Genomic DNA, 56,952 nt, shown 5'->3' with positions numbered 1-56,952 from the left:
GAACCTCGCCCAGTCGCTGAACGACGCGCTGAGCGCGGCGCGCTTCGCTGTCGATCACATGGCGGACGGCGAGGCGGCCGACCACGTGCTGCGCACGCAGGATTACGCGCTGGTGATCCTCGATCTCGGGCTGCCGAAGCTCGACGGGCTGGAAGTGCTGCGGCGGCTGCGCGCGCGGCGCAATCCGGTGCCGGTGCTGATCCTGACCGCGCACGGGTCGGTCGAGGATCGCGTGAAGGGGCTCGATCTCGGCGCCGACGACTATCTCGCGAAACCGTTCGAGCTGACCGAACTGGAGGCGCGCGCCCGCGCGCTGATCCGCCGCAGCCTCGGCCACGAGCATTCGCGGGTCGAATGCGGGCCGCTTTCGTACGACAGTATCGACCGCAGCTTCCATCTCGCGGGCGAGCCGCTGTCGCTCACGCCGCGCGAGCGTTCGGTGCTCGAGGTGCTGATCCTGCGCAACGGCCGTGCGATCAACAAGGAAACGCTGTCGGAGAAGATTTTCGGGCTCGACGAGTCGGTCAACGCCGACGCGATCGAGATCTACGTGTACCGGCTGCGCAAGAAGCTCGAGAACACGGGTGTCGCGATCGTCACGCTGCGCGGGCTCGGTTATCTGCTGGAGGCGAGGGCGGAGGCGGCGGAATGAGCGCCCCGCCCATCCGCGGCGGTGCGCTGCGCCCCGACGCGGCACATGGTGTCGTTGCGGCGGCCCGGCGGAACGCATGATGCCCCGCCCGAACCTGCGCACGCAGGTCGCGCTGTGGCTGCTGCTGCCGCTGCTCGGCCTGCTCGCGCTCGACTCGTGGCTCACGTACCAGCGCGCGATGAACGCCGCGCACGTCGCGTTCGACCGCACGCTGTCGTCGTCGCTGAAGTCGATCCGCGAAGGCGTGCGGCTCAATGACGGCGAGATCGAGGTCGACCTGCCGTATCTCGCGCTCGAAATGCTCGAATCGAGCGACGGCGGCAAGATCTACTACCTGATCCGCGAGGACAACGGCCACACGGTCACCGGCTACCCGGACCTGCCGCTGCCGCACGGGCGCGACGCGGGCGACGGTGCGCTGTTCGTCACGCGCTACTACGACGTCGTCTATCGCGGCGAACAGCTGCGGATGGCCGCGCTGCGCATCCCGGTGCACGACGTGCCGACCGCGCAGTCGCGCATCGTGTGGGTGATGGTCGGCGAGACGATCGAGGCGCGCCAGGCGCTCGCGCGCGAGATCCTGGTGGGGTCGCTGTTGCAGGAAGGGTTGCTGGTCGTGCTGGCGCTCGGCATCGTGTGGCTCGGCGTCGGGCGCGGGCTGCGGCCGCTGAACCGGCTGTCGGCGACGGTCGCCGCGCGCAGCGAGGACGATACGACGCCGCTCGATACCGGCGCGATGCCGAGCGAACTTGCGCCGCTCGTCGAATCGATCAACCAGTACATCGGCCGCACGCAGCGGATGCAGGTCGCGCGGCGCCGCTTCTTCGCGGACGCGGCCCATCAACTGAAGACGCCGCTCGCGGCCGTACAGGCGGGCGTCGAGCTCGCGCTGCGGCCCGACGAGCAGCCGCGCGCGAACGGGCACCTGCGGCGCGCGAACGGCGCGGTGCGGCAGGCCGCGAAGATCGTCCAGCAACTGCTGTCGCTGTCGCGGCTCGATTCGGACAGCGGCCACGCAGTTGCCCATCAGCCGGTCGCGCTGCACCGGCTCGCGCGCAGCGTGACGCTCGACTGGTCGCCGGTCGCACGTGCGCGCGACATCGATCTCGGCTTCGAGCACGAGGCCGACATCGACGTGCACGGGCAGCCCGACCTGCTCGGCGAGATGATCGGCAACCTGATCGACAACGCGATTCGTTATGCGGGCGATCGCGCGGTGATTACGGTACGCGTGTCGCGCGACGGGGTGCATGCGCGGCTCGACGTGATCGACAACGGGCCGGGCGTGCCGGCGGACGAGCGCGACGCGGTGTTCGAGCGTTTCCATCGCGGCAGCAAGACGCAGACGGTCGAAGGGACGGGGCTCGGGCTGTCGATCGTGCGGGAGATCGCGCGCGTGCATCAGGGCACCGTGACGCTTGCCGATGCGGCCGGCGGGGGCCTGGTCGTGACGATCCGGTTGCCGGCAGCGAACGACGCGGGGGCGCATGCCGCGTGATGGCGAGTCGTGAGTCGCGATGAGGGCAGTGGGAAGCAGGAAGCAGGAAGCCGCTCGGGCGGCTTCCGGGCTACGAAGACGATGTGATCGGATGCGCGGTGCCGTGTACGCGCGTCAATCGCCGAACCCGATCTCCGCTTCCAGCGACTGGCCGACTTCGAGCCACCCGCCCGCGCCTTCGACGACGATCGCGTTGATGCCGAACGTCAGCTCGCCGCCGAAGTTCGGGTTCGCGCGATAGGTCTGCATCGTGTCGGTCGGCTCGTGCGGCCACGCGGGGTCGGGCGCGCCGGTGACCTGGTCGATCGTCGGCATCGGGCAGCGCGTGCACGGCTTCACGAGCCGCAGCCGCACGGGCGCCGCACCTTCCGTGTCGAGATGTTCGACGAAATCCTCTTCGTACGCGTCGAGATCCGACACCACGATGTTCGGCCGGAAGCGGTTCATCGGAATCGCCGGTGCACCTTTGGCGGTGAGCCGCGCGTTCAGGTCGTCGAGCGACGACTGGCCGATCACGAGCAGCGGGTAGCCGTCCGCGAACTGCGTGTGCGTATCGATCTCGCCGGTCCATTTACGGTTGCAGCCGCGGCGTGCGTCGGGCGCGAAGCGCGCGAGCTTCGCGGGCGTGCCGAGGAATTCGGTGAGCCAGGCGGCCGTTTCGGCGCCCGTGTCGATCGCATCGACGGTGTCGCGCCACACGGTCGCGGCCATTTTCGGCGTGGCGGGCGATACGTCGCCGTCGAGCGGTGTGCGGATCTCGCGCATGCCCGGCCCGCTCAGCACGAGCGCATCGCTGTTCAGCGCGGTGCGGATCAGCGCGAGGCGCGGGTGCGTGCGCTGCGTGATCATCTGTCCGGCGGGGTCGGTGATCAGCCAGTGTCGGTCGTACGCCAGGCCCGTTTCGAGCAGTTGCGCGCGCGACAGCGCGATGCCGGCGCAGGATTTGATCGGATAGACGAAGAGTTCGGCGATGGCTGGCATGACGCTGGCTGAAGGCGGATGGCGAGACTGCGATTGTGCCAGATCGCGCCGTAGCCGTTCGGACGGCTGCGCTGCGTCGCGCGGCCGGTCATGCGAGCGGGAAGCCGGGGTCGAACGTGGTACGCACGTCGAGCGGCTGGCGCAGCAGTCCCGCCTTCAGGTAGAAGTCGGCCGTGCGCTGCTGTTCGGCGATGACCGTCGCGTCGATCGGCAACCAGCGCGTGTTGCGGCGCTCGAACTGCAGCTTCGCGGCCGCCGGCGGAATGCCGATGATGCGCGCGAGCGCCGCCGAATACGCGTCGGCATGCCGGTACGACCAGGCCTGCGCGCGCACGACGCGCCGCAGGAAATCGTGCAGCACGTCGCGCTTCGACGCGATCGCCGCGTCGGTCGCCGCGATGTAGCTGAGGCCCGACCACAGTCCGCGGCCGCTGACGAGCACGCGCGCGCGCCCGCTCGTTTCCGCGAGTGCGGTATAGGGCTCCCAGGTCGCCCACGCATCGATCGAACCGGTTGCGAGCGCAAGCATCGTATCGGCCGGCGGCAGGAAGCGGAACGAGACGGCGTCGGGAGGCAGGCCGGCCGCGTCGAGCGCCTTCAGCGTGACGAAATGCCCGATCGAGCCGCGCGTGGTGCCGATGCGCTTGCCTTTGAGGTCGGCCGGGCTTTTCAGCGCGGCATCGGGCCGCACGAGCACCGCCGTGCCGTACGGGTCGGAGCGGTTCGCGCCGATCACTTTGATGCGTGCGCCCGACGCGAGCGCGAAGATCACCGGCGCATCGCCGATCGGCCCGCAGTCGACGGCGGCCGCGTTCAGCGCTTCGGCGAGCGGCGCGGCGGCCGGGAACTCGGTCCACGCGATGTCGTACGGCAGGCCGTTCAGTTCGCTGGCTGCTTCGAGCAGCGCGCGCAGCCCGCCTTTCTGGTCGCCGGCGCGCAGCAGCGGCCGCGTGCCCGATTGCGCGCGCACGGCGGCCGGGGCCGCGGCGATCGTGGCGAGGGCGCTCGCTTGCGCGAGGAAGTGGCGTCGGGTCGGATTCATCGTGAAGTTCGGTCGGAAGAGAAAGTCAGGGATTCGATCAATGCGGGAGCCCGGCCTGTACGTCGCGCACGGGTTCCGTGTCGACGCGCAGCAGCAGCGCGGTCAGTGCGTCGCCGTTCGCGGCCGGTACTGCCGGCCGTGCCGTGGCGTCCGAGCGGCATAGCAGGTCGGCATCCGACCAGCCCGCGCTGCCCGGCAACGCACGCGCCCGCAGCCAGCCGCGGCGATCGGCGAGGAGCTGCGTGCCGCCGAGTGCGGCGGGCGTCACGCCGGCGATCGTCGCGAAGGCGAGCCACGCATCGGGCGTCGACGCGACGCAATCGGCTCGCGCCGCGCCGGCCGTCTGCACCACGGGCGTGCCGCTTGCCGTGACGAGCAAGGTTTGCCAGCGCGCGTCTTCCGGCGGGGGCGGCGCGCCCGGCGCGAGTGCGACGATGCGCACGCGCTGGCCTGCGCGCCAGCGATCGAGCGATTGGGGCGCGGCGCTGCCGCAGCGCACGTCGAGCGCCGGCAGCGGGACGGGCACGGGCCACGCGCCTTCTGCCTGCGCGCCGCTGCCCGCGGCGAGCGCTTTCAGGTAGTCGAGCACGGCCCAGGTGTCGCGGGGCCCGAGTGTCGCGGCGAAGCCGGGCATCGTCGGCGCGCCGTGTTCGTCGCGTGTCCCGTGACGCACGCGCCAGAACAGTTCGCCGTCGAGGCGGCGGGCGAGCAGTGCGCCGGCGAAGGTCGGCGGCCAGTGCGGGAGCGTGGCCGCAAGCGGCCCTTCCCCGCGTCCGTCCACGCCGTGGCATGCCACGCAGTGTTGCGCATACAAGTGCGCGCCGCGCATCACGTTCGATACCGAAAACGGCGCGGGATCGCGCTGGAAACTCGTCGGCACGGCAGGCGAAAGCCACAGCGAAGCCGGCGGCCACGGCGCGAACCACGCAACGGCCAGCGCGGCAAGCACCGCAAGCGCCGACGCCACACGCCGCTTGCGTAACGCGAGCGCGATGCACGCGAGCACGGCGGCCAGCGTCGTCGCCGCAACGGCGAACGCGAGTTGCCGCGTGAGCCCGGCGTCGATGCGCAGCGTTTCGAGCGCGATGCGACGGGCCCACGGCCAGGCAGGCTGGCCATCGGCGTCGCCCGTCAGCCCGATCGCATGCAGCACGCGCGACAGCGCGACTTGTGCGCGATACAGCCCTTGCAGAAACAGCAGCGCCCAGTCGGAGAACGTCGGTGCATTCATCGGCTACGTTCCCGCCGCACGGCGGCCCATCGTCGAACGGTACCGCGCATCTACCAGCTCGCATCGAGCCCGAGATGCCGCAACGCGTCGTGACGCAGCTCGGCGAGGCGCGGGTCGCCGCGATGGCGCGGATAGGGCAGGTCGACGCGCAACTCGGCGACGATCCGTGCGGGACGCGGCCCGAACACGATCACGCGCTGCGCGAGGAACAGCGCTTCCTCGACATCGTGCGTGACGAGCAATGCAGAGAAACCGTCGCGTTGCCACAGCGCGGTGAGTTCGGCCTGCATCGTGAGCCGGGTGAGCGAATCGAGCTTGCCGAGCGGCTCGTCGAGAATCAGCAGGCGCGGATCGTTGACGAGCGCGCGGGCCAGTGCGACCCGCTGCGCCATCCCGCCGGACAGCTGATGCGGGAACACGTTCGAGAATTCCTGCAGGCCGACGCGCGCGAGCGCATCGTCGACGCGATGCTGCGACGCGCGCGCCACGCCGCGCGCCTCGAGGCCGAGCGCGACGTTCGCGCGCACCCGCCGCCACGGGTACAGCGTCGGGTCCTGGAACACGACGATGCGCGACGGATCGGGTTGCTCGATCGGCACGCCGTCCTGCGCGATTCCGCCTTGCCGCGCGGCGTCGAGGCCCGCGACGAGGCGCAGCAGCGTCGATTTCCCGCAGCCGCTCGGGCCGAGCAGCGCGACGAATTCGCCGGCCGCGACCGACAGCGTGACGTCGTCGAGCACGGGCAGCGGGCCGCCGGGGCCGTCGAACGCATGGCTCACGCGGCGGATGTCGATGCGCGCGCCGCGCGGCGCCGTGACGGCAGGCGACGCGGCTGGCGCAGCGGACGATTCGAGTACGGCGGCGTTCACCATTTGACGGTTCCTTTCTGCCACGCGAGCACGCGGTCGCGCACCGCGAACAGCAGCGCGATCAGCCCGGAAAACAGCAGCGCCATCACGATCAGCGCCGCATACATGTTCACGTACGAGGCCCAGCCCTGCGCCCAGCTCAGGTACCAGCCGAGCCCGGACTTGACGCCCATCATCTCGGCGACGACCAGCACCGTGAACGACGCGCTCAGCCCCATGAAGATGCCGACGAACACGTGCGGCAGCGCGGCCGGAATCGCGACGCGCAGCACGAGGAAGCGCGCGTTCGCGCCGAGCGTGCGCGCGACGTCGTAATACTGCTTGTTGACGCTCGCGACGCCCGACCACGTCAGCACCGCGACCGGGAAGCCGGTGGCGAGCGCGATCAGGAACGCGGCGGCGGAATAGCTCGACGGGAAGAAGTAGAACGTGAGCGGCAACAGCGCGGTGGCCGGCACGGGGCCGAGCACGCGCAGCACCGGATGCACCCAGTAGCCGATCCGGCGCGACCAGCCGATCGACACGCCGACCGCGAAACCGACCGCGACGCCGTAGGCAAAGCCGAGCGCGAGCAGCTTCAGCGTGTTGCCGGCGCTGCCGAGCAGGCGCGGCCAGTCGTCGACGTAGACCTCGATCAGTGCCTGCGGCGGCGCGAAGAACGGCGTCGGCAGCCAGCCGGTTTTCGCGGTGACGATTTCCCACGCGGCGAGCACGAGCGGCAGCGCGACGAGCCACGGGCCGGCCGGGCGCACGCGCGCGAGCCGCGTGCGCGTCGTGGCGACGAGATGGCCGAGCGTCGCGGCGGCGAGCAGCAACGCGGCGATCGTCCACGCGGCCGTGCCGAACGTGTCCGTGTACGCCCAGTCGCTGAAGCCGACGATGCGGTTCGGCCACAGCTGCGTGAGGGCGCCGAGCGCGGCCCAGGCGAGCGCGGCGGCGATGCCGGTCGGCCAGGTGCGCGCGCGGCGCGCTTCGGCCGCAAGCGTCGCTTCGCAGGCCGTGCAGGCCACGCGTGCGGAAGCAGCGGAAGCAGGCGCACCGCCGGCCGGTGACGGTGCGGTGCGCGCGGTGGAGGCGTGTTCGATCGTCGACATCGCGTCACCCGAGCACGTTCGCATAGACCTGCTGCGCGAAGCGCTGCGGGTCGGTGCTCTTCTTCAGCACGCTGATGCGGCGGAAATCGTCCGCATAGAACGCGATTTCCTGCTGCAGGTCGACGTTGGTCGGGTGGTGCGTGTAGGTGAGCGTCGCGTACAGCTTGCGCAGGTCCTCGGGGCTGATCTTCGGCGAATACTTCGCGAACACCTTCGCGGCTTCGTTCGGGTTGTCGTGCGTGAACTCGGTGGCCTGCACGATCGAGCGTGCGAGTGCGGCGGCGGACGGCCGGTCGTTGCGCACCAGGTCGCCGCGCGCGCCGATCACGCAGCACACCTTGCGTGCGTATTCGCCTGACAGGTTCGTGGCGAGTTCCGTGTACGCGCCGTTGCTGCGCTTTTCGAGCAGGTAGAGGTTCGGGTCGCCGTCGGCGATCGCGTGGATCTCGCCCTTGTCGACCGCGACGCCGAGCAGGTCGGCCGGATACTGCCGCCACGTGATGTCGCGCTCGGGATCGATCCCGTTCTTCGCGAGCAGGATCGAGAAGAAATGCTTGCCGGGCGCGGCCAGGTCGCTGACGCCGACCGTCTTGCCCTTCAGCGCCTGCAGCGTCGTGACGCCGGCCGCCTTCGAGCCGAGCAGCCGCACGCAGCCGCCGTGCGAGCTGCCGATGATCTTCACGTCGAAACCGGCTTCGAGCGGCTTCAGCCAGCGGTGGATCATCCCGACCGCCGCATCGGCCTTGCCGGTCGCGATCGATTCGAGCAACTGGTCGGTCGAGCCGCTGTAGTTGATCAGTTCGACCTTCAGGCCGTTCTTCTCGAAGAAGCCGCGCTCCTGCGCGACGACGATCGGCGTCAGGCAGAACGCGTTCTGGTTCCACGCGAACGTGAGCTTCTTCAGCGGCGGCGCGGACCAGGCCTTGCGGCCAAGCGTGATCGCGGGCGCGGCGAGCGCGGCGGCGCCGGCCGCGCGCAGCAGCTTGCGGCGTTTGTCGTCGTGCGTGTCGCGCGTGTCGTGTGCATTGGCGGGCGCGGGTGCGGCGGTTCGGGTCATGTGGTCTGGTCTCCGGTCGTGCGGGAAGGCGCTCAGTCGAGCAGGTCGGGTTCGTCGGCGACGACGCGCGCGAACAGGCTGTCGAACGCATGCAGCGCGCCTTCGGGGCCGCCGATCTGGCCGTGCGTGTGGCGCGCGGTGGCGTGATCGATCGGTTGCGGCGTGCCGGCCGCCTCGGCCAGCAACTGCGTGTGCGCGGCGTTGTCGAGCGCGATGTACCACCATGCGGCGGCCTCGACCGTCGGGCCGGCGGTCAGGATTCCGTGGTTCTTCAGGATCGCGCCCTTGTGCGTGGTGCCGTCCGGTTTCGCAAGCGCATCGGCGATCCGTGCGCCTTCGCTCGTGTCGACGACCATCCCCGTGAAGTCGTCGAACAGCGCGTGGTCTTCATAGAACACGCACGCGTCCTGCGTGAGCGGATCGAGCGGGCGGCCGAGCGTCGACCACGCCTTGCCGTACGTCGAATGCGTATGCGCGGCGGCGACGATGTGCGGATGCGCATCGTGGATGGCCGCATGGATCGCGAACGCGGCCTTGTTCAGCGGTCGGGAACCGATCGCGGTTTCGCCGCGCGCGTTGACGAGCAGCAGGTCGGACACCTTGATCTGCGAGAAATGCACGCCGAGCGGATTCACCCAGAAGTGGTCGGGCAGTTCGGGGTCGCGCGCGGTGATGTGGCCGGCGAGCCCCTGTGCGAAGCCGAAGCGGGCGAACAGGCGGAACGCGGCCGCGAGCCGCTCCTGACGGTGACGGCGCTCGGCGGCGACGTCGATGCGCGGCGCGGGGGGATCGAACCAGAAATGCTGGCGCGGCGACGCGGCGAGCGCGAGGCCCGACGCAGTGCGTTCGAGTGTGGACGGAACGGCGGACATCGTAAGGGTCTCCCGGGTTGCGTCAGGCCGCGCGGCGCGCCGCGTCGCGTGCGGCGACGGCGCCGCGCACGCGCGGAATCAGTTCGCGGCCGTAGTCGATCGCGTCTTCCAGCGGATCGAAGCCGCGGATCAGGAACGTCGTGACGCCGAGGTCGTAGTAGTCGAGCAGCGCGTCGGCGACCTGTTCGGGCGTGCCGACCAGCGCCGTCGAATTCGAACGCGCGCCGGTGAGGCTGGCGATCTCGGTCCACAGCCGCTTGTCGACGCGCGAGCCGCGTTCGGCCGCGGCCAGCAGGCGGCGCGCGCCTTCGCTTTGCTGCGGGCCGCCGGCGCCCAGGCCGGCCGCTTCGCGCAGCCGGCGTGTTTCGTCGAGGATGCGATGCGCGCGCGCCCACGCTTCGTCCTCGGTCGCGGCGAGGATCGGGCGGAACGACACGGAGAAACGCACCTGCCGGCCGTGCTTCGCGGTTTCGGCGCGCACCCGGGTCGTCAGGTCGCGCACCTGGTCGAGCGATTCGCCCCACAGCGCGTAGACGTCCGCGTGCTTGCCGGCCACGGCGAGCGCGGCTTCCGATGCGCCGCCGAAATAGATCGGCACATGCGGCTGCTGGAACGGCTTCACTTCCGAAAACCCCTGTTTGAACCGGTAATGCGCGCCGTCGTGATCGAACGGCTGCGCTTCGGTCCAGATCCGCCGCAGGATGCCGAGGTACTCGTCGGTGCGCGCATAACGCGCGTCATGGTCGAGGAAATCGCCGTCGCGCTGCTGCTCGCTGTCCGAGCCGCCGGAGATGAAGTGCACGGCGAGCCGGCCGCGGCTGAACTGGTCGAGTGTCGCGATCTGCCGCGCGGCGAGCGTCGGCGCGGTGAAGCCCGGGCGATGCGCGAGCATGAAGTGGATGCGCTCGGTCGCGGCCGCCGCGAACGCGATCGTCAGCGTCGCCGACGGGCCGGTCGAGTGATGCGGCACGAGGATCCGGTCGAAGCCGGCCGTCTCGTGGGCGCGGGCAAAGTCGCGCACGTAGCCGGGATCGACCACGGGGCCGGACGGCGGGTGGATTTCCGACTGCTTCTGGCTCTGGATCATGCCGATGAATTCGACGCTCATCTGGGTCTCCGGTGCGGGGATGTCCCGGCGCGCGGCCGGGCAGGAATGGAGCGCAGGTTAACGCCGCGATCATGCGGAATGGAAATAATCAATCCCGATTTGAATATCAGATTTGCATGGTTTGGGCGCGTGTGCGCTGCGCATACGCTGTGGGCTCACGAACGATCGGGCGCGCGGGCGCCGGCGAATCCGGGGGCACGCGTTGCGGATCGCCCGGTTCATGAGAGACCGCGCCGCGTGGCGATCGATTGCCGCGGTTGCCGATCTCCGTCGCGCTTGCCGCCTGTCCGTATTACCCAGGGAATCCGTTTCGATGTCCGCCAGCCTTGCCGCTTCCTCGCCGTCGCCGCAGCCGCCCGCGCTGCGCCTCCTGCCCACCGACGATGCCGACGACGCACGCGTCGCCGCGCTGCTCGAGCGCCTCGCGCCGGAACTTGCCGCCGATGCGGCGCGCAACGACGTCGATGGCCGCTTTCCGCACGAGAACTTCGCGCGGCTGCATCGCGCGGGGCTGATCGCGCAGGTCGTGCCGCGCGAGCATGGCGGCGCCGGTGCGACGCTTGCGCAGGCGAGCCGGATCGTCGCCGCCGTCGCGCGGGCCGATCCGGCCACCGCGCTGGTGCTGACGATGACCTATCTGCAACATCGCGCGCTCGGCCGGGCCGACAACCGCTGGCCCGCACAGGTGCGGCGCGCGGTGTTCGACAGCGCGGTCACGCACGGTGCGCTGATCAACGCGCTGCGGGTCGAGCCCGCGCTCGGTTCGCCGTCGCGCGGCGGCCTCCCGGAAACCGTTGCCCGGCGCGACGGCGACGGCTGGCGGCTGTCCGGCCACAAGCTGTACAGCACCGGGATTCCGGCGCTGCGCTGGCTGGCCGTGTGGGCGCGCACCGACGAACCGGCGCCGCGCGTCGGCGTGTTTCTCGTGCCGCGCGACCGCGGTGCGGATGGCGATCGCATCCGCGTGATCGAAAGCTGGAATCACCTCGGCCTGCGTGCGTCGGGCAGCCACGAGGTCGTGTTCGACGACGTCCGGCTGCCGGCCGATCACGCGGTCGACGTGCGCGCACCGGACGCATGGGCCGTGTCGGCCGCGACCCACGCGGATGCCGACGCGCAGGCCGACCAGCAGGCGTGGATGGTCGCGCTGCTCGGCAGCCTGTACGACGCGGTGGCGCGTGCGTCGCGCGACTGGGTGGTTGAATTCGCGACGACGCGTGCGCCGAGCGGGCTGGGCGCACCGCTCGCGACGCTGCCGCGCGTGCAGGAAGCGGTCGGCGAAATCGAGGGCTGGCTGCACGCGAACCGCGTGCTGCTCGACGATCACGTCGCGCGCACCGACGCGGGTCATGCGCCGCCGGTCACGACGAGCGGACTGGTCAAGCGCACCGTGACCGAGCACGCGATCCGTGCGGTCGAGCAGGCGCTGAAGCTGTCGGGCAATCACGGGCTGAGCCGCGCCAATCCGCTCGAACGCCACTATCGCGACGTGCTGTGCAGCCGCGTGCATACGCCGCAGGACGACGCGATCGCGGTGGCGGCGGGGCGTGCGGTGCTCGACGCAGCGAGCCGGGTTGAAGCGAAGAGCGCAGCGAAGGGCAAAGCGAGCGGCGAGACGGAAACGGGCGGGGCGTCGGTCAACGAGATCGGGCGCGGCCGCAGCGATGCGTGAGCGGAGCAGGGCTGGCGCGAGCATCGACCGGGCGGCGCGATGCTGCCGCCGCCCGATAGGGTCACGCAGCCTGGTCGTGCGCCTGCTCGGGCAGCGCGAATGCCGCACGCGCATGCGCGGCGACGGCCGCGAGCGGCGCGCCGAAGCGGGCCGCATCGTGCCGGCGCAGCAACCACAGATCGATGTGCGGCTTGAAATCGGCGAGCGGCACGATGTCGAGCGCGTCGCGCAGCGGGCTGCCTTCGACGAGCGGCAGCGGCATCAGCCCGATGCCGAAGCCGTTCGCGACGCTCTGCAGTTGCAGGTCGCGGCCGTAGGTGTCGAGCGTGACCGGCATCGGCAGGCCCTGCGCGTCGAGCGCGCGCCGCAGGCCCGCACGAAAGCCGCAACCGTCGGGATTGAGCACCCAGCCATGAGCGTGGCAATCGGCGAGCCGGTAGCTGCGGCGCGGCCAGTCACCCTTGCGGCCGACCGCGACGAGCCGCGTGGCCAGCAGCCGTTCGCCGTCGACCTGTGCCGGCAGCACCATCTCGCGCGCGAGGAACACGAGCGCCGCATCGAGTTCGCGGCGGGCGACGCGCTCGACGAGCATGCCGCCCCACGCGGTCGTGACCTGCGTCGCGAGCGCGGGCCACTGCGCGGCCAGTTCCGATATCAGCGCGGGGAGCATCAGTTCGCCGAGGCCCTGCGTGAGCCCGATCCGGAACTCGCCGGCGGGCGGCTGCTCGCCGGCCGTCAGCTCGCGCAGCGCATCGACTTCGCGCAGGATCGCGCGACACTGCTCGAAGACCTGCCGGCCGATGTCGGTCGGTCGCGGCGGCTTCGTGTTGCGATCGAGCAGGGTCACGCCGAGCGCTTCCTCGAGATTCTGGACGCGCCGCGTGATCGCGGGCTGCGTCATCCCGAGCTCGGCCGCGGCCTGGCTCAGGGTCTGGCAGCGGACAACCGCTGCAAAAGCGTCGATATCGCTAATTTTCATGTTTGTTCTGCATGGTCTTTCAGGTGCATCATGACGATCCATCATATTCGGCATCATATTCGAGGAGCCAGCCGATGAGTACGCTTTCGTTGCATCAGACGCCGCTGCGTCCGTTCGTCGACGGTCTGGGCGCGCTGCTCGCGTCCGGCGCGGACGAGGCGCGCATCCTCGACGAGGGCGGTGCGCTGCTCGCCGCGCTTGTCGAACACGACGACTGGTTGCCCGACGCGTTCGCGCAGCCCGACCCCGCGCGCTATCGGCAATACCTGCTGCATCTCGACCCGGACGAGCGGTTCTCGGTCGTCAGCTTCGTGTGGGGCCCCGGCCAGACGACGCCGATCCACAATCACACGGTGTGGGGGCTGATCGGGATGCTGCGCGGCGGCGAATTCTCGCAGCCGTACCGGTTCGACGCAGCGGGCCGGCCGGTGCCGTCCGGCGAAGCCGTGCGGCTCGCGCCGGGCGAGATCGAGGCCGTGTCGCCGCGCATCGGCGACGTCCATCGCGTGACCAACGCGTTCGCCGATCAGGTATCGATCAGCATCCACGTGTACGGCGCGAACATCGGCAAGGTCGAGCGCGCGGTGTACCTGGACGACGGCACCGTGAAACCCTTCGTGTCCGGCTATTCGAACGCCTGATGCAACGCCTGCCGATGCGGCCGGCCGCAAGCGACCGGCCGGAAGGCCGGTTGCCCGCACGCGCCGGCGGGCCCAAGATTGATCCGTTCCGCTTTCTTCACCGACTTCAACGCATTCAATACAGAGACATCGTGACGCACTCCGCCGATTCCACTTCCCGTTTTCCCGTCGCGTCGTACCAGGATGTGCGCGCGCGCCTGCTTGCCCGCGACGAGATCGCACTGATCGACGTACGCGAGGAAGACCCGTACGCGCAGGGCCACCCGCTGTGGGCCGCCAACTTTCCGCTGTCGAAACTCGAACTCGACGCGTGGACGCGGATTCCGCGCCGCGACACGCCGATCGTCGTATTCGGCGAAGCCGGCGGCGAGGATCTCGCGCCGCGCGCGGCCGAGAAGCTCGCGCAACTCGGCTACACCGACGTGCGGCTGCTCGACGGCGGCCTCGCGGGCTGGCTCGCGGCGGGCGGCGAACTGTTCATCGACGTGAACGTGCCGAGCAAGTCGTTCGGCGAATGGGTCGAGGCCGAGCGGCATACGCCGTCGCTGTCCGCGCAGGAGGTGCAGGCGCTGATCGACGCGCAGGCCGATGTCGTGATCGTCGACGCGCGCCGTTTCGACGAATACCAGACGATGAACATTCCGACCTCGACGAGCGTACCCGGCGCGGAACTCGTGCTGCGCGTGCGCGCGCTTGCGCCGAACCCGGCGACGCAGGTCGTCGTCAACTGCGCGGGACGCACGCGCAGCATCATCGGCACGCAGTCGCTCGTCAACGCGGGGCTGCCGAATCCGGTCGCGGCGCTGCGCAACGGCACGATCGGCTGGACGCTCGCGGGCCAGACGCTCGAGCGGGGTGCCGCGCGGCGCTTTCCGGACGACATCGACGCGACGCAGCGCGACGAAGCGCGCCGCGCTGCGCGCGCGGTGGCCGAACGTGCTGGCGTGCCGCGCATCGCGCTCGCCGACGTCGCCGCGCTCGACGAACCGGGCCGCACGCTGTACCGCTTCGACGTGCGCACGCCGGAGGAATACGAAGCCGGCCATCTGCCCGGTTTCCTGAGCACGCCGGGCGGCCAGCTCGTGCAGGAGACCGACCATCACGCAGCCGTGCGCGGCGCGCGGATCGTGCTCGCCGACGACGACGGCGTGCGTGCCGACATGACCGCGTCGTGGCTCGCGCAGATGGGCTGGGACGTGCGTGTCGTCGAGCCGGCCGGCGCGGCCGCTTTCGGCGAGCGCGGCCAGCCGCCGCGCGACGTGCCGGCGACGCCGGCCGTGACGGAGGTATCGCCCGCGACGCTCGCGGGCTGGCTGAAGGAGGCGGCGCCCGGCGAGCTGGCGATCGTCGACGTGACGGCCAGTGCGAACTACGTGAAGCGCCATATCCCGGGCGCGTGGTTCGCCGTGCGTGCGCAGCTGCGCGACGCGCTCGTGGCGATTCCGGCCGCGAAGCGTTATGTGTTCACGTGCGGGTCGAGCCTGCTCGCGCGGTTTGCGGCGGACGACGCGCGTGCGCTGCTGCCGGCTTCGGCCGAGATCCGGGTGCTCACCGGCGGCACGGCCGCGTGGATCGACGCCGGGCTGCCGCTGGAAAGCGGCGAGACGCATCTCGCTTCGCCGCGCGTCGACCGCTACCGGCGCCCGTACGAAGGCACCGACAACGCGGCGGCCGCGATGCAGGCGTATCTCGATTGGGAATACGGGCTGGTCGACCAGTTGAAGCGGGACGGCACGCACCACTTCAACGTGATCTGACCGATGCGATGCAACCGGGCGCAACGCGCGCGTCGCGCGCCGCGCCCGGTCGACGCGCGTGTCAGCGCTTGAACGTATCGACGGCCGTGCGGCCGACGGCAGGATCGTCGGTGAAGAAGCCGTCGATGCCCGCGCGCAGGTACGCCTGGATCTCGCGCACCGAGCCTGCCGTGTTGCGCGCGGCCGGCGTGCCGCCGTCCTTCAGCGACGCGGGCAGGAAGTTGTTCTCCGGGCGGAACGTGTACGGATGCACGACGAGGCCGGCCTCGTGCGCGTAGCGCACGTACTGCGTCGGCTGCTGCAGCGTGCCGTCCGCGGCGACCGCGATGATCGACGTCTTGTACGGGCCGACGCCGTTCGCATAGGTCGCGACCTCGCGCATGCCGTCGCGCGTCGACAGGTCGCCGTAGGTGCGCTTGTCGTTCGCCTTCACGAAGTCGTACGGGCGCTGGCCGGCTTCGTCCATCAGCTGCACGAGCTTCCAGTTCGGCTGGCTCGACTTGATCCGGTTGCGGATCGCCTTCAGGTTCGCGACCTCGAACGACTGGATGTAGACGGTCGCGGTGCGGGCCGTGTACGCATCCTTCAGCAGGGCATCGACGAGGCGGTCCTCGAGCGGCAGGCCGATCGACTGGAAGTAGGTCGGGTGCTTGGTTTCCGGATACAGGTGGATCGTGCGGCCGGTCTGTGCGGACATCTGCTTCGCGAGCGCGACGATTTCGTCGAACGTCGGAATCTCGAACTGGTCGTTGTACGCGGTGTTCGCGGGGCGGACCTGCGGAATGCGCTCGCGGGCGCGCAGCGTCTTCAGTTCGGCGAGCGTGAAATCCTCGGTGAACCAGCCCGTCAGCTCCGTGCCGTCGATCGTCTTGGTCGCCTTGCGGTTCGCGAACTGCGGCAGTGCGGACACGTTCGTCGTGCCCGAGATCTCGTTCTCGTGGCGCGCGACGAGCACGCCGTCGCGCGTCGACACGAGATCGGGCTCGATCACGTCCGCGCCATCCTCGATCGCCTTGCGGTACGACGCCAGCGTGTGTTCGGGGCGCAGCGCGCTCGCGCCGCGATGGCCGACCACCTGGATCTTCGCGGAAATCGGCTGGGTGGGATCGGACGCGACGTCGTCGTCGCCGCCGCACGCGGCGAGCAGGAATGCGGCGGCACAGGCGAACGGGACGTAGCGCAGGGAGGTCGGGCGCTTGAAGAGCATGTCGATGAACCTTCGAAACGAGAGTCGGAAAGGGGCGGTCGCTCCGGCGGTGCGGCTGTCGTGCCATGTCGCACGGAGTCGGATGGGACGCGATCGTCGCACCGAATAATTACATATGTATTACTTCAGCCTTTCCGTTTCTTGTTTTTGGGGCGCGATATGCGCGGCGGGGCGGTTGACGGCGGCCCGACGGGCGACGCATTCCGGCCGTCCCGGGCAGGCCGTGCGCCGGATGCACTAAACTTGCGGGAATTTTGCATCGCCGTGCCGGGCCGGACGCCCGCCTGGCGCGACGATGCGGCGACTCGCGGGCCGGCGCGGGCGCCCGGCGCCCGTGTGCGTCCGGGGCCCGCGCCGGCCGATTTTTCCCGACCCATGACGACTCGAACCGATTCCGCCTACCTGCTCGGCGACCTGCTGAAGAACGTTTCCCGCTCCTTCTACCTGACGCTGCGCGTGCTGCCCGACGGCATGCGCGACCCGGTCGGCCTCGCGTACCTGCTCGCGCGCGCCGCCGACACGATCGCCGATACGGCGCTTGTCGCGCCCGATCGCCGGGCGGCATTGCTGACCGAGCTGCGCGATGCGGTTGAGCAGCTCGGCGACGGCGTCGCGCTGTCGCGTGCGCTCGAGGACGTGACGCGGATGCAGACCGATTCGCACGAGCACGTGCTGCTCGGCTCGATGGAGCCGATGCTCGCGCTGCTGCGCGCGCAGCCGGACGCCGATTGTGCGTCGATCCGCAAGGTCGTCGCGACGCTGACGGCGGGGATGGTATTCGACCTGCGTACGTTCCCCGACGAGCAATCGGGGCGGGTCGCGTCGCTGCGGACGCGCGACGAACTCGACCGCTACACGTATCTCGTCGCCGGCTGCGTGGGCGAGTTCTGGACCGACATGACGGGCATGCACACGCCGGCCGCGCGCGGCTGGAACCTGCCGGACATGGTCGAGAAGGGCATCCGCTTCGGCAAGGCGCTGCAGATGACCAACATCCTGCGCGACTGCGCGAAGGACCTGCGCATCGGCCGCTGCTACCTGCCCGACGATGTGCTGGGCGCGCACGGGCTGAGCGTCGCCGACCTGATGTTGCCCGATGCGTCGGCGCGCGCGCGTGGCGTGCTGGTCGACCTGCTGCGCGTGACGCTGGACCAGTATCGCGACGCGTGCCTGTATACCGTTGCGATCCCGCGCCGCTTCGTGCGGCTGCGGCTGGCATGCCTGTGGCCGATCATGATCGGCCTCGAAACGCTCGAACTGCTGGCCGGCCATGACGCGTGGCTCGATCCGGCGAAGCCGGCCAAGGTGCCGAGAAAGCGCGTCTACCGGATCATGGCGTCGTCGCTCGCGCTGGTCGGCTCGAACACGGCGATTCGCGCGCGCATGACCGCGCTCTCCGATGCCGTGAGCGCGCATCTCGCGCAGCCGGTCACACGCTGACACCCACCGAACGATGCCGGCGCGACAGGTGCCGGCGTCGCCCCTCGGCCCGCGTTCGCCGGGCCGGTTCTCCGGCATCGTCTAAAAACGTTTTCATCATTTCGTTTCGCGAAACGTGGGTGTCATGAACGTCAGCGATCCTTCGCGGCGGCGTGAATCGTGGCGTCAGCCGCGGTCGCGCATTTGTAAGATGTATTTCGCCGAAGGCATCTGACAACATCCGACGGTCGTGTTGCACCCGTAAAAATGTAAAGCTAGGGTTTTCACCGGGAAATGCCGGAAAAGCCCGCCGCGTAAGCGTTTTCAGGTGTTATGTAACTGCTTGGTGAACCCGTGCGTTGCGTCGATCATACGATGACCGACTGCACATGTTGGGAAATGATTGGTAATCCGTCAGAATCGCGTCGGCATGTACTCGCACATGTGTCAGTCATAAAACCACACCAGAAAAGAAATCATTCTTTGAGGACGGAGAATCAATGAAAAAGCGCGTCGCTTTCGCCATGACGGCAGCGGGCCTTGCAGCCGCTACCGCCGCCCACGCACAGAGCAGCGTGACCCTGTACGGTATCGTCGATAACGGTATCGCATACCAAAACAACTCGTCGGCAGTCGGCGCGACCACGGGTGGTCACTCGAAGGTGCAGATGTCCACCGGCGTGTGGGCAGGCAGCCGCTTCGGCCTGAAGGGCAGCGAAGATCTCGGCGGCGGCACGAAGGCGATTTTCCAGTTGGAAGCCGGCGTCAACACGGCTAACGGTTCGTCGCAATGGACCAACGGCATCTTCACGCGTCAGGCGTGGGTTGGCCTGACCAACAATACGTACGGTACGCTGACGGCCGGCCGCCAGTACACCGCGTACTACACGCTGCTGTCGCCGTACAGCCCGACGACCTGGCTGACCGGTTACTACGGCGCGCATCCGGGCGATATCGATTCGCTGGATACCAGCTACCGCGCGAACAACTCGCTCGTCTACATGTCGCCGAAGTTCTACGGCTTCACGGTCGGCGGTTCGTACTCGTTCGGCGGCGTCGCAGGCGCGACGAACCGCGGCTCGACGTGGAGCGCGGCGATCCAGTACCTGAACGGCCCGGCAGGCATCGCGGTCGGCTACCAGCGAGTCAACAACTCGACGCTCGGCGGCGGCGCGTGGGGCGCGAACTCGACGGTGCAGAACGGCCTGAACGCAGCCGGCACCAACGGTGTCGAGCCGGCAGTTTCGTCGATCAACAATGGCTACCAGTTCGCGCAGTCGCAACAGCGACTGGCCGTCACGGCTGGCTACCAGTTCTCGCCGGCGTGGGACATTTCGGCGTCGTACTCGAATGTTCAATACATTCCGGGCACGGGTTCGGGTTTCAAGAACACGGCGATCTTCAACACGGCTGGCGCCGTGCTGCACTGGAAGCCGGTCGCTCAGTGGGACTTCGCGGCAGGCTACTCGTACACGGCGGCAACGCAGTCGAACGGCATCACGAGCTCGGCCAAGTACCACCAGGTCACGGTGTCGCAGTATTACAGCCTGTCGAAGCGCACGGGCCTGTACGCGGTTGAGGCGTACCAGCACGCGAGCGGCAACACGCTGAACGGCGGCAAGATCATCGCTGCAACGACGTCGATCGGCGACGGCGTGGGCGCAGGTTCGAAGCAGAACCAGATCGGCGTCGGCGTCGGCATGATCCACCGCTTCTGATGTCGCGCGGCGCGCGAGCGCCGCTTGCGGCATGCGGTATGAAAACCGGCCTTCGGGCCGGTTTTTTCATGTCCGCGCGATTCGTGCGAATGTCGCGCCGCGATCGTTGCGTCGAGCACGCATCCGGTCGCTCCGTTTCTATCGCTGGGTCAAACCCGCGTCGCGCGATCGCTCCGCTTCGATCACCGCATTGAACCTGCACCGCGCACTCACTCCGCCGCGTCGTTCGTCCAGCTTCCCGCGAGCGACTGAAACAGCGCCGCCGTATCGGCAAGCCGGTCGGCCTGTGCGCGCGTACGGTCGAGCGCCGTCTGCAGTGCCTGCCGCTGTGCATCGAGCAGGTCGAACGTGCTGATCCCGCCCGCCGCGTAACGGTCGCCGGCAATCGTATTGCTGGCCGCCGCTTCCCGTGCCGCCGTGTCCCGAGCCTGCCATGCGGCAGCGTCGTGCTCGACCGCGCGCATCGCATCGGCCACCTGCTGCAGCGCCTCGAGCACGGTTTCCCGGTAACTCGCGAACGCGGCGTCGTACGCCGCTTCGGCCGCGCGTTTCTTCGCGCGCAGTTCACCGCCGTGAAAGAGCGGCTGCGTGAGACCGAGACCGACATTCCATACATTGAGCCCGCTCACGATGTCCTCGATACGTGTGCGCTCCGAGCCGATCCCCGCCGAAACCGAAAAGCGCGGATACAAGTTCGCGGTGGCCACGCCGACGTTCGCGCTCGCCTGGTGCAGCACGGCTTCGGCGGCGCGGATGTCGGGCCGTTCGCGTGCGAGCGTCGACGGCAGCGCGACGGGCAGCGTGCGAGGCAGCGCGAGCGCATCCAGCGTGAGGTCGGGCAGCATCGCGTCGGCGGGCGGCGCGCCGAGCAGGATCGCGAGCCGGTGGCCGGACTGCGCGAGGCGGGTCGCGAGCGGCGGCAGCGACGCCTGCGTCTGCGCGAGCAACGCGCGCTGCGCATGCACATCGGCCTGCGATACGCCACCGGCAGCGAAACGCGCTTCGACGATGCGCAACTGCCGCGTCTGCGCGTCGAGCAGCTGTTGCGTGAGCGCGACCTGCTGCGCGAGCGACGCGCGCAGGATCGCGGTGGCGACGACGTTACCCGCGAGCGTCAGGCGCGCGGCGTCGAGCGTATAGGCCTGGTAGTCGACCTGCGCGCGCAGCGCCTCGAGCGCGCGCCGGTTGCCGCCGAACACGTCGAGCACGTACGACACGCTCACCGACGCGTCATAAAGCGTGAACGGCCCCGGGCTCGGCACGCTGGCCGGCAGGCCGAACGCGGTCGTGTCGACCTGCTCGCGCGTCGCGGACAGGCTCGCATCGACTTTCGGCAGCATCGTCGCGCCGGCTTCGGCCGCATGGTTCTGGCGCGCTTCGTCGAGCCGCGCGCGGGCTTCGGCAAGCGTCGGGCTGTTGCGCCACGCGGTATCGACGAGCCGGTTCAGCGGTTCGGAGCCGAACTGCGTCCACCAGTGCTGCGGAGTGTGTTCGGCCGATGCGAACGTCTGACCATCGCCTGCCGGGCCGGCGGCGGCCGTCGTCTCCGGCGGTTCGCCGCGCGTGTAGCGCTGCGTGGCGGGCGCATCCGGCGCGTGGAAATCCGGCCCGACCGCGCATCCGGCGACGAGCAGCGCGGCGGCGGCCAGCGTGCAGCAGCGGGTGGCGTGGAGGGGGCGACGCGAAGCCGGTTTCATCGTGCGGTGCCTAGTCGAGCGTGCGCCGGTAGAAGCGCAACGCGATGCCCATCACAACGACGGTGAACAGCGCGACCGGCCACACGGACGGCCACAGGTCGTTCCAGCCGTTCCCTTTCAGCAGGATGCCGCGCACGAGGCGGTTGAAGTAGGTGAGCGGCAGCAGGTTGCCGATGAACTGCGCCCACTTCGGCATCCCGGCGAACGGGAACATGAAGCCCGACAGCAGGATGTTCGGCAGGAAGTAGAACACCGCGAGCTGCATCGCCTGCAGCTGGTTCTGCGCGAGCGACGACAGCGTGATGCCGACGGTCAGGTTCGCGGCAATGAACAGCAGCGCGGACAGGTAGATCGCGAACGCGCCGCCGACGAACGGCACCTCGAACACGAAGCGGGCGGCCGCGAGAATGATCGACACCTGGATCAGCCCGATCAGCACGTACGGGACGATCTTGCCCGTCATCACCTCGAGCGGCCGCACGGGCGTCGCGAGCAGGTTCTCCATCGTGCCGCGCTCGCGTTCGCGCGTGATCGCGAGGCCCGTCATCATCACCATCGTCATCGTCAGGATCACGCCCATCAGGCCCGGCACGACGTTGTACTGCGTGATGCCCTCGGGGTTGTAGAGCCGGTGCAGCACGACGTCGAAGGCGGCCGGCCGGCCGTTCAGGTGCGCGAGCGGGCCGGTCAGGTCCTTGTCCGCGACCGGCTGCACGAGGCCGGCGAGCGCGCCGATCGCCGACGCGGTCGCGACGGGATCGGTCGCGTCCGCCTCGACGAGCAGCGACGGACGTTCGCCGCGCAGCAGCCGGCGCGAGAAATCGGCCGGCACGTTCAAAACGAACAGCACGTCGCCGCGCGCCAGCGCACGCCGGCCGGCCGCTTCGTCGGGCAGCGTCTCGACGATGTCGAAGTACGCGGAGTTGCGCATCGCGGCGACGAAGCTCCGCGCGAACGGGCTCGCGTCGGCGACGATCACCGCGGTCGGCAGGTGCTTCGGATCGGTGTTGATCGCGAAGCCGAACAGCGAGAGCTGGATGATCGGCACGCCGACGATCATCGCGAACGTCACGCGGTCGCGGCGCAGCTGCAGGAATTCCTTCAGCACGATGCTCCACCAGCGCGCGACCGAGAACGCATCGCGCAAGCGCGCCCACGCGTTCATGACGACGCTCCGCCGGGCGGCGCGGATGCGCGGCCCATCATGTAGATGAACACGTCCTCGAGACCGGTGTCGATCGGCGCGACCTGCAGCGCGGCGGGCCCGCCGGCCTGCGCTGCGACCTGCGCGAGCGTCGCGTCGAGCCGCGCGCGATCGCGGCCGCTCACGTGCAGCGCCGAACCGAACACGACCGTCTGGTCGACGCCCGGCATCGTGCGCAGTCGCGCGGACAGTTCGGCCAGGTGCCCGCCGGTGATCGCGCGGGTCGCGAGCCCCTGCGACGCGACGATCTCCGCCGACGTGCCCTGCGCGAGCAGCTCGCCGTACGCGATGTACGCGAGCTTGTGGCAGCGTTCGGCTTCGTCCATGTAGTGCGTGCTGACGAGCACCGAGATTCCCTGGGCGGCCAGCCGGTGCAGTTCTTCCCAGAAGTCGCGGCGCGCGGCCGGGTCGACGCCGGCCGTGGGCTCGTCGAGCAGCAGCAGGGCCGGCTCGTGCAGCATGCAGGCGGCCAGCGCGAGGCGCTGCTTCCAGCCGCCCGACAGCGCGCCCGTGAGCTGATCGGCGCGGCTCGCGAGGCCGAGCCCGTCGAGTGCGCGCGCGACGGCCGCCTTGCGGTCGGGCATCCCGTACACGCGCGCGACGAAATCGAGGTTCTCGCGGATCGACAGGTCTTCCCAGTACGAGAAGCGCTGCGTCATGTAGCCGACGCGCCGCTTGATCTGCGCGCTGTCGCGCACGATGTCGTAGCCGAGGCAGGTGCCGCTGCCCGAGTCGGGCGTGAGCAACCCGCACATCATCCGGATCGACGTGGTCTTGCCGCTGCCGTTCGGCCCGAGAAAGCCGAAGATCTCGCCGCGCGCGACGCGCAGCGACACGTCCTTCACGACGTGCTTGTCGCCGAAATGCTTGTTCAGGCGATCGACGTCGATCGCGTACGGGGCGGAGGACGCGTTCACGGCACCCTCACGGCGACGGGCTGGCCCGGATGCAGCTTCGGCGCGTCGGCCACGGCCGGGCGCGCCTCGATCATGAACACGAGCTTGGTCCGGCTCTCGTTGCTGTAGATCACGGGCGGCGTGTATTCGGCCTCGCTCGACACGTAGGTGATGTGCGCGGGCACGTCGGCCGCACAGCCGTCGCAGTGGATCGCGACGGCGCGCCCCGGTGCGAGCGATGCGATGGCGGCCTCGGGCACGAAGAAGCGCACCTTCAGGTTTTGCGGCGGCAGCATCTGCACGACCGGATTGCCGGCCTGCACCCATTCGCCGACACGGTACAGCGTGTCGTACACGCGCCCGGCAGCAGGGGCGGCGACGCGCTTCTGGTCGAGCTTCCACTGCGCTTCGGCCACGGCCGCCTGCGCGGCGTCAACCTGCGCGGCCTGCGCGGCGACCTGCTGCGCGCGGCCCGGCAGGCGCGCGACGTCGACCTGTTTCTGCAGTTCGCGCATCTGCGCGGCGGTGGTTTGCGCGGACGTGCGCGAATCGTCGAGCTGCTGCTTCGACAGGCCGCCGGCCGCGTACTGGCGTTCGTCGCGCGCCAGTTGCGCGGCGGCCCGCGCGGCCTGCGCGGTGGCCTGGGCGAGCTGCGCCTGCGTGACCGCGATTTCCGGCGGGCGCTTGCCCGTCCGCAGGTCGGCAAGCTGCGCGCGGGCGGCCGCGAGCTGGTGCTGCGCCTGCAACAGCGCGGCGGTTTCGCTGACGGCCTCGAGCGAGAAGGCCGGCGCGCCGGCGGCGAGGGTCTGGCCGCGCGCGACCGTCAACTGCGTCAGCGTGCCCGATTGCGACGACGACAGGTACACGAATTCGCCTTCGACGTAGCCCTGGTAGGTCGTGCCGTTGTCGGCCGGGCGTCCGCAGCCGGCGAGCACGGCGATTGCGGCGACCGCGGCAACCGTCGCGAGCGGCAGTGCGCGGCGCGGGTTCATGACGGCCTCCGTGGCGAGCGGGCCCGTGCGCGACGCGCGGGGGCGGGCGGCTGCATGCCGGAACCGAGCAGCGCGCGGACGTGCCGGTGCAGCACGTCGCGGTCGATCGGCGGCATGCCGCGCGCGCTTTGCCACAGTTTCGCGGTCGCGAGCGGCAGCATCACCAGCGCGACGATCGAATGGAACAGGAACGCGGGTTCGAGCGCGGGGTTCAGCGTGCCGGCCTGCTGCGCGCCGCGGATGCGTTCGGCGAAGCGCCCGACATGATCGAGCGGAATGCGCCGGACCATCCGTTCGCGCAGCAGCCCGCCTTCGTGGACGATCTCGCGCAGCCAGATCGACGGCAGCCACGGCATGCGGTGCGTGACGTCGAAGAAGCGGTCGACGAGTTCGCCGACGAGCGCGAACGGATCGTCGTCGATCCGCGGCTCGGTCGGTCGCCACACGAACGCGATCGCCTGTGCGAGCCGTTCCTCGACGATCGCGTCGAGCAACCGCTCGCGATTCGTGAAGTAGTAGTGGACCATCGCCGACGTGACGCCTGCGGCGGCGGCGATCTGCGCGACGGTCGTCGCGGCGATGCCGCGCTCGGCGAACAGCTGCATCGCGACGTCGAGCATGTGGTCGCGCAGGTCGAAATCGTCGACCGACGGGCGGCGCCCGCGCGGCCTGGCGACGGTGGATTTCGCGTTCATGAAATCGACGCTAATTGATGAGTTAGTTAATTTCAAGGAAGGGTTTTCGACCGGGTTGATCGAGATCAGGCGAGCGTCGAACGGGGGCGCGGGCGGGCCGGGATGTGGCGCGGCGCGGTGCGGCAAGCGGGTAGCGGAGTGTAGGGAGCGGCTAATGCGGAAACGGCGGAGAAACGGCGGAGAAACGGCGGAGAAACGGCGGAGAAACGCCGAGGGAAAACCGGCGGGAAGCGGCGGGGCTCAGTAAGCGAAGCGGCGGTGAACCCGGTCGCGCAGCGGGGGCACGTGCGTCGACAACGGCACGCGCCCCGGCACGCGCTTACTGATCGATCGGCGACGTCAGCGGCACATGCTCGCCGGTCAGCCCGAACACGACGAGCTGCGCGGGTTCGGTCGCGCTCGCGTTGCGCGACACCTGGTGGCGCGATCCGGGCGCCTCGTACCAGCCTTCGCCGGCGCGGTAGCGGTGCAGCGGGCCGCCGTTCACCTGCGAAAGCACCTCGCCTTTCGACACGACGGCGAACACCGAGCCGAGGTGCCGGTGGGCTGCCGACGCCTGGCCGGGCGCATAGTCGACGGTCGCGACGACCGCGAGCTTGCCGGGCGCTTCGGGCACGGCCTGCTGCATGATCGTGTGCACGTTGTCGCCGGTGTCGTGCGCATGGGCGGCGGCCGGCAGCAGCGCGGCCGCGGCGGCGAGCCATGCGCCGAGGGCGGCGCGACGGAGCGTGGCGTACGTCATCGTCGTCCCCTTACTCGGGCATCTTGCGGAACGCGATCGCGAAGCGGTTCCACGTGTTGATCGTCGCGATCAGCATCGACAGGTCGAACAGTTCCTCGTCGGTGAAATGCGGCTTCACGGCCTCCCAGACGGCGTCGGGCACGTGGTTGTCGGCCACCAGCGTCAGTGCCTCGGTCCATTCCAGCGCCGCGCGTTCGCGCTCGGTGAAGAACGGCGTTTCGCGCCACACGACGACGGCCGCGAGACGGCGGTCGGTTTCGCCGTCCTTGCGTGCGTCGGTCGTGTGCATGTCGACGCAGAACGCGCAGCCGTTGATCTGCGACGCGCGCAGGCGGACGAGTTCGGCGAGCGGCTTCTCGATCGAGCTTTTCGCGATGAAGTCCTCGGCGTTGCGCATCACCTTGATGGCGTTCGGGCTGGCGGTATAGAAGTTCAGGCGCGGTTGCATGGCAGGTCCTTTTTCGGTTGGAGCGCACGGTGGCGCGACAGGATCCACTTTAGGACGCAAGCTGGCCTGCTTGAATGGCCAATTTCTGGAAAATTCAGGTAACCAGTGCCGGGCCGCCGATGCTGCCCGAGCCCAGCAGGCCGGCGAGCTTCGCAAGCGCCGTGTCGATGCGCAGCGCGTCGATCCCGCCATAGCCGAACAGCAGCCCCGCACTGACCGGCACGGCGACGTGGAATGCCGAGATACCGTACAGGCCGATGTCCAGCTCGCGGGCGGCGCGGACGAGTGCCGCCTCGTTGAGCCCCGGCTTCAGGCGGGCGGCGAGGTGGATGCCGGCGGTCGGCACGATCGCGTCGAACCACGGCGCGAGTTCGCCGCGCAGATGCGCGATCAGCATCTTGCGACGCGCGTCGTAGTGCTTCTGCATGCGCTTCAGGTGCCGTGCGAAGTCGCCTTCGAGCATGAAGCGGGCGAGCGCCGCCTGCGTCAGCGTGCAGGTGTGCCAGTCGACGATCTGCTTCGCCTTCGCCAGCGCGCCGCGCAGCGCGCGCGGCGGAATCGCGTAGCCGATCCGCAGTTCCGGAAAGATCGTCTTCGAGAAGGTGCCGACATACGCGACGAGGCCCGTGCGGTCGAGGCTCTTCAGCGACTCCACCGGCCGGCCCTCGAAGCGGAACTCGCCGTCGTAATCGTCCTCGATGATCACGGCGCGGCGGCGCTGCGCCCATTCGAGCAGCGCGACGCGCCGGTCCAGCGTCATCGGCATCCCGAGCGGGAACTGATGCGACGGCGTCACGTAGACGAGGCGCGCGTCGTCGGGCAACCGTTCCGTGACCAGGCCGTGCGCGTCGACCGGCACGCCGATCACCGTCGCACCGAGCGACGCGAACGCGGCACGCGCGGGCGGATAGCCGGGATCCTCGACCGCGACCACATCGCCGGGCCGCACGACGACGCGGGCGATCAGGTCGAGCGCCTGTTGCGCGCCTTGCGTGACGAGCACGTCGTCCCAGCCGCACGCGACCGCGCGGCTGAATGCGACGTAACGCGCGATCGCCCCGCGCAGCTGCGGATCGCCGGCCGGGTCGTGATACTGGGCGGGGCCGCGCATCTGCTGGCGCAGCGCGTGATGCAGGCAGCGCCGCCACGCGTCGAACGGGAACAGCGTCTTGTCGGTCACGCCGCCGCGGAAGTCGAAGCCGGGCGCATCCTGCGGTGTGGGCATCGCGAGCGCGTCGGGCAGGTCGTTCCACAGCGCGCGGGCATCGACCGCGTCGACGCGCGGCGTGCCGTCGACGAGCGACGGCGCCGACATGGACGCGGCGTGCGGCACGCGCGCGAGGCCGTCGGCGACGAACGTGCCGTCGCCCGCGCGGGTATTCAGGTAGCCCTCGGCCACCAGGCGCTCGAACGCGTCGAGCGTCGTCTTGCGCGAAACACCGAGCTGTTTCGCGAGGTCGCGCGTCGACGGCAGCCGCGCGCCGCCCGCGAGGCGCCCGTCGACGATCGCGGTGCGCAGTTGCCGGAAGATCTGCCCCGTCAGGTCGTGACGGCCTTCGATGCGAATCGCGATGTCCATCGCAGTGGTTACCTCAGTTGCCATGATTTCGAGTCGACCAGCATACCGGAAGCCGGTCGCGGCGGCATGGTGCGGGCGGCGTGACGGAATGCCTGTACCGGCCGCCGGAGCGCAAGGAATCGCGCGGAGGCCGGCCGAACCGGCCGGGCGGGACACGCCCGTGACCGGCACGATCGGCACGACCGGCCTGCATCGCCCGATTGGACCTTGGCCCGCCGCTGCCTTACGATCCACGACAACCCCACACCGGAGCGATCCCATGCTGTCCGAAGACGAACTTGCGCTGCTCGACGCGATCCGCGCCACCGGCAGCCTGTCGCGGGCGGCCGCGCGGCTCGGCAAGGCGCCGTCGACGGTATCGCACGCGGCGCGCCAGCTCGAAACGCGCTTCGACGCGCTGCTGTTCGACCGGCGCGGCTACCGGCTGCAGCTCACGCCGGCCGGACAACTGCTGACCGACGAGGCGGCGCGGCTGGCGCTGGACGTCGCGCGACTGACGCAGCGCGTGCGGCAGGTCGCGAGCGGCTGGGAAGACCGACTGTGGATCGTCAGCGACGAGGTGCTGGAGTTCGACACGCTGTTGCCCGTCGTCCACGCGTTCGATGCGCTCGATTCCGGCGTGTCGTTGCGTTTCACGCACGAAGTGCTTGGCGGTACCTGGGAAGCGCTGCGCGACGGCCGTGCGGACCTGGTGGTCGGCGCGACCAACGAGCCGCCGGCGATTCCCGGCTTCAAGTGGTTCGAGCTGGGGGCGATCGAGTGGGTGTTCGCGGTATCGCCGCGCCATCCGCTAGCCGCCGTGAGTGGCGCACTGACGCGAGATGCGATCGGCGCGCACCGGGCGGTCGTCGTCGCCGATTCGTCGCGGCGCGCGGCCGGCCGCGCGTATGGCCTGCTCGGCGGGCAGGCCGTGCTGGCGGTGCCGTCGATGCGCGCGAAGATCCTCGCGCAGCGCGACGGGCTCGGCGTCGGCTGGGTGCCGCGCCGGCGCGTGGCGTCGCTGCTGGCGCGCGGCGAACTCGTGGAAAGACAGACGGCCGATCCGCGCGAGCCGAACCGGCTGTATGTCGCGTGGCACGGCGACCGGGACGGCCGGGCGCTGCAATGGTGGCTCGAGCAATTGCGCGAACCGAGGCTCGCGCAGCGGCTGCTCGACGGGATCGACGTGGCCGGCTGACGCGGCGCGGAACAGCGCGACCGAACCCGCCCGCGCAAACACGTTCGAAGATTTCGAACGTGTTCGTCGCGCCCGTCGTACGGCAAGGCCGGGCGCGGCGCGCATCCTGTGTCCACGGTCAACTCACCGGTTCACAGGAGAACATCATGCAACGCTTCGAAGGAAAGACGGTCCTCGTCACGGGCGGCAACAGCGGCATCGGCCTGGCGGCCGCCAGGGCATTCGCGGCCGAAGGCGCGCGGGTCATCATCACCGGGCGCGATGCGCAGACGCTCGAGGCCGCGCGGCAAACGCTCGGCGCGGATGCGCTCGCGATCCGCAACGAGGCCGGCAGCGTCGCGTCGGCCCGCGCGCTGGCCGATGCGATCGCGTCGGCGGGGGCGCGGCTCGACGCCGTGTTCATCAACGCGGGCGTCGCGAAACTCGCGCCGTTCGCCGACAGCGACGAGGCCATGTGGGATCTCGTGTTCAACACCAACGTGAAGGGCGCGTATTTCCAGATCCAGTCGCTGGTGCCGCTGCTGAACCGTGGCGCGTCGATCGTGATCAACGGCTCGATCAACGCGCACATCGGGATGCCCGGCTCGTCGGTGTACGCGGCGAGCAAGGCGGCCGTCAATTCGTTCGCGAAGACGCTGTCGACGGAACTGCTGCCGCACGGCGTGCGCGTGAACGTCGTGAGCCCGGGGCCCGTGCAGACGCCGCTCTACGGCAAGCTCGGGTTCGACGCGGCCACGCTCGACGAGACGGCCGACAAGATCAAGGGCCTCGTTCCGATCGGCCGGTTCGGCACGCCGGACGAGATCGCGTCGACGGTGCTGCACCTCAGCGCGCCGGAATCCGCGTTCATCGTCGGCGCGGAGATCATCGCGTCGGGCGGGATGGGCTTGCTCTGATCGGCGAGGCCCCGGCGGGGGCTGCAACCGCCCGGCGTTGCGCCGGGCGGACAGCCCTCGTCATCGGCGGACGAATCGCGTCCGCGCGTTGCATCTATCGCGCCGCACAGGCGCCAAGCCTGTCGCCGCCGGCTTCGAGCTGCGTCACCGTGAGCCCGGAGAACGTCGCGCGGCCGTGCTCGGCGAACACGGCGACGCGGTCCGCGTCGGGCGGCGGGAAGATCAGGTCGGTGAGCGCCACGCGGCCGCCGTTCGCGAACACTTCGACCGAGCCGCGATCGACGACGATCTCGAGCCGCAGCCGTCCGTGCTCGAGCGGCAGGTCCACGATGTGTTCGCCGCTGAACGTGCCGGCGAAATTCGCTTCGCCGGAGCGGGAGCGGTCGAGCGTCAGCGTGCGCTTCACGGTGTCGTACACGATCCGGGTGCCGACCGAGCCGTCCGCCGAGCGCCGGACGATCAGGCCGGCACGCGCCGCGTGCCGCGGCTCGAGCGTGACCGTGATGCGCTGGACGGTGCTGCGCGTCGCGGGCGACAGCGCGCGTGTCGCGGAGTCGACCGTGAGGTCGCCTTCGTGCACGGCGGGCCGGCCGTCCGCCCATGCGTCGAACGCGGCGGCCGGCGCGACGACGAGCGTCGGTTCACCGTCGATCGTTTTCAGCGAGAGTTCACGCGGCAGGGTCATCGCGCCGCGCCACGGCGCGGTCGGCACTTTCGCCGCGTAATCCCAGTTGCTCATCCACGCGATCGCGACCGGCCGTGAGCCGGGCGCGCCCGAGAAGGTGCCGGCTGCGTAGAAATCCGCGCCGTGGTCGACCCAGTGGAATTGCGCGGGATCGGAACCGGCGGGGGCGACGCGATCCGGCGTAAACGTGCGGCCGTCGAAGTGGCCGACGAAATACATCGCGCCCGAGCCGCCGGCGATCGACCACGGGTTGACGTTGACGATCATGACCCACCGTGTTTGTGCGGGGTCGCCGTCGAGCGGCAGCGGCACGAGGTCGGGCATTTCCCACAGCGCGCCGTCGTGCGGCACGCCCGGCCGCGTGAAATCGCTCAGGAAATTCCAGTGGATCAGGTCGTCCGAGCGATAGAGCTTCACGACGTGCGCATCGGCGACGACCGTCGTCATCAGCCAGTAGCCGCCCGGCGCATACCACGACACTTTCGGATCGCGAAATTGCTTCGATTCCGGGTCGAGCGTCAGCACCGGATTGCGTGCGTAAGGTTGCCACGTCGTGCCGTGATCGAGGCTGTACGCGAGCGACTGCGCCTGAATGCCCGGCGCGTGGCCGGAGCCCGCCTTGTACACGCTCGTATAAAGCGCGACGAGCGGCGAGTGGCCGGGCGTGCCCAGGCCGGACGTATTGAGGGTGTCGGCGACGATCGAGCCGGAGAAGATTTCCTCCGTCGCGTTCGCGCGCATCGCGACCGGCTGCTCGCGCCAGTGGACGAGGTCGGTGCTCGTCGCATGGCCCCACGACATGTTGCCCCAGTCGTTGCCGAGCGGATTGTATTGGTAGAACAGGTGATAGCGTCCGTTGTCGTAGACGAGCCCGTTCGGATCGTTCATCCAGTTGCGCTGCGGCGTGTAATGGAGCGCGGGTCGCCATTGCGGGGTGCCGTCGTCAGCCGGCGCGTGGCAGGGCGCGGCAGCGACCTGGGTACAGGCCACGCAGGCGAGCAGCAACCGGGCGATCCGGGCGGAAAAGCGAAAAGACGTCGATATCATGCGGGGTGTCGTGCTTCGCCGTGCAAGGCGGGAAAGAAGGGCGCCTGCCGCTTTCGACGGCGGTGCGCGCAATGGATGGAAGGAAAAAAGTGGAGGCGCGCACGCGACACGCGCGATATGCGCCTCCCTAACCCCGTGCCTTTATCGATGATCGTTATTGTTGGTTATCCCGGCTTCACGGGTTGTGGCCGTCGCCCGTCGCGGGCAGGTTCGCCGGAATGTCGCCGTAGCCGCCGAGCCCGCCGCGGCCATACGTGCGATCGACCGCCGTCGACGTTCCGTTGATGCCGACCTTCACCGTCGGCGCGAGCGTGCCGCCGCGACGCGGGCCGATCGCATCGATGAACGACTCGACGAGCCCGCCCGGCATCACGTAGTGCGAATACGACTGGAATTCGCGCGGGTTCTGGTTCGGATCCTGCGAATACGGTGCGCCGGCCGGCGCGGAGAAGTCGGTCGGGTTGCCGAGCACGAGGCCGCTGCCGCCGTTCAGCGGCAGGAAGTCGCTGCGGATGCCGTTGCCGACGAAACCGTACACGCCGTCCGGGCCGTCGACGCCGGCCGCCATCGTCGTGCGGTGGCTGATCGTGAACAGGTAGTACTTGCCGTCCTTCAGGTAGATCTGCGGGCGCTCGGTCTGGTCGTCGACGCAGTTCGCCGACAGGATCGGCGGCAGGAACTTCCATTCGGTCAATTGCGGGTTCGTCGCGACCGCCAGGCCGACATTGGCCTTTTGATACACTGCGCCCGAATTCATCACCGCGTTGAGATCTTCCTTGTACGGATCGTTCGGCGCGTAGCCGAGATCGGCCTCGGTGCAGGTGCGTGCGCCGCGCTGGCCGCCCGTATTGCCTTCGAAGACCATGTAGGTCTTGCCCGGGTGCGCGGGATCGGTGAACACGAACGGATCGCGGAACGAGAAGTAGGTGTTCTGCTGGCCGGTCTGGTAGTAGTTGCCGTCCGGTTGCAGCAGCGCCTTGTGATCGCCGAAGCCGGTGAACCACACGTGCTTGTCGTCGGCGTGGATGTTGCCGTCGGCGCGCGTGATGATCGCCTGCGGCGGCGTGATGTCCGCGCCGCCGGGCGCCGAGCGGTTGAACGACGTCGCGGTGTAGTACAGGCTGACGTTGCTGCCGTTCGTGAGGCGCGCGGAGCCGGACCATTCGGCGTTGTTGGTCATCGGTGCGGTGCCGAATACCCTGGCGCTCGCGCCGTCCGGGAACAGGTGGCCGCCCCAGGTCCAGCCGCCGTTGGCGGGGCGCTGCGACGCGGGGATGCCCGCGCGGCGATAGAAGAAGCCGATGCGGGCGTGGACGTGACGGTCGTCGAACGTGTAGCCCGCGTGCGGATCGGCGGTGAGCGAGAAGATCACCTCCCAGCCCTTGTAGCTGAGCTGGTTCGCGCGCAGGTCGGCCAGCGGCCACGTGTCCCATACCCACACGTTCGAGTTGATCAGCGGGAAATCCTGCGGGATGTCCGGCATCGTCAGCGCTTGCGGCAGCGAGTTCTTGTCGGCGCCGGCGGTGTGCGACTGCGCGACGATCTGGCGGATGTCCGCACGCGTCCAGCGCATCGTGAAGTTGCCTTCGGGATCGTAGGCCTGCTGCGTATGGGGCGTGGGCATGGGCGCGCCCGTGCCGCTGGACTGCGCGTGCGCGACGGACGCGAAGGCGGCAAGTGCGCCGCCAGCGAGGAGCAAACGTTTGGTCGTCGTCGGGCGGAAAAGGGGAAAGTATGTCATCTCGTCGTCGTTTCCTGGAAAGGTCAAAGTGAACGGCTGAGTGGGCATCGATGTCCAAACCGGTTTGGATGCTATTTCAAACCGGTTTGGAACGCAAAAGATATTTAATTGACGGTAATCGTTACCAATTGGAAATAATTACCCGGCCGGTGCATCCCTGTGTTCGGGCGGCCGGGCGGATCGGCGAATGCGAGGAGTGACGGTGAAGGTGAATCTGAAGGCGCTGTCGGACGCGCTCGGGCTGTCGCGGACGACGGTCAGCCGTGCGCTGAACGGCTACGACGACGTCAGCGAGGCGACGCGCGAACGCGTGGCGCGAGTTGCACGGGAAATGGGCTATGTGGCGGACCCGACCGCGCGCCGGCTGGCGACCGGTCGGGCCGACATGATCGGGATCGTTTATCCGTTCGGCGCGGGCGATCTCGGCGATCCGCGTTTCGGCGAGGTCGTCGCGGGCATCACCGAGCGGCTCGCGGAACGCAATCTCGATTTCATCATCGCGTCGGCGCGGCCGAACGCGGAACTGGACACCTATCGGCGCATCGTCGAAGGCAAACTCGTCGACGGCCTGATCGTCGCGCGAACGCTGGTCGACGATCCGCGCATCGCGTACCTGCAGGCGAGCGCGTTTCCGTACGTGGCGTACGGCCGGACCCGGATGGCCGAGCCGTACGCGTGGTTCGACTTCGACAACGAAGCGGGCGCGCGGGACGCGGTGCGCCGGCTGACGGGTTTCGGGCACCGGCGCATTGCGATGATCAGCGCGCCGCTTGCCCTGAATTTCGCCGCGCAGCGCCGTGCAGGCTATCTGTCGGCCCTGCGCGAAGCCGGCATCGAGCCGGATCCGGCGCTGCTCGTCGAGTGCCCGTTCACGCACGACGGCGGGTTGCAGGCGGTGCGGGCGCTGCTCGCGCGCGCCGAGCGGCCGACGGCGCTGCTGGTCGACAACAATATCGCGGGCGGCGGCGCGTTTCGGGCGCTCGTGGACAGCGGGCTGCGCCTGGGCGAGGACATGTCGCTGATCGTCTACGACGGCGTGCCGCCGGGCCTCGCGCACCCGTATCGCGTGACGGCGGTCGTGCAGCCGACCGGCCACGCATCGGGGCGCTCGCTCGCGGAACTGATGCTGCGCCTGCTGGGCGACGGCGTGCGCGAGCACCGGCTCGAGGCGCCGGCAATCGAGGCGGGCGACACCGACGGTCCGTTGCGCGACCAGCCGGCGCGGTGAAGGCGAGGGGCGTGAGCACCTGCGGACACCCACGGATCGCGCCCCTCGCGAAAGGCCATGACGGCGGCAGGGATGATTGTCCGAATACTAGACGACCGGTCTAATCCGCGACTATCATCCGTCCTCGTGAATGCGGCGACGTCCGTGGCGCAGGCAAGCAAGGCGCGAAAAATGCCATCTCGCGCCGTGGTGCTGGTAGCGCGGCGAGACGCCGTCGTTTTATTTTCGAATGTTCTAGACGACTGGTCTAATAGGCGCATGCCGCATTCGGATACGCGGGTCGCACGATGACGCGTCACAGCTGACTAACGGACAGGCGGCGCGCCGCGCCGGCCGGTTTTCTGGATCATGCGGCCCCGTTCCCGTCAACTTTTCGAAGGAGTGTCCGATCATGAAGATTCTGGTTGTCCTGACCTCGCACGACACGCTCGGCGACACCGGCAAGAAGACCGGCTTCTGGCTCGAGGAACTGGCCGCGCCGTACTACGTGTTCAAGGATGCGGGCGTCGAGCTGACGCTCGTGTCGCCGAAGGGCGGCCAGCCGCCGCTCGACCCGAAAAGCAGCGATCCGGCCGCCCAGACCGACGCGACGCGCCGCTTCGAAGCCGATGCGGCGGCCAAGGCCGAACTGGCGTCGACGCGCAAGCTGGCCGACGTGTCCGTTGACGACTACGACGCCGTGTTCTACCCGGGCGGCCACGGCCCGCTGTGGGATCTCGCCGAGGATCTGCATTCGATCGGCCTGATCGAGCGCGCGCTGGCGGCCGGCAAGCCGGTGGCGGCGGTCTGCCACGCGCCGGGCGTGCTGCGTCACGTGAAGAATCCGCAGACCGGCGAATCGGTCGTGCGCGGCAAGCGCGTGACGGGCTTCACCAACAGCGAGGAAGCGGCCGTCGAACTGACGGAAGTCGTGCCGTTCCTCGTCGAGGACATGCTGAAGACCAACGGCGCGCAATTCGAACGCAGCGCCGACTGGGCGCCGCATATCGTCACCGACGGGCTGCTGATCACGGGGCAGAACCCCGCATCGTCGGCGCCCGCCGCCGAGGCGCTGCTCGCGCAACTCGGCCGCCGTTGAGCCGATGGCGCCGGCCGGGCCGGCGCCGCACCGTATCCGTCGCCGGGCGCAAGCCGTCCGGCGACGGCCCGAATCGTTCCGTCGTGCGCACCGCACGGCGCGTTTCCCGTCGTTTTGCAGAACCAAGCAAAGGAGCCGTGGATGTCTGCCCTGTTCGAACCGTTCAAACTCAAGGATGTCACGCTGCGCAACCGTATCGCGGTGCCGCCGATGTGCCAGTACGTCGCCGAGGACGGCGTCGTCAACGACTGGCATCACGTGCATCTGGCCGGCATCGCGCGCGGCGGCGCGGGCCTCGTGATCGCCGAGGCGACGGCCGTGTCGCCGGAAGGGCGCATCACGCCGGGTTGCGCGGGGCTGTGGACCGATGCGCAGGCCGCAGCGTTCGCGCCGTCGGTCGCGGCGATCAAGGCGGCCGGCGCGGTGCCCGGCATCCAGATCGCGCACGCGGGCCGCAAGGCGAGCGCGAACCGTCCGTGGGAAGGCGACGACCATATCGCCGACGGCGATCCGCGCGGCTGGCAGACCATCGCCCCGTCGGCCGTGCCGTTCGGCGCGCACCTGCCGAAAGTGCCGCGTGAAATGACGCACGACGACATCGCCCGCGTGCAGGCCGATTTCGTCGCATCGGCGAAGCGTGCGCGCGATCTCGGCTTCGAATGGCTCGAATTGCACTTTGCGCACGGTTATCTCGGCCAGAGCTTCTTCTCGGTGCATTCGAACCACCGCACCGACGAATATGGCGGCTCGGCCGAGAATCGCGGCCGCTTCCTCGTCGACACGCTCGCGGCCGTGCGCAAGGTCTGGCCCGAGCACCTGCCGCTGACCGCGCGCCTGGGCGTGATCGAATACGACGGCCGCGACGAAGAGACGCTCGCCGAGTCGATCGCGCTCACGCAGCGGATGAAGCGGGAAGGGCTCGACATGCTGAGCGTGTCGGTCGGCTTCTCGACGCCCGCCGCGCAGATTCCGTGGGGTCCGGCGTTCCTCGCGCCGATCGCCGAGCGCGTGCGCCGCGAGGCCGGGCTGCCGGTGTCGTCCGCATGGGGGATCGACACGCCGCAACTGGCGAACCGCGTGGTGGCCGAAGCGCAGCTCGATCTCGTGATGGTCGGTCGCGCGCACCTGGCCGATCCGCACTGGCCGTACTACGCGGCCAGGCAGCTCGGCGTCGAGCGTCCGTCGTGGACGCTGCCCGCGCCGTACGCGCACTGGCTCGAGCGCTACCGGATCGCCGACAAGGCGGCCTGAGCCGCCTTGACGACACGGCGCGCGCATCTTGCGCGTCGCCGATCCGGCGCCGATGGATAGAATGGCGGTTCATGCAGGCCGGTTGCCTGCGCGAACCGCCATTTTTCATTTCGACAGAGGTGCCATGGGCGCACACGTCCCGTCGTCTCACGACCCCGCCGCACGGCCGCGCGCGCAGCAGGTTGCCCGCGTCGTGCTGTATGCGGCGCTGCTGGTGCTCGCGCTGTGGATCATCCGCGACTTCATTCCCGCCATCGCATGGGCCTGCGTGATCGCCATCGCGATGTGGCCGCTGCTCAAATGCTTCGAATCGCACCGGCTGTTCCGTGACCGGCCGACGCTGATCGCGACCGTCATCACGGCCGCGATCTCGCTGCTCGTCGTGCTGCCGATCGCGGTCGCGGCCGTCCAGGCGATCGGGCAGGCGCACGACCTGCGCGAGTGGCTGAAGTCGGTCCAGGACAGCGGCATTCCGTTGCCGGACGTCGTCAGCCGGCTGCCTTACGGTTCGGCTCAGATCACCGAATGGTGGCAGGCCAATCTCGGCCATCCGCTGCATGCGGCCAGTGCGATGCACGGCGTCAACAGCGAGAAATTCCTCGCGTTCGGGCGGCAGTTCGGCACGAAGCTCGCGCATGTGCTGCTCGAATTCGGCTTCATGCTCGTCACGCTGTTCGTGATCCTGCGCGCGGGCCACAAGCTGTCGGGCGCATTGCTGCAGGGCGCGCGGCGCGCGTTCGGGCACAACGGCGCGGAACTGATCGACCGGATGGTCAAGGCCGTGTACGGCACGGTGACGGGGCTCGTCGTCGTCGGGCTCGGCGAGGGTGCGCTGCTCGGCATCGCGTATGCGCTGGCCGGCGTCCCGCATGCGGCGCTGCTCGGCCTCGTCACGGCGATTGCCGCGATGTTGCCGTTCTGCGCGCCGATCGTGTTTTGCGGCGCGGCGCTCTGGCTGTTCGTGCAGGGGGCGACGGTGTGGGCCGTCGTGGTGGCCGTGCTCGGTTTCGTCGTCGTGTTCGTCGCCGAGCATTTCGTGCGGCCGGTGCTGATCGGCAGCTCGGCGCGGCTGCCGTTCCTGCTGGTGCTGTTCGGCATCCTCGGCGGCGCCGAGACGTTCGGCCTGATCGGGCTGTTCGTCGGCCCCGCGCTGATGACGGTGCTGACGATGCTGTGGGCCGAGTGGATCGCGTGACGATGCGCGACGTTGTGCCGATTTGACGCATCGGCGCGGCGGGTTCGATGCGCGTGCAAGCATGTGGGGGCTGCAACGACCGGGCTTGCGAGCGGGCATGACATGCAGGGATTCGTATAAAGATCTCTACATTTCTTTTCGATCCGGACCCAAAGGTCGAGTAGCATGGGGCTTTCGATCACGCCGGCATGGCGCAGCAGATTTTCCCAAGCATGCGATTGATTTCGATGGCCCGTCCCGCAGCGACGCTGTCCCTGGCCGCCAGCTGCCTGATGTTGCACGGCTGCGCGTGGTTCGACTCGTGGCTGCCATTTTCGTATTCACGCACGCCGCTCGCGCGGGCCGCGTCGCGGCACGGCGCGACGCGCGCCGACGTCGTCCGCGCGGCCGGCAACCCGCGCAGCGTCTGGATGGTCCGCAACGGCAGCGGCGTCTGCTACAACTACTTCATCGAGCACGGCAACGATCACCGCGAATACTTCGTCGTGTTCGACAGGGCCGGCATCGTCACGCAACACGGCTTCGATTCGTGCATGAACGCCGATCGCAAGGGCACGCTCCAGCCGGGCAAGGCCGCTTCGCGCTAGCGCGGCGGCCGTGCCCGCCCGCCGTCACGCGATCGTGTCGACCACGCCGCCGTCCACCCGCAACGCGGCGCCCGTCGTCGCCGAAGCCTGCGGCGAGCACACGTAGACCACCAGGTTCGCGACTTCCTCGGGCGTCGCCGGCCGCTGGATGATCGAGCTCGAACGATGGTTGCGCACGAACTCCACGGCCACGTCTTCCACGCTGCGGCCGGTTTCGTCGGCCGTTTCCTTCAGCAGCGCCCGCACGCCGTCCGACATCGTCGGCCCCGGCAGCACCGAGTTGACGGTCACGTTGGTGCCGGCCGCGAGCTTCGCGAGGCCGCGTGCGATCGACAGCTGCGCGGTTTTCGTGAATCCGTAATGAATCATGTCGACCGGGATGTTCAGGCCCGATTCCGACGAAATGAACACGATGCGGCCGGCATTGCGTTCGATCATCCCCTTCAGGTAATGCCGCGCGAGCCGCACGCCGGACATCACGTTCATCTGGAAGTAATGTTCCCACTCGGCGTCGTCGATCTCGAAGAACGCCTTCAGGCCGTAGATGCCCGCATTGTTGACGAGGATGTCGGCCGCGGGCGTGTGCTGCGTGATGCGGGCGACACCCGTGGCATCGGAGAGATCGGCCGCGATGCCGTCGAAGCCCGCGTCGGGGACGGCCGCACGCAGGTGCGCGAGCGCGGACTGCACCGACGCGTCGCTGCGGCCGTTGACGACGACGCGCGCACCGGCGCGCGCGAGCCCTTCGGCAATCGCGAGCCCGATGCCGGCGGTGGAGGCGGTAACGACCGCGGTCTTGCCTTTCAGATCGATATGCATGAGCGTGACGGAAGAGGAGTGAACGAAAACCGCCGCGGGCGCCGCGGCGGACGGAATTCAAAGCTTAGGCGAAACGGCGCAATCCCGTATCGAAGCGTGGCGTTCCGGTTGCGCCGCGCCGCACAGTCTTGTACGGTGGGCGGTCGCCGTCCGAACCGGGAGCCCGCCGCGTGAGCCGTACCGCCAACCGATCCGTCGTACCGTCGCCGTTCTGGCGCGATGCCGCGCTGCCGTTCATCGAGGCGCGCACCGTCGACGACGGCCGCGCGATCTGCTACGCGAAGCACACGCACGACACGTTTTCGGTGGGCGCGATTGTCGGCGGCACGAGCACCTACGTGAACGGCGCGACGCACGAGCACGTCGGGCGCGGCGTGCTGGTGATCATCGACCCGGAACAGGTGCATGCGTGCAATCCGTACGGCCCGGACGCGTGGGCGTACCGGATGGTCTATGTCGACGTGCCGTGGCTCGCGCGGCTGCAGCATTCGCTGGGCCGCGATCCGAACCGCGATTTTCACGGCTTTTCGCCGAAGTTGACCGAACGGCGCGACCTGTTCGCGCAATTTGGCGGTTTCTACCGGACGCTCGTCGCGCCCGGCATCGATCCGCTCGGCAAGGAGAGCGCGGCGGTCGAATTCTTCACGGCGCTGCACGGCGCGCTCGACCGCGAGCTGCCCGGCCCGCGCGCCGGGGACGACAACGCCAAGCTCGCGCGCGCGGCCGACTACATCGCCGCGCATTGCCGCGAGGGCGTCACGCTCGATGCGATCTGCGCGGCCGCCGATTTGTCGCCGTCGTACCTGATCCGCGCGTTCAACGCGCGCTACGGCATGACGCCGCATGCGTTCCTGATCGACCGCCGCGTGCAGTACGGCCGCACGGAGCTGCGCCGCGGCCGGCCGATCGCCGACGTTGCACTCGACGCGGGCTTCGCCGACCAGGCGCATTTCCAGCGCGCGTTCCGGCGGATCGCGGCCGCGACGCCCGGCCAGTACCGCAGCGCGACGAGCTGAACGGCAGCGCGCAGAGCGCGGAGTGCGCTCGCGCCGTCGATACGCCGAAGCGCCTGACCCGCGAGCCGGCCGGCTAGACGTCCAGCAGAAACAGCGCGCTGCCCGCGAGCAGCAGCGCCATCAGCCGGTTGAACACGCGCATCCTCCGCGCGTTCGCGAGCCGGTGCCGCAGCGATGCGCCGGCATATCCCCAGCAAGCGATGGATGCGAAACAGATCACGAGATACAGCGCGGCGAACTGCCAGACCTGCGCGCGGTCGCCGTCGGCCGCGTACGCGCCCATCGCGGCCACGCACGCGAGCCACGCCTTCGGATTCAGCCACTGCATCGCCGCGCCGGACGCCGCCGACGGGCCGGCCACGTCCGGGTCGGCCGACAGCCGGCCGTCGTCGAGGGCGAGCCGCAGCGCCATGTACAGCAGAAACGCGATTCCCGACCACTGCGTGGCGGTCGTCAGCACGGGCCAGCGCGCGAGCGCCGCGTGCAGCCCGAGGCCGATCAGCAGGAACAGCGCGACGAAGCCGAGCGTCGCGCCGGCCGCATACCGCAGGCTTGCGCCGAGACCGTGGCGCGCGCCCGCACTGAGCGCGACGATGTTGACGGGACCGGGTGTGATCGACGACGCCAGCGCGAACGCGGCCATCGAAACCAGCATGCTCATTGAGTGCCTCCATGCGAATGTCAAAGTCGCATCGAGACTAAAGAAGCCGCGCGTGCCGGTATTGAAGAAAACTGCCCTCGGCGGCGCTGTCTGGATTCAGGCAACGCCGAACCGGGCACGGCGCTCACCGGTGCTCGACAGTCGTTGGACGCAGGCGTTGCAACCGAAGGCATCGAGTCTCACGTCACGGATGAGCGGCCGCCGCGAGCGCGTCGAACGCGTCGGCTTCCGGAAGCCGCAGCCACGACTCCGGGCCCGCGTCGATTTCCTCGACCGTCAGCAGGCACGCATCGAGTTCGCGACGCAACCGGTCGTGATCGACCGACTGCCCGATGAACACGATTTCCTGCCGACAATCCCCCGCAGGCTCCTCCCATTTTTTCAGCACGCCATCGCGGCGATAGTCGTCGTGCGGCCAGTCCGACTGCGGGATGAATCGCCACCATCGCCCAACGTAACCCCACTGGAACGCGCCGCCCGTCTGCACGAGCATGGCGATCTCGGGATAGCGGTGCGCAGCCCAGACATAACCCTTGCAGCGAAGCAGTCGGCCGTTGTCCCACGGACGACGCAGCCATGCGAGCAGGCGTGCCGGATGAAACGGCGCACGTTCGCGATAGGTCCACGACGCGATCCCGTACGCATCCGATTCCGAGGGACGTTCGTCGATCTGCATGCGCTGCATCCATCCCGGCGATTCGACGAGCGCCGGCAGATCGAAGCGCCGGGTATCGAGCACGTCTGACGGATCGACCTTGCCGTGCTGCATCGGCAGGATTCGCGCAGATGGATTCAGCGACGCAAGAATCGCGCGCAGCCGGTCGAAACCCGCGTGGCCGATCCGGTCGAGACGGCTCACGAGGATCACGTTCGCGTATTCGACTTGCTCGAGAAGCAGGTCCGACAGCTTGCGCGGCGGACCGGAATTGCCGTCGTTCGCGAGCGCCGCGTCGTGCGCGACCGGTTCGGCCGACGCGATCATGTCCTCGAACGTCTCGCCGTCGACTACCGTGACGAGCGTGTCCAGCCGTGCCAGCTCGCTCAGGCTGAAACCGTCTCGATCGAGAAACGCAAACGTCTCCGCGACCGGCATCGGCTCCGAGATGCCGGTCGACTCGATCAGCAGATAGTCGAAGCGGCGCTGCCGCGCGAGCGTGCTGATCTGCTCCAGCAGATCGGCGCGCAGCGTGCAGCAGATGCAGCCGTTGCTCATCTCGACCAGTTCGTCCTCGCCTCGATGCAGCTCGACGTTGCGCCGCACATCGTCGGCGTCGATGTTCACTTCGCTCATGTCGTTGACGATCACGGCGACCTTCAGTCCCGCGCGATTGCGCAGGATGTGGTTCAGCAACGTCGTCTTCCCGGCGCCGAGGAAGCCGGACAGCACGGTGACCGGAATCCTCGGGCCAGGGGCGGCCGGCGCGCCTTGCTTCCCCGGCGTCGTCATGCGCTCTGCCCGGACGCGCGATCCAGGTAGCCTTCGAACAGGTCGACCACGACGTAGCCGTCGTCGGCGGCGTCGCCCCACAGATCCTTCACGCGGAACTCGACATGGTAGGTCGGCTGACGGGCGGCGCCGGTGTCGCCGTGGCCGATCGCGTCCGGGAAGGGCCACGATTCGGTCGTCCGGTGCAGCACGACGCCTTCTTTGCCGCGAACGTAGCCCGGCGCGCGGATGTGCCCGCTGACGTATTCGTCGCGAACGACGACACGCTCGCCGACCTCGAACCGCGTCGAGTCGGGCGGTGCCGCCCGGCCGCCGGATGTCGGCGGGTTCGCGAGCCGGAAATGCGAACCGAGCGCGCGGTCGAGTTCATCCTGCGTGAGCACGCCGGTTTCGACGAGCAATGTCGCCGTCGCGATCACGTAGCGCTCGTAGTAGCGCGTGCCGACATGCTGGCGTACGTCGATGCGTTCGACCGCGTGACGTACCTCGTCGACGCTGAATTTTTTCAGTTGGTCCACGCCGACGAACATCAGGCTGTACGCGAGATGTTCCCAGTCTTCCTTGAAGACCGGCTTGTAGCCGAGACTGTTGATCGTGTGCGGCACCGGGCCGAAACCCTGGAATCCGCCGAGGTCGTGAAAGCCGTCCATATGTGATCTCCGAGATGAAGGTCGAGAGCGAAACGGGGGGAGTCAGCGCGCGCGCGGCAGCGCCACGCCGATCAGCACGTCCTTCGTGACGAGCGTGCGCAGTTGATCCTCGGTCATGTGCTCGCTGCCGGCCGGCCGCACGGGCAGCACGAGATAGCGGCTTTCGGCGGTCGTATCCCAGACCTTCACGACGACGTCGTCGGGCAGGTCGGTGCCGAGCTCGCGCAGCACCGTGCGGCCCTCGCGGACGAGCCGCGCACGATATTCGAAGCCCTTGTACCACTCGGGCGGCAGCCCGAGCACCGGCCAGTTCGTGCATGAGCACAGGCTGCAGACGATCACGTTCTTCAGCGTGGGCGTGTCTTCGAGCGCGACGATGTACTCGCCCTGCGGGCCGGTGTAGCCGAACTGCGCGCACGCGGCCGTGCCGTCCTTCAGCAGCAGTTCGCGAAACGCCGGGTCGACCCACGCACGCGCGACGATGCGCGCGCCGTTGGCCGGATCCCAGGTCGTGGACATCAGCTCGGTCAGGCCTTCGATATAGCCGTCGGGGATCAGGTTCTTCTCTTTCATCACGCGAAACAGCGCCCAGGCACGTTCGCCGGGCGTCGAGGCTGTTTCCGCGGAAGGGGTCGCGCTCATCGTGGGGTTCCTTGTCGTGGTTCGGGTTGACCGCCGCCATCGCGGTGGTATTGCCGTGGCGGGGCGTGGACGCGTGGTGTCGGTCACGCTCGATGAGCAGGGTAAGAAGAGAAAAAGCGCGGTTCTTTGCCGGCACGGATCGGAAACTGTGCTGAGACGGCCCCGTGGCGCGGCATGGGGCCGATGCGCGCGGATGCACGGAGATGGGCGGCAATCGGCGGGGCGCCCGGGACGAAAACAGCGGCAGCGGCGCACGTTTTGCGACCGCTGCATGACATCGGAGGCGCAGGCCCGCCACAGCCAATTTCTTGTTCCGCCGGAAAACAGAACTGCGGATTTTGCCTTCCTATTCTCATCCTCAAGCGACGGCCGTTCGATGTCGCGAATCGCCGGCATCCCCGATGTAACGGCGGAACAACAGTCGGCCAGCATCCCGCGATTCCACCATCCGGCGACGGTTCCCGTTCGTCGTGCGTCGAGCGTGGCGGTGTCTGCGCAACCAGGTGAGGAGCATGATGGACAACGTCAACAGAATGAAACTGAAGCGAATCGCGCGCTGGATCGGTTTGTCGCTGATCGCCGTCGCATCGCATTACGCGGGCGCGGTCGAGGTCGATCCCGGCGACTATGAGCAGTATCCGGTCGGCGCGACGATCGGCGTGCTGTACTACAACTATTCCGCGACGAACGCCTACTACGCGAACGGCCACCGGACGTCGGATTTCGACCTGCAGTCGAATGTCGGCATCGCCCGCCTGCTGCATGTGTTCCAGCTCACCGACAGGCTCACGATCGATCCGCAGGTGTTGCTGCCGTTCGGTCATATCAGCAGCTTCGGCAGCGCCGGCGCGCTTGGCAGTACGAACGGTGTCGGCGACGTGATCCTGACCGCACCGTTGAAATTCCGCCTGAACGAAGCGAAGGACGTCGTCGCCGCGACGGTCTACGTCTACGCGCCGACCGGGAGCTACGACCAGAACCGCGGTCTCAATCTCGGCGCCAACCGCTGGTCGCTCGATTTCCAGGCAGCCTACGTCAAGCACTTTTCGCCGCAGTGGGCACTCGATCTCGTCGGCGATGCGATCTGGTACGGCAATAACACGTCGTACGGCGCGAGCGGTGCGACGCTGCATCAGCGAATGAGCTACAGCGCACAGGCGATGGTGCGTTACATGCCCGATCCGGGCACGTCGCTCGGGATCGGCATCACGCAGCTCTGGGGCGGTGAAACGAGCGTCGACGGCACGGACAACAACGACGCGCTGCGCACGACGCGCCTGCGGATCACCGCGGCGAAGTTCGTGACGAAGGCCGATCAGGTGCAAATCCAGCTCGGCACCGACCTGAGCGTGCGCAACGGTCCGAAGAACAGTGTGCTCGCCGGCCTGCGTTACGCGCACATCTTCTGACCACCCGCATGCGCCGGGATAAGGCCGGTGCATGTCGCTCCTTCCCCACGTCGATACCCCGACACCCGATTCCCTTTCCAGAGAGGTCATGCATGGAATCCGCCATCGACAAACACCTGGTCTGCCCGCGGACGCTGTCGCGCCGCGTCGCCGATGACTACCAGCCGCCGTTCCCGATGTACGTCGCCCGGGCCGCCGAAGACCTGAGCCAGGTCGTGATGGGCTATTTCGGCGTGCAATACGGCGGCGCCGACAAGCGCGCGGCGGCACTGGCCGCTTTGCGCGGGATCGTCGCCGATTTCGGTGCGCAGGACGGCCCGAACAACTTCGATCTGACGCAACACACCGACGACCAGGGTTACGAGAACCTGATCGCCGTCGGCTACTGGCGCGATCCGGCCGCGTATGCGCGCTGGATTGCGTCGCCTGCACTCGTCGAATGGTGGACCTCCGACGCACGCCTTGCGGACGGCATCGGCTACTTCCGGGAAATCGTCGCGCCGCGCGCCGAGCAGTTCGAGACGCTCTACGCATTCACGAACGATTTCCCCGGCGTCGGCGCGATCATGGACGGCGTCAGCGGCGAGATCGAGGAGCACGGCTACTGGGGATCGATGCGCGACCGGTTCCCGATCTCGCAGACGGACTGGATGCGGGCGGACGGCGAGTTGCGCATCGTCGAGGGCGATCCGGCCCGCGGTGGCCGCGTGGTCGTGCTGGCGCACGACAACATCGCGCTGATTCGCTCCGGCCAGGACTGGCGCGCGGCCGAGCACGACGAGCGCCGACTGTATCTCGAGGAGATCGAGCCGACGCTGCGCAGCGGAATGGACTTCCTGCGCGACAACGGCACGGACGTCGGCTGCTACAGCAACCGCTACGTGCGCTCGATCGATCTCGACGGCAACGTGCTCGACGAGAGCTACAACATCGGCCACTGGCGTTCGCTCGACCGCCTCGAACGATGGGCCGAATCCCATCCGACGCACCTGCGGATCTTCGTCACGTTCTTCCGCGTCGTCACCGGGCTGTCGAAACTGCGGCTGTATCACGAGGTTTCCGTCTTCGACGCGAAGCATCAGGTCTACGAATACGTGAACTGCCATCCGCGCACCGGGATGATGCGCGACGCCGTCGCCATCGCCCGCTGAATCCCGCCGGCACCGCCGGGGCCGGCGGTGCCGCTTACCGAACTGGAGAACGTCGATGGCCATCAAACGCCCGACCCGCGAACAACTGTCCGATATGGCAGCCGGCTTCGGCTTTCATCTCGATTCCCGGCAACTCGCCGAATACGACGATGCCTTGCAGGCGAACTTCGACGCCTACGATGCGATCGACGCGCTGCCCGACTATCTGCCCGTCGTCGCGTATCCGCGCACGCCCGGCTACCGCCCGGAAGGCGACGAGAACCGTTACGGCGCGTGGGCGCGCAAGAGCACGATCCACGGCGCCGCCGACGGCAAGCTGCGCGGCAGGACGGTGGTCGTGAAAGACAACATCTGCGTCGCCGGCGTGCCGATGCGCAATGGCTCGACCACGTTCGAGGGCTACGTGCCCGATGTCGATGCGACCGTCGTCACGCGGGTGCTCGACGCCGGCGGCACGATCGCCGGCAAGTCGACCTGCGAGTACTACTGCTTTTCCGGCGGCTCGCACACGAGCGCGTCGGGGCCGGTGCACAATCCGCGCAAGGCAGGGCACTCGTCCGGCGGCTCGTCGTCGGGCAGCGGCGCGCTGGTTGCGAGCGGCGAGGTCGACATGGCGCTCGGCGGCGACCAGGGCGGCTCGGTGCGGATCCCGTCCGCCTATTGCGGCATCTACGGGATGAAGCCGACGCACGGGCTCGTGCCGTACACCGGCGCGATGCCGATCGAGGCAACCGTCGATCATCTGGGGCCGATGACGGGCAACGTGCTCGACAACGCGCTGCTGCTCGACGTGATCGCGGGCGACGACGGGCTCGATCCGCGCCAACGGACGTTGCCGCCGCGCGCCGACTATCTCGGCGCGATCCGCGACGGCATCGCGGGATTGCGGATCGGCATCCTGCGCGAGGCGTTCGGGCTTGCCAATTCGGAGAAAGTGGTCGACGAGGCCGTGCGGGCCGCCACGCAGCGGTTGCGCAAGCTGGGCGCGCGCGTCGAAGAAGTGTCGGTGCCGCTGCATGCGGCCGGCACCGCGATCTGGCTGCCGATTGCGGCCGAGGGCGCGACGCAGCAGATGATGAAGGGCAACAGCCACGGGTTCAACTGGGGCGGCCTGTATGTGACCGGCATGATCGATCATCACGCGGGCTGGCGCGAGCGCGCCGACGAGTTGCCGGATACCGTGAAGGTGACGATGCTGCTGGGCGAATACTTCACGAGCCGGTATCGCGGGCGTTACTACGCGAAGTGCCAGAACCTCGCGCGACGCTTGCGATCGGCTTACGACGCGGCGCTGCAGTCGTATGACGTATTGCTGATGCCGACCGTACCGATGCGCGCGTCGAAGCTGCCGGAGCCCGGTTGCGCGATGTCCGAGTCGCTGACGCGGGCGTTCGAGATGCTCGCGAATACCGCGCCGTTCGACGTGTCCGGGCATCCGGCAATGTCGCTGCCGTGCGGGGTAGCCGACGATCTGCCGATCGGGCTGCAACTGGTCGGGCGCCGTTTCGACGAGGCGACGCTCTACCGCGTTGCGTATGCGTATGAACAGTCGTCCGACTGGCGTCGGACGACGTGCGCATGACATGCCCGGAGCGGTAGCATGCCGCCGCCGCGCCGCGTGCCGGTTCGACCGGCCACGCGGTGTACGCGGTCATCGATTGGACAATGCGCTTTTGAACGGGCACGCTGTCGGCTGCGTGTTTGCTAACCCATGTGGGGCACGACCATGACGATGCGTCCTTTCCCGCGCGCCGCACGCGGCGACGCGCCCGTTCCGGCGTCCGGCAGCCCGCTGGACGAACGGACGAACGCGGCCATCGAGGTGCCGATCGACGGCTCGGTCAGCCAGCGTATCGAATTCTGGCGCGAGACGATTCTGCGCCTGTTCGCGGACGTGCAGATCGCGGCCGTGCAGAAAGCCGATTTCTTCGGCCGGGTGCGGCAGCGCAAGTGCGAAAAGATGCGAATCTCGGAAATCCACGCGAGCGAGCAGGCCGTGATACGGCGTTATCGCCAGGCGCGCAGCGAGTACGAGGACAAGTATTTCGGGGTCTTGATGCTCGAGGGCAGCCAGTCGGTCGAACAGGACGGCAAGATCGTCACGCTGCATCCCGGGGATTTCGCGATCTACGATGCGACACGGCCTCACCACCTGCAGTTCGGCCAGTCGTGGCGCGAGATCGTCGTCAGCATTCCCCGTGCGACGCTGAACCAGCTCGTCGTCGGGATGGAGCACCGCACGGCGTGCCCGACGCAAACCGGGGACGGCGTCGGCAGCGTCATGCGTGCGTTTCTCGAGCAGATGTCGTCGCAGATCCGCAGTGTGACCGAGGACGAGATGCGGCAGTTGTCGGATACCGCGATCACGCTGATCGCGATGACGCTCGGGGGCATGCAACGCAACGACCTCGCGCAATCGAGGATGAAGGCGTTGACACTGACGCGTGTGAAACGGCATGTGCTCGAGCACCTGCACGATCCGGAGCTGAACCCGATGATGATCGAGCGCTCGATCGGGATTTCGTCGCGGTACATCAACAAGCTCTTCGAGGCCGAGGAGACGTCGCTGATGCGTCACGTGTGGAACCTGCGGCTCGAACGGTGCGCGCAGGATCTCGCGAATCCGCAATGCGCGTCGCTGCGCGTATCGGACGTCGCATTGCGCTGGGGATTCAACGACATGTCGCATTTCAGTCGTGTGTTTCGCGAGCGGTTTGCGATGTCGCCGCGGGCGTGGCGCGAGCAGGGCGGCAAGCCGCGCGCGTAATGCGTCCCGCGCCGCGTTCGTGGCCGGCAAGCGCCGATCGGAGGCGGCCGGACGTCGACAGGCGCAGCCGCCGTCAGTGCAGCGCCCGCGGCGCGTGCGCCGGCCGCGAATCGGTGGAGTCGACCACGCCGGTTGCATCGGTTGCGTCTCCCGCGCGCAGCGGTCCGCCCGCGCAGGGTTCCGTCGACACCGAGAAGCCGAACGTGTTGACGCCGCCCGAACACGCGACGAATACGCTGCCGCCGTGCATCTCGGCGACGGCCTTGACGATCGACAGCCCGAGCCCGTGGTTCTCCTTGCTGTTCGCGCGGGCTTCCTCGAGCCGGTAGAAGCGTTCGAACACGTGCGAGCGCTGCACCGGATCGATCGGCTCGCCGGGGTTCGACACGGCCATCTCGACGAGCGTGTCGCGGCGCGTGATCGTCACGTGCAACGTCGCGCCGGGCGCGGAATGCTGGATCGCATTGATCAGCAGGTTCGTCATCGCACGACGGAACAGCGACGGATCGACGGCCGCGCGCGCGTCGCCGTGCAGTTCGGCGTGCAATTGCGCCTCGTCGAGCGGGATCTCGAGGAAATCGAGCATGCGCCGCACCTCGTCGGCGAGCGACACGTCCTTCAGGTCGGTTGCCCGTTCGCCGCGGTCGCTGCGCGACAGGAACAGCATGTCGTTGATGATCACGCGCAGCCGCTCGAATTCCTCGAGGTTCGACTGCAGCGTCTGCCGCATCCGCTCGACGGTGCGGTCGCGGCTGGTCAGCGCGACCTGGGTCTGGCCGATCAGGATGCTGATCGGCGTGCGCAGTTCGTGCGCGACGTCCGCGTTGAACGCCTCGAGCCGCGCGTAGGTCTGCTGGATGCGATCGAGCGCGCCGTTGAACGACGTGGCGAGGTCGCGCAGCTCGGCCGGCAGTGCGTCGGTGTGCAGCCGCTGGCGGCGGTTCGCGAGGCTGATGGCCGATGCATCCTGCGACAGCCGGTCGAGCGGCGCGAGCCCGAAGCGGGCTACCGCGCGGCTCAGCAGCAGCGTGATGATCGTCGCGATCGCGATCAGCCCGGCGAGCGTCCAGCCGAAGCGGCGCAGCATCCGCTGCGTGCGCTCGCACGAGCTGGCGACGATCAGCCTCAGTGTCGGCCGCTCGCCGTTGCCGGCCACCGTGACGGTCTTGGTCATCACGTCGTAGCTGCTGTCGTTCAGCGCGTAGCGCTGGAATGCGCCGAACGGCGCGCCGACGGGCACGCCGTCGACGGGCTTGCCGAACCGGAAATCCGGATTCGTGCTGTCGACCTGGTAGCGCGTCGAGCCGTCGGGCGGTTCGAGATCGGCGAGCTTTTCCTGCATGAGGCGCCCGCGTTCGGACGTGAGCGCGTGCGACACGATCATCTCGGCGACCTTGGTGCGCGTATCGAGCGTCGCGCGCAGCTCGGCGAACAGCTGGCGCTCCATCATCACGAACAGCCCGCAGCCCACCAGCGTGAACACGAGCAGCGACACGATGCCGAACATCGCCGACAGCCGCAGGACGATCGAGCGTTTCATGCCGGCCTCTCGGTATCGCCGTCCTCGCGCGCCTCGAGCACGTAGCCCATGCCGCGGATCGTATGCAGCAGCTTGTCCGCGAACGGGCCGTCGAGTTTCGCGCGCAACCGCTTGATCGCCGTTTCGACGACGTTCGCGTTGCTGTCGAAGTTCACGTCCCACACGAGTTCGGCGATGGTCGTCTTCGACAGCACCTCGCCGCTGCGCCGCGCGAGCACGCCGAGCAGCTGGAATTCCTGTGCGGTCAGGTCGAGCCGCGTGCCGTCGCGGGTCGCGCGGCGGCCGATCAGGTCGACCCGCAGGTCGCCGATCGAGATCAGCGTCGATTCCTGCACGCGCGCGCGGCGCGTCAGCGCGCGCAGCCGTTCGATCAGCTCGAGGAACGAGAACGGCTTGGTCAGGTAGTCGTCGGCACCGCCGCGCAAGCCCCGCACGCGGTCGTCGACGCGGTCGCGCGCGGTCAGCATGATGACGGGCGTCTGCTTCTGCGCGCGCAACGCACGCAGCACGCCGAAGCCGTCGAGCTTCGGCAGCATCACGTCGAGCACGACCACGTCGTAGTCGAATTCGACGGCTTTCCACGCGCCGTCCTCGCCGTCGAGCGCGGTATCGACGACCCAGCCTTCCTCGGTCAGGCCGCTCTTCAGGTACTCGACGACTTTCGGTTCGTCTTCGACGATCAGGACTTTCATGTTCGAATCCGTTGTCCGCGTAATCCGGTTAAGGGCCCGGGGGCGCTGGCGCCGGTGCCGGGGCTGCGGCGACCTCGGCCGGCGCCGGGCCGCTTGCCGCCTGGCCGTCCCAGCCGCCGCCGAGCGCCTTCGCGAGAAACACGACGAGCGCCGCGCGCTGGCCCTGGATCTGCACGGCCTGCCGTTCGCTCGTCAGCAACTGCTGCTCGGCTGTCAGCACGTCGATGAACGGCGTCAGGCCGCCCGCGTAGCGATCCTGCGCGAGCGACACGAGCTTGCGCGCGTCGTCGACGGCCGCGGAGGCCTGCTGCGCGGCCTCCGCGAGCACCGACAACCCGGTGACCGCATTCTGCACCTCCTGGAACGCGGTGAGCACGGTCTGCCGGTAATTGGCCTGCGCGGCGACATAGCCGGCCTGCGCGAAATCGACGCCGGCCTTCAGCTTGCCGCCTTCGAACAGCGGCTGGCTGAGCGACCCGCCGACCGACCACAGCAACGCCGGGACGGTGAACAGGCCGGCGAAGCGCGTCGCGTCCCAGCCGATGTCGGGCGACAGCGTGATGCGCGGGAAATACGCGGCGCGCGCGACGCCGATCTGCGCATTCGCGGCGGCCATCGCGCGCTCGGCCGACGCGACGTCGGGGCGCCGCTGCAGCACGTCGCTCGGCAGGCCGGTCGGCAGCGCGGGCGCATTGATCGGCACGACGCGCGGCGCGATCGAGAAGGTGGGGGCCGGCGTGCCGACCAGTGTCGCGATCGCGGTTTCGACCTGCACGCGCTGCTGGAGCAGCAGCTGCGCCTGGGTGCGCGTCGCGTCGAGCTGCGCGCGCTGCTGCAGCAGGTCGAGGCCCGACACCGCGCCGAGGTCGTGCCGCGCGCTCACGTAGTCGAGCGCCTTCTGCTGCAGGTCGATCGAGCGCTTGACGACGTCGATCTCGGTGTCGAATTCGCGCAGCGCGAAATAGCTCGACGCGAGATCGGCGGTCAGCACCAGGCGCGCGTTCGCGAAATCGTCGCGCGCCTGTTCGGTGGTGGCCTGCGCCGATTCGACGCTGCGCCGCACGCGGCCGAACAGGTCGAGCTCGTAGCTGACGCTCGCGCCGACCTGGACGTCGTTCTGCACGGTCGACGCGCTCTGCGTCGCGTAGTTGGTCTGCGGCCGGTCGGCCGAGATCTTGAAGCGCTGGCCGCTCGCGTTCAGGCCGACGGCCGGATACTGCGCCGAGGCGACCGACGCGAGCGTCGCCTTCGCCTGGTCGTAGCGCGCGGCGACGGCCTTCAGGTTCTGGTTGTTGCGCAGCGCTTCGGCTTCCAGCGCGTCGAGCTGCGGATCGCCGAACGCGGTCCACCATGCCGGGTCGAGCGGCGCGCGGGCCGGCGCGGCCGGGTGCCAGTACCCATCGGCCGGATCGAGCCGCCACGCGGCCGGCGTGGCGACGTCGGGCCGCCGGTAGTCGGGGCCGACCGTGCAGCCGGCGAGGGCGGCGGCGAGCGCAACGGCGGTGGCGGAGACGGCGGCGGGCCGCCGGCGGATGCGCATCGCGATCACGACTTCGCCTCCGCGGCGCTCGATGCCGGCTTCGCGGCCGGCACCGAGACGATCACCTGATCGCCGTTGGCGAGGGCGTCGCTCGGGTTCGTGACGAGACGGTCGTTCGGCGTGAGCGGGCCGTCGACTTCGAGCGTCTGCCCGATCGTGCGTACGACCGTCACCTGTTTCAGGCGCACCTGGCCGTTCGCATCGACCGTCGCGACCGTCGGGCCTTCGGCGCGGAACAGCAACGTATTGGCCGGCACCTGCAGGCGGCCGACCGGCGTCATCGGCAACGTGGCCTGCACGTAGGCGCCGGGCAGCAGCCGCCCGTCCGGGTTCGGCAGCGTGATCTCGATCTGCAGCGAGCGCGTCGCGACGTCGATCGCCTCGGACGTGCGCGTGATCGTCCCGTCGAACGTCCGGCCCGGCAGCTCGGCCTGCGCGACGCTCACGTGCTGGCCGACCTTCACCTGCTGCGCGTACGCCTGCGGCACCTGCACGTAGAGGCGCAGCCGGTCGGCCTGCACGACCGTGAACAGCGAACGCCCCGCGTTGCCGGAGCTGACGAGATCGCCGACGTCGACGTTGCGCTGCGTGACGATCCCGTCGATCGGCGCGACGATCCGCTGGAAGCCTTTCAGCTCGGTGAGGCGGCGCATGTTCGCGTCGGCCGCGGCGAGGTTCGCGGTGCCCTGGTTGAACGCGCCTTGCCGGTCGTCGAGTTCCTGCTGCGAGACGGCATCGCGCTGGCGCAACTGCTGCGCGCGGTCGAACGACGTCTTCGCGAGCGCGAGTGCGGCTTGCGCCTGCTGGCGCTGCGCGGTGGCCTGCGCGAGTTCCTGGTTCAGCTCGGGCGTGTCGAGTTCGGCGAGCACCTGGCCCTGCTTCACGTGCGCGCCGATGTCGGCCTGCCAGCGCAGCACGTAGCCGCTCGCGCGTGCATAGATCGGCGCCTCGACGAAGCCGCGCAGCGTGCCGGGCAGCGACAGCTTGCCGCCGGTGGCCGCATCGACCGGATGCGCGATGGTCACGTACTGGCGCGTGTTCTGCTCGGCGACCGTGTCGAGCCGGTTGCGGTTCAGCACGTTGACGACGATCGTGCGCGCGGCGCCGGCGGCCAGCAGCACGCCGATCACGATCAGGACGATGCGTCCGCGTCGCGACACCGACGTGCGTGTCGGCAGGTGCATGCCGTGTTCGTCCACCTGGATGCCGACGGCGCTGTGATGTTTCTCTTCCATGAATTCAACCAATTCAACCGGGTAGTGGGACGAAAGGGGACGAAAGTCAGTGTCCGGCCTGGCGCGCGCGCCGGCGGGCCAGCCGCGCATGCACGCCGCCGAACACGAGCGGCACGAACAGCAGCGTCGAAACGGTCGCGAACAGCAGCCCGCCGATCACCGCGCGGCCCAGCGGCGCGTTCTGCTCGGCGCCTTCGCCGAGACCGAGCGCCATCGGCACCATCCCGATGATCATCGCGAGCGCCGTCATCAGCACCGGCCGGATCCGTGTCGCGCCGGCCTCCAGCGCGGCCGTGAGCGGCGGCGCGCCGGCTTCGAGACGCTGGCGCGCGAACGACACGACCAGGATGCTGTTCGCGGTCGCGACGCCCACCGTCATGATCGCGCCCGTCAGCGCGGGCACGCTCAGGTGCGTGCCGGTGATGAACAGCATCCACACGATGCCGGCGAGCGCGGCCGGCATCGCGCTGATGATGATCAGCGGGTCGAGCCACGACTGGAAATTGACGACGATCAGCAGGTAGACGAGCACGATCGCCATCGCGACGCCCGCGCCGAGGCCGAGGTACGACGTGCGCATCGTCTCGATCTGGCCGCGCATCGTCAGCTCGGTGCCGCGCGGCAGCGTCGCGCGCGCGTCCGACACGATGCGGTCGATCTCGCCCGCGACCGCGCCGAGGTCGCGGCCCTCGACGCTCACGTACACGTCGATCGCCGGGCGGATGTTGTAGTGCGTGATCACGGCCGGGTTCGCGGTGCTGCGCACCTGCACGAGGTTGCCGAGCAGTTGCAGCGGCATGCCCGTGCGGCCGCTCGCCGAAATCGGCGTGCCGAGCAGGTCGTCGACCGACGAGATGCTGTATTGCGGGGTCTGGATCTGCAGCGGGTACTGGACGCCGGTGCGCGGGTTGATCCAGAACGACGGCGTCGTCTGCGAGCTGCCGGACAGGGAGATCAGCATGTTCTGCGCGACGTTCTGCGCGGAGAGATTGAGCTGCTGCATGCGCGTACGGTCCATGTCGGCCAGCAGGGTCGGCTCGTCGTTGCGTTGCAGCACGTGCACGTCGACGGCGCCGGGGATTTGCCTGAACTTTTTCATCAGGCTGCTCGCGATAGTCATGTTACTCGCGAGATCGTTGCCGAGCACCTGCAGGTCGATCGCGGCCGGTTGGCCGAAGTTGAGGATCTGCGTGATGATGTCCGACGGCTGGAAGAAGAACTCGACGCCCGGGAAGCGCTCGGGCAGCACCGTGCGCAGTGCCTGCACGTAGTGCTGGGTCGCGCGGTGGCCGGGCTTCAGCGCGATCAGCAGCTCGCCGTCGAGCGTGCCGATCGTGCCGGCGTTGCTGTACGACAGGTTGATGCCGCTCACCGGCAGGCCGAGGTTGTCGACGATCGCGCCGAGCTCGTCGGGCGGCACGGTTGCGCGGATCACGCGCTCGACCTGGTCGGCGAGGCGCGCGGTTTCCTCGATCCGGTAGCCGGTCGGCGCGCGCATGTGCAGGCGGATGTTGCCCGAATCGGCGTTCGGGAAGAAGTCGCGGCCGAGCACGAATACGAGGCCGGTCGACAGCACGCAGAAGCCGAGGAAGCACGTCGCGTAGAAGCGGCGGCGCACCAGCAGGATGCTGAGCAGCACGATGTACCACGCGCGCAGCCGCTCGAACGCTTCGTTGAACGCGTGATGGATGCGTGCGAAGCGCGACGTCGAACGATCCGGGCCGGCGCTCGCCTGCTGCGGGCGGAACAGCAGCATCGCGAGCGTCGGCACCAGCGTGCGCGACAGCACGTACGACGCGAGCATCGCGAACACGACGGCTTCCGCGAGCGGCACGAACAGGAAACGCGCGACGCCCGTGAGGAAGAACATCGGCACGAACACGATGCAGATGCACAGCGTCGACACGAACGCGGGCACCGCGATCTCGCCGGCGCCTTCGAGGATCGCGTCATGCAGGTTCGTACTGAACGACGACCCCCACGCTCCCTCCGGTCGCTGCCCCCCGAGGGGGGCGCTCGGCACGCTTGGGGCGGCCCGGCGCGTGCCGAGATGCAGGTGCCGCTCGATGTTCTCGATCGTCACCGTCGCATCGTCGACCAGGATCCCGACCGCGAGCGCGAGCCCGCCGAGCGTCATGATGTTGATGGTCTCGCCGAGCGCGGACAGCGCGATCAGCGACGTGAAGATCGACCAGCGGAATCGAGATCGCAATGATCAGCGTGCTGCGCCAGTTGCCGAGGAACAGCAGGATCATCATCGCGGTCAGCACGGCGGCGATCAGCGCTTCGTGGATCACGCCCTGGACGGCCGCGTCGACGAACACCGACTGGTCGAACAGCGGCGTGATCGTGAGCCCTTCGGGTAGTGTCGGGATCACCTTCGGCAGCAGCGCCTTCAGGTCCGACACGACCTTGGAGCGTCGACGCGTCGCCGCTTTTCAGGATCGA

48 protein-coding genes and 1 pseudogene (1 of these 49 only partly in view) are annotated in these 56,952 nt (G+C 68.9%); 19 read left to right on the top strand and 30 right to left on the bottom strand.

Annotated elements, in window-relative coordinates:
* Both APZ15_RS17745 and APZ15_RS17740 read left to right on the top strand, forming a co-directional pair.
* Positions 1-652 carry the 3' portion of a response regulator gene (locus tag APZ15_RS17745; RefSeq protein ID WP_027791446.1) on the top strand. The gene continues 29 nt to the left of window position 1, outside the view, so only the last 652 of its 681 coding nucleotides appear in the window; the start codon falls outside the window, past its left edge; it ends in the stop codon at positions 650-652.
* A gap of 79 nt (positions 653-731) precedes the next feature.
* The gene (locus APZ15_RS17740; RefSeq protein WP_034196148.1) at positions 732-2,150 is read left to right on the top strand and encodes a sensor histidine kinase; all 1,419 of its coding nucleotides are present in this window, start codon (positions 732-734) and stop codon (positions 2,148-2,150) included.
* A gap of 114 nt (positions 2,151-2,264) precedes the next feature.
* On the opposite strand, the gene APZ15_RS17735 is transcribed toward APZ15_RS17740, so the two are convergent.
* From APZ15_RS17735 to APZ15_RS17700, 8 genes are all read right to left on the bottom strand, one after another.
* Positions 2,265-3,131 (bottom strand): MOSC domain-containing protein, encoded by an 867-nt coding sequence (locus APZ15_RS17735; protein ID WP_027791448.1) that lies wholly within the window; start codon positions 3,129-3,131, stop codon positions 2,265-2,267.
* Positions 3,132-3,219: 88 nt separating this feature from the next.
* A complete protein-coding gene (locus APZ15_RS17730) occupies positions 3,220-4,173 on the bottom strand; it encodes an ABC transporter substrate-binding protein (protein WP_027791449.1) in 954 nt (317 codons plus the stop codon).
* A gap of 37 nt (positions 4,174-4,210) precedes the next feature.
* Positions 4,211-5,404 carry a c-type cytochrome gene (locus APZ15_RS17725; RefSeq protein ID WP_027791450.1) on the bottom strand — a complete coding sequence of 398 codons (1,194 nt, stop codon included), beginning with the start codon at positions 5,402-5,404 and terminating at the stop codon, positions 4,211-4,213.
* A 50-nt stretch (positions 5,405-5,454) separates the two neighbouring features.
* A complete protein-coding gene (locus APZ15_RS17720) occupies positions 5,455-6,276 on the bottom strand; it encodes an ABC transporter ATP-binding protein (RefSeq protein WP_027791451.1) in 822 nt (273 codons plus the stop codon).
* Positions 6,270-7,367 carry an ABC transporter permease gene (locus APZ15_RS17715; RefSeq protein WP_027791452.1) on the bottom strand — a complete coding sequence of 366 codons (1,098 nt, stop codon included), beginning with the start codon at positions 7,365-7,367 and terminating at the stop codon, positions 6,270-6,272. The genes APZ15_RS17720 and APZ15_RS17715 overlap by 7 nt, the downstream gene beginning before the upstream one ends.
* A gap of 4 nt (positions 7,368-7,371) precedes the next feature.
* Positions 7,372-8,424 (bottom strand): ABC transporter substrate-binding protein, encoded by a 1,053-nt coding sequence (locus tag APZ15_RS17710; protein WP_027791453.1) that lies wholly within the window; start codon positions 8,422-8,424, stop codon positions 7,372-7,374.
* A gap of 32 nt (positions 8,425-8,456) precedes the next feature.
* Complete coding sequence (locus tag APZ15_RS17705; protein ID WP_027791454.1) at positions 8,457-9,296, bottom strand: class II aldolase/adducin family protein; 840 nt, start codon at positions 9,294-9,296, stop codon at positions 8,457-8,459.
* Between the two features lie 22 nt (positions 9,297-9,318).
* Positions 9,319-10,404 carry an LLM class flavin-dependent oxidoreductase gene (locus APZ15_RS17700; protein ID WP_027791455.1) on the bottom strand — a complete coding sequence of 362 codons (1,086 nt, stop codon included), beginning with the start codon at positions 10,402-10,404 and terminating at the stop codon, positions 9,319-9,321.
* A gap of 313 nt (positions 10,405-10,717) precedes the next feature.
* On the opposite strand from APZ15_RS17700, the gene APZ15_RS17695 reads away from it, so the two are divergent.
* Positions 10,718-12,076 carry an acyl-CoA dehydrogenase family protein gene (locus APZ15_RS17695; RefSeq protein WP_027791456.1) on the top strand — a complete coding sequence of 453 codons (1,359 nt, stop codon included), beginning with the start codon at positions 10,718-10,720 and terminating at the stop codon, positions 12,074-12,076.
* A 61-nt stretch (positions 12,077-12,137) separates the two neighbouring features.
* Here APZ15_RS17695 and APZ15_RS17690 read toward each other — a convergent pair whose 3' ends face one another.
* The gene (locus tag APZ15_RS17690; RefSeq protein WP_027791457.1) at positions 12,138-13,112 is read right to left on the bottom strand and encodes a LysR family transcriptional regulator; all 975 of its coding nucleotides are present in this window, start codon (positions 13,110-13,112) and stop codon (positions 12,138-12,140) included.
* Positions 13,113-13,129: 17 nt separating this feature from the next.
* On the opposite strand from APZ15_RS17690, the gene APZ15_RS17685 reads away from it, so the two are divergent.
* Positions 13,130-13,696, top strand: a complete 567-nt coding sequence (locus APZ15_RS17685; protein WP_027791458.1) for a cysteine dioxygenase family protein — start codon at positions 13,130-13,132, stop codon at positions 13,694-13,696.
* Between the two features lie 131 nt (positions 13,697-13,827).
* The gene (locus tag APZ15_RS17680; RefSeq protein WP_027791459.1) at positions 13,828-15,453 is read left to right on the top strand and encodes a rhodanese-related sulfurtransferase; all 1,626 of its coding nucleotides are present in this window, start codon (positions 13,828-13,830) and stop codon (positions 15,451-15,453) included.
* Between the two features lie 61 nt (positions 15,454-15,514).
* Here the strand turns inward: APZ15_RS17680 and APZ15_RS17675 are convergent, their stop codons facing one another.
* Positions 15,515-16,660, bottom strand: coding sequence for a glycerophosphodiester phosphodiesterase (locus APZ15_RS17675; protein ID WP_027791460.1), 1,146 nt, complete (start codon positions 16,658-16,660; stop codon positions 15,515-15,517).
* A gap of 375 nt (positions 16,661-17,035) precedes the next feature.
* Between APZ15_RS17675 and APZ15_RS17670 the strand changes: the two genes are divergently transcribed.
* A complete protein-coding gene (locus APZ15_RS17670) occupies positions 17,036-18,100 on the top strand; it encodes a squalene/phytoene synthase family protein (protein ID WP_027791461.1) in 1,065 nt (354 codons plus the stop codon).
* A 479-nt stretch (positions 18,101-18,579) separates the two neighbouring features.
* Complete coding sequence (locus APZ15_RS17665; RefSeq protein WP_027791462.1) at positions 18,580-19,797, top strand: porin; 1,218 nt, start codon at positions 18,580-18,582, stop codon at positions 19,795-19,797.
* Between the two features lie 209 nt (positions 19,798-20,006).
* Here the strand turns inward: APZ15_RS17665 and APZ15_RS17660 are convergent, their stop codons facing one another.
* From APZ15_RS17660 to pdxR, 8 genes are all read right to left on the bottom strand, one after another.
* Complete coding sequence (locus APZ15_RS17660; RefSeq protein WP_027791463.1) at positions 20,007-21,494, bottom strand: efflux transporter outer membrane subunit; 1,488 nt, start codon at positions 21,492-21,494, stop codon at positions 20,007-20,009.
* Between the two features lie 10 nt (positions 21,495-21,504).
* Positions 21,505-22,659 carry an ABC transporter permease gene (locus tag APZ15_RS17655; RefSeq protein ID WP_027791464.1) on the bottom strand — a complete coding sequence of 385 codons (1,155 nt, stop codon included), beginning with the start codon at positions 22,657-22,659 and terminating at the stop codon, positions 21,505-21,507.
* Entirely contained in the window at positions 22,656-23,615 is a 960-nt protein-coding gene (locus tag APZ15_RS17650; RefSeq protein ID WP_027791465.1) for an ABC transporter ATP-binding protein, read from the bottom strand. The genes APZ15_RS17655 and APZ15_RS17650 overlap by 4 nt, the downstream gene beginning before the upstream one ends.
* The gene (locus APZ15_RS17645) at positions 23,612-24,586 is read right to left on the bottom strand and encodes an HlyD family secretion protein (protein WP_027791466.1); all 975 of its coding nucleotides are present in this window, start codon (positions 24,584-24,586) and stop codon (positions 23,612-23,614) included. The genes APZ15_RS17650 and APZ15_RS17645 overlap by 4 nt, the downstream gene beginning before the upstream one ends.
* Complete coding sequence (locus APZ15_RS17640) at positions 24,583-25,281, bottom strand: TetR/AcrR family transcriptional regulator (protein ID WP_027791467.1); 699 nt, start codon at positions 25,279-25,281, stop codon at positions 24,583-24,585. The genes APZ15_RS17645 and APZ15_RS17640 overlap by 4 nt, the downstream gene beginning before the upstream one ends.
* A 319-nt stretch (positions 25,282-25,600) precedes the next feature.
* Positions 25,601-26,023: a cupin domain-containing protein gene (locus APZ15_RS17635; protein WP_027791468.1), complete on the bottom strand. Its 423-nt coding sequence runs from the start codon at positions 26,021-26,023 to the stop codon at positions 25,601-25,603.
* 10 nt (positions 26,024-26,033) lie between these two features.
* Complete coding sequence (locus APZ15_RS17630; protein WP_027791469.1) at positions 26,034-26,471, bottom strand: carboxymuconolactone decarboxylase family protein; 438 nt, start codon at positions 26,469-26,471, stop codon at positions 26,034-26,036.
* 94 nt (positions 26,472-26,565) lie between these two features.
* Positions 26,566-28,050 carry a MocR-like pyridoxine biosynthesis transcription factor PdxR gene (gene pdxR / locus APZ15_RS17625; protein WP_027791470.1) on the bottom strand — a complete coding sequence of 495 codons (1,485 nt, stop codon included), beginning with the start codon at positions 28,048-28,050 and terminating at the stop codon, positions 26,566-26,568.
* Positions 28,051-28,309: 259 nt separating this feature from the next.
* On the opposite strand from pdxR, the gene APZ15_RS17620 reads away from it, so the two are divergent.
* Together APZ15_RS17620 and APZ15_RS17615 are read left to right on the top strand one after the other, a co-directional pair.
* The gene (locus APZ15_RS17620; RefSeq protein ID WP_027791471.1) at positions 28,310-29,227 is read left to right on the top strand and encodes a LysR family transcriptional regulator; all 918 of its coding nucleotides are present in this window, start codon (positions 28,310-28,312) and stop codon (positions 29,225-29,227) included.
* Positions 29,228-29,373: 146 nt separating this feature from the next.
* Positions 29,374-30,123, top strand: coding sequence for an SDR family oxidoreductase (locus tag APZ15_RS17615; protein WP_027791472.1), 750 nt, complete (start codon positions 29,374-29,376; stop codon positions 30,121-30,123).
* Positions 30,124-30,217: 94 nt separating this feature from the next.
* Here APZ15_RS17615 and APZ15_RS17610 read toward each other — a convergent pair whose 3' ends face one another.
* Both APZ15_RS17610 and APZ15_RS17605 read right to left on the bottom strand, forming a co-directional pair.
* Entirely contained in the window at positions 30,218-31,855 is a 1,638-nt protein-coding gene (locus tag APZ15_RS17610) for a glycoside hydrolase family 32 protein (RefSeq protein ID WP_027791473.1), read from the bottom strand.
* A 175-nt stretch (positions 31,856-32,030) separates the two neighbouring features.
* Positions 32,031-33,596 (bottom strand): glycoside hydrolase family 68 protein, encoded by a 1,566-nt coding sequence (locus APZ15_RS17605; protein WP_027791474.1) that lies wholly within the window; start codon positions 33,594-33,596, stop codon positions 32,031-32,033.
* A gap of 187 nt (positions 33,597-33,783) precedes the next feature.
* On the opposite strand from APZ15_RS17605, the gene APZ15_RS17600 reads away from it, so the two are divergent.
* The 5 genes from APZ15_RS17600 to APZ15_RS17580 all read left to right on the top strand — a co-directional run bounded on the left by APZ15_RS17600 (position 33,784) and on the right by APZ15_RS17580 (position 38,935).
* Complete coding sequence (locus APZ15_RS17600; protein WP_027791475.1) at positions 33,784-34,824, top strand: substrate-binding domain-containing protein; 1,041 nt, start codon at positions 33,784-33,786, stop codon at positions 34,822-34,824.
* 391 nt (positions 34,825-35,215) lie between these two features.
* Complete coding sequence (locus APZ15_RS17595) at positions 35,216-35,902, top strand: type 1 glutamine amidotransferase domain-containing protein (protein ID WP_027791476.1); 687 nt, start codon at positions 35,216-35,218, stop codon at positions 35,900-35,902.
* A gap of 141 nt (positions 35,903-36,043) precedes the next feature.
* On the top strand, positions 36,044-37,153 hold the full coding sequence (locus APZ15_RS17590; RefSeq protein ID WP_027791477.1) for an NADH:flavin oxidoreductase/NADH oxidase: 1,110 nt from the start codon (positions 36,044-36,046) through the stop codon (positions 37,151-37,153).
* 124 nt (positions 37,154-37,277) lie between these two features.
* A complete protein-coding gene (locus tag APZ15_RS17585; protein WP_027791478.1) occupies positions 37,278-38,348 on the top strand; it encodes an AI-2E family transporter in 1,071 nt (356 codons plus the stop codon).
* 212 nt (positions 38,349-38,560) lie between these two features.
* On the top strand, positions 38,561-38,935 hold the full coding sequence (locus tag APZ15_RS17580) for a hypothetical protein (protein ID WP_049097651.1): 375 nt from the start codon (positions 38,561-38,563) through the stop codon (positions 38,933-38,935).
* Positions 38,936-38,959: 24 nt separating this feature from the next.
* Here the strand turns inward: APZ15_RS17580 and APZ15_RS17575 are convergent, their stop codons facing one another.
* Positions 38,960-39,754 carry an SDR family NAD(P)-dependent oxidoreductase gene (locus APZ15_RS17575; RefSeq protein ID WP_027791480.1) on the bottom strand — a complete coding sequence of 265 codons (795 nt, stop codon included), beginning with the start codon at positions 39,752-39,754 and terminating at the stop codon, positions 38,960-38,962.
* A gap of 170 nt (positions 39,755-39,924) precedes the next feature.
* Between APZ15_RS17575 and APZ15_RS17570 the strand changes: the two genes are divergently transcribed.
* Positions 39,925-40,770, top strand: a complete 846-nt coding sequence (locus APZ15_RS17570; protein WP_027791481.1) for a helix-turn-helix transcriptional regulator — start codon at positions 39,925-39,927, stop codon at positions 40,768-40,770.
* A 73-nt stretch (positions 40,771-40,843) separates the two neighbouring features.
* Here the strand turns inward: APZ15_RS17570 and APZ15_RS17565 are convergent, their stop codons facing one another.
* From APZ15_RS17565 to nthA, 4 genes are all read right to left on the bottom strand, one after another.
* The gene (locus APZ15_RS17565; protein WP_012338243.1) at positions 40,844-41,431 is read right to left on the bottom strand and encodes a LysE family translocator; all 588 of its coding nucleotides are present in this window, start codon (positions 41,429-41,431) and stop codon (positions 40,844-40,846) included.
* Between the two features lie 184 nt (positions 41,432-41,615).
* Positions 41,616-42,878, bottom strand: a complete 1,263-nt coding sequence (locus APZ15_RS17560; protein ID WP_051363313.1) for a GTP-binding protein — start codon at positions 42,876-42,878, stop codon at positions 41,616-41,618.
* Complete coding sequence (nthB, locus tag APZ15_RS17555; protein ID WP_027791483.1) at positions 42,875-43,528, bottom strand: nitrile hydratase subunit beta; 654 nt, start codon at positions 43,526-43,528, stop codon at positions 42,875-42,877. The genes APZ15_RS17560 and nthB overlap by 4 nt, the downstream gene beginning before the upstream one ends.
* A 42-nt stretch (positions 43,529-43,570) precedes the next feature.
* Complete coding sequence (gene nthA / locus APZ15_RS17550; protein ID WP_027791484.1) at positions 43,571-44,170, bottom strand: nitrile hydratase subunit alpha; 600 nt, start codon at positions 44,168-44,170, stop codon at positions 43,571-43,573.
* Positions 44,171-44,682: 512 nt separating this feature from the next.
* On the opposite strand from nthA, the gene APZ15_RS17545 reads away from it, so the two are divergent.
* From APZ15_RS17545 to APZ15_RS17530, 4 genes are all read left to right on the top strand, one after another.
* On the top strand, positions 44,683-45,579 hold the full coding sequence (locus APZ15_RS17545) for a transporter (protein WP_034196046.1): 897 nt from the start codon (positions 44,683-44,685) through the stop codon (positions 45,577-45,579).
* Positions 45,580-45,671: 92 nt separating this feature from the next.
* The gene (oxdA, locus tag APZ15_RS17540; protein WP_027791486.1) at positions 45,672-46,730 is read left to right on the top strand and encodes an aliphatic aldoxime dehydratase; all 1,059 of its coding nucleotides are present in this window, start codon (positions 45,672-45,674) and stop codon (positions 46,728-46,730) included.
* A 55-nt stretch (positions 46,731-46,785) separates the two neighbouring features.
* The gene (locus tag APZ15_RS17535; RefSeq protein ID WP_027791487.1) at positions 46,786-48,312 is read left to right on the top strand and encodes an amidase; all 1,527 of its coding nucleotides are present in this window, start codon (positions 46,786-46,788) and stop codon (positions 48,310-48,312) included.
* Between the two features lie 144 nt (positions 48,313-48,456).
* A complete protein-coding gene (locus APZ15_RS17530; protein ID WP_027791488.1) occupies positions 48,457-49,497 on the top strand; it encodes an AraC-like ligand-binding domain-containing protein in 1,041 nt (346 codons plus the stop codon).
* A gap of 73 nt (positions 49,498-49,570) precedes the next feature.
* On the opposite strand, the gene APZ15_RS17525 is transcribed toward APZ15_RS17530, so the two are convergent.
* The 5 genes and pseudogenes from APZ15_RS17525 to APZ15_RS17505 all read right to left on the bottom strand — a co-directional run.
* Entirely contained in the window at positions 49,571-51,037 is a 1,467-nt protein-coding gene (locus tag APZ15_RS17525; RefSeq protein WP_027791489.1) for a heavy metal sensor histidine kinase, read from the bottom strand.
* On the bottom strand, positions 51,034-51,729 hold the full coding sequence (locus APZ15_RS17520) for a heavy metal response regulator transcription factor (RefSeq protein WP_021159240.1): 696 nt from the start codon (positions 51,727-51,729) through the stop codon (positions 51,034-51,036). Before APZ15_RS17520 ends, APZ15_RS17525 begins: the two co-directional genes overlap by 4 nt.
* Before the next feature lie 28 nt (positions 51,730-51,757).
* Entirely contained in the window at positions 51,758-53,269 is a 1,512-nt protein-coding gene (locus APZ15_RS17515) for an efflux transporter outer membrane subunit (protein WP_080981945.1), read from the bottom strand.
* Between the two features lie 5 nt (positions 53,270-53,274).
* Positions 53,275-54,504, bottom strand: coding sequence for an efflux RND transporter periplasmic adaptor subunit (locus APZ15_RS17510; RefSeq protein WP_027791491.1), 1,230 nt, complete (start codon positions 54,502-54,504; stop codon positions 53,275-53,277).
* Between the two features lie 46 nt (positions 54,505-54,550).
* Positions 54,551-56,952, bottom strand: a pseudogene (locus tag APZ15_RS17505) (efflux RND transporter permease subunit); the annotation flags it as partial.

The sequence above is a fragment of the Burkholderia cepacia ATCC 25416 genome, assembly GCF_001411495.1.
GTDB lineage: Bacteria > Pseudomonadota > Gammaproteobacteria > Burkholderiales > Burkholderiaceae > Burkholderia > Burkholderia cepacia.
The sequence above is the reverse complement of the archived record's forward strand: the minus strand, read 5'-3'. Positions and strand labels throughout refer to the sequence as shown.

Excerpts from the sequence above, each read along its gene's own strand:
- APZ15_RS17740 (WP_034196148.1), top strand. The coding sequence starts at position 732 with ATGCCCCGCCCGAACCTGCGCACGCAGGTCGCGCTGTGGCTGCTGCTG.
- APZ15_RS17735 (WP_027791448.1), bottom strand. The coding sequence starts at position 3,131 with ATGCCAGCCATCGCCGAACTCTTCGTCTATCCGATCAAATCCTGCGCC.
- APZ15_RS17730 (WP_027791449.1), bottom strand. The coding sequence starts at position 4,173 with ATGAATCCGACCCGACGCCACTTCCTCGCGCAAGCGAGCGCCCTCGCC.
- APZ15_RS17725 (WP_027791450.1), bottom strand. The coding sequence starts at position 5,404 with ATGAATGCACCGACGTTCTCCGACTGGGCGCTGCTGTTTCTGCAAGGG.
- APZ15_RS17720 (WP_027791451.1), bottom strand. The coding sequence starts at position 6,276 with ATGGTGAACGCCGCCGTACTCGAATCGTCCGCTGCGCCAGCCGCGTCG.
- APZ15_RS17715 (WP_027791452.1), bottom strand. The coding sequence starts at position 7,367 with ATGTCGACGATCGAACACGCCTCCACCGCGCGCACCGCACCGTCACCG.
- APZ15_RS17710 (WP_027791453.1), bottom strand. The coding sequence starts at position 8,424 with ATGACCCGAACCGCCGCACCCGCGCCCGCCAATGCACACGACACGCGC.
- APZ15_RS17705 (WP_027791454.1), bottom strand. The coding sequence starts at position 9,296 with ATGTCCGCCGTTCCGTCCACACTCGAACGCACTGCGTCGGGCCTCGCG.
- APZ15_RS17700 (WP_027791455.1), bottom strand. The coding sequence starts at position 10,404 with ATGAGCGTCGAATTCATCGGCATGATCCAGAGCCAGAAGCAGTCGGAA.
- APZ15_RS17695 (WP_027791456.1), top strand. The coding sequence starts at position 10,718 with ATGTCCGCCAGCCTTGCCGCTTCCTCGCCGTCGCCGCAGCCGCCCGCG.
- APZ15_RS17690 (WP_027791457.1), bottom strand. The coding sequence starts at position 13,112 with ATGATGCCGAATATGATGGATCGTCATGATGCACCTGAAAGACCATGC.
- APZ15_RS17685 (WP_027791458.1), top strand. The coding sequence starts at position 13,130 with ATGAGTACGCTTTCGTTGCATCAGACGCCGCTGCGTCCGTTCGTCGAC.
- APZ15_RS17675 (WP_027791460.1), bottom strand. The coding sequence starts at position 16,660 with ATGCTCTTCAAGCGCCCGACCTCCCTGCGCTACGTCCCGTTCGCCTGT.
- APZ15_RS17670 (WP_027791461.1), top strand. The coding sequence starts at position 17,036 with ATGACGACTCGAACCGATTCCGCCTACCTGCTCGGCGACCTGCTGAAG.
- APZ15_RS17665 (WP_027791462.1), top strand. The coding sequence starts at position 18,580 with ATGAAAAAGCGCGTCGCTTTCGCCATGACGGCAGCGGGCCTTGCAGCC.
- APZ15_RS17660 (WP_027791463.1), bottom strand. The coding sequence starts at position 21,494 with ATGAAACCGGCTTCGCGTCGCCCCCTCCACGCCACCCGCTGCTGCACG.
- APZ15_RS17655 (WP_027791464.1), bottom strand. The coding sequence starts at position 22,659 with ATGAACGCGTGGGCGCGCTTGCGCGATGCGTTCTCGGTCGCGCGCTGG.
- APZ15_RS17645 (WP_027791466.1), bottom strand. The coding sequence starts at position 24,586 with ATGAACCCGCGCCGCGCACTGCCGCTCGCGACGGTTGCCGCGGTCGCC.
- APZ15_RS17640 (WP_027791467.1), bottom strand. The coding sequence starts at position 25,281 with ATGAACGCGAAATCCACCGTCGCCAGGCCGCGCGGGCGCCGCCCGTCG.
- APZ15_RS17635 (WP_027791468.1), bottom strand. The coding sequence starts at position 26,023 with ATGACGTACGCCACGCTCCGTCGCGCCGCCCTCGGCGCATGGCTCGCC.
- APZ15_RS17630 (WP_027791469.1), bottom strand. The coding sequence starts at position 26,471 with ATGCAACCGCGCCTGAACTTCTATACCGCCAGCCCGAACGCCATCAAG.
- pdxR (WP_027791470.1), bottom strand. The coding sequence starts at position 28,050 with ATGGACATCGCGATTCGCATCGAAGGCCGTCACGACCTGACGGGGCAG.
- APZ15_RS17620 (WP_027791471.1), top strand. The coding sequence starts at position 28,310 with ATGCTGTCCGAAGACGAACTTGCGCTGCTCGACGCGATCCGCGCCACC.
- APZ15_RS17615 (WP_027791472.1), top strand. The coding sequence starts at position 29,374 with ATGCAACGCTTCGAAGGAAAGACGGTCCTCGTCACGGGCGGCAACAGC.
- APZ15_RS17610 (WP_027791473.1), bottom strand. The coding sequence starts at position 31,855 with ATGATATCGACGTCTTTTCGCTTTTCCGCCCGGATCGCCCGGTTGCTG.
- APZ15_RS17605 (WP_027791474.1), bottom strand. The coding sequence starts at position 33,596 with ATGACATACTTTCCCCTTTTCCGCCCGACGACGACCAAACGTTTGCTC.
- APZ15_RS17600 (WP_027791475.1), top strand. The coding sequence starts at position 33,784 with ATGCGAGGAGTGACGGTGAAGGTGAATCTGAAGGCGCTGTCGGACGCG.
- APZ15_RS17595 (WP_027791476.1), top strand. The coding sequence starts at position 35,216 with ATGAAGATTCTGGTTGTCCTGACCTCGCACGACACGCTCGGCGACACC.
- APZ15_RS17590 (WP_027791477.1), top strand. The coding sequence starts at position 36,044 with ATGTCTGCCCTGTTCGAACCGTTCAAACTCAAGGATGTCACGCTGCGC.
- APZ15_RS17585 (WP_027791478.1), top strand. The coding sequence starts at position 37,278 with ATGGGCGCACACGTCCCGTCGTCTCACGACCCCGCCGCACGGCCGCGC.
- APZ15_RS17580 (WP_049097651.1), top strand. The coding sequence starts at position 38,561 with ATGCGATTGATTTCGATGGCCCGTCCCGCAGCGACGCTGTCCCTGGCC.
- APZ15_RS17575 (WP_027791480.1), bottom strand. The coding sequence starts at position 39,754 with ATGCATATCGATCTGAAAGGCAAGACCGCGGTCGTTACCGCCTCCACC.
- APZ15_RS17565 (WP_012338243.1), bottom strand. The coding sequence starts at position 41,431 with ATGAGCATGCTGGTTTCGATGGCCGCGTTCGCGCTGGCGTCGTCGATC.
- APZ15_RS17560 (WP_051363313.1), bottom strand. The coding sequence starts at position 42,878 with ATGACGACGCCGGGGAAGCAAGGCGCGCCGGCCGCCCCTGGCCCGAGG.
- nthB (WP_027791483.1), bottom strand. The coding sequence starts at position 43,528 with ATGGACGGCTTTCACGACCTCGGCGGATTCCAGGGTTTCGGCCCGGTG.
- nthA (WP_027791484.1), bottom strand. The coding sequence starts at position 44,170 with ATGAGCGCGACCCCTTCCGCGGAAACAGCCTCGACGCCCGGCGAACGT.
- APZ15_RS17545 (WP_034196046.1), top strand. The coding sequence starts at position 44,683 with ATGATGGACAACGTCAACAGAATGAAACTGAAGCGAATCGCGCGCTGG.
- oxdA (WP_027791486.1), top strand. The coding sequence starts at position 45,672 with ATGGAATCCGCCATCGACAAACACCTGGTCTGCCCGCGGACGCTGTCG.
- APZ15_RS17535 (WP_027791487.1), top strand. The coding sequence starts at position 46,786 with ATGGCCATCAAACGCCCGACCCGCGAACAACTGTCCGATATGGCAGCC.
- APZ15_RS17530 (WP_027791488.1), top strand. The coding sequence starts at position 48,457 with ATGACGATGCGTCCTTTCCCGCGCGCCGCACGCGGCGACGCGCCCGTT.
- APZ15_RS17525 (WP_027791489.1), bottom strand. The coding sequence starts at position 51,037 with ATGAAACGCTCGATCGTCCTGCGGCTGTCGGCGATGTTCGGCATCGTG.
- APZ15_RS17520 (WP_021159240.1), bottom strand. The coding sequence starts at position 51,729 with ATGAAAGTCCTGATCGTCGAAGACGAACCGAAAGTCGTCGAGTACCTG.
- APZ15_RS17515 (WP_080981945.1), bottom strand. The coding sequence starts at position 53,269 with ATGCGCATCCGCCGGCGGCCCGCCGCCGTCTCCGCCACCGCCGTTGCG.
- APZ15_RS17510 (WP_027791491.1), bottom strand. The coding sequence starts at position 54,504 with ATGGAAGAGAAACATCACAGCGCCGTCGGCATCCAGGTGGACGAACAC.